The 55,702-nt window shown below is 63.8% G+C and carries 59 protein-coding genes (1 of these 59 cut by a window edge); 21 read left to right on the top strand and 38 right to left on the bottom strand.

Features of this window, described 5'->3' with window-relative positions; translation table 11 throughout:
- Both EN955_RS05530 and EN955_RS05520 read left to right on the top strand, forming a co-directional pair.
- On the top strand, positions 1-72 hold the end of the coding sequence (locus EN955_RS05530) for a carnitinyl-CoA dehydratase (RefSeq protein ID WP_013528298.1). The gene continues 711 nt to the left of window position 1, outside the view; only the last 72 of its 783 coding nucleotides appear in the window; its start codon lies off the left edge, out of view; it ends in the stop codon at positions 70-72.
- Between the two features lie 217 nt (positions 73-289).
- On the top strand, positions 290-1,228 hold the full coding sequence (locus tag EN955_RS05520; RefSeq protein WP_024501972.1) for an alpha/beta hydrolase: 939 nt from the start codon (positions 290-292) through the stop codon (positions 1,226-1,228).
- Between the two features lie 35 nt (positions 1,229-1,263).
- Here EN955_RS05520 and EN955_RS05515 read toward each other — a convergent pair whose 3' ends face one another.
- The 5 genes from EN955_RS05515 to EN955_RS05495 all read right to left on the bottom strand — a co-directional run bounded on the left by EN955_RS05515 (position 1,264) and on the right by EN955_RS05495 (position 6,473).
- Positions 1,264-2,922, bottom strand: coding sequence for an FAD-binding dehydrogenase (locus EN955_RS05515; protein WP_024501973.1), 1,659 nt, complete (start codon positions 2,920-2,922; stop codon positions 1,264-1,266).
- 41 nt (positions 2,923-2,963) lie between these two features.
- Complete coding sequence (locus tag EN955_RS05510) at positions 2,964-3,950, bottom strand: Gfo/Idh/MocA family oxidoreductase (protein ID WP_024501974.1); 987 nt, start codon at positions 3,948-3,950, stop codon at positions 2,964-2,966.
- Positions 3,951-4,018: 68 nt separating this feature from the next.
- Complete coding sequence (locus tag EN955_RS05505; RefSeq protein WP_013528302.1) at positions 4,019-4,594, bottom strand: YceI family protein; 576 nt, start codon at positions 4,592-4,594, stop codon at positions 4,019-4,021.
- Between the two features lie 69 nt (positions 4,595-4,663).
- On the bottom strand, positions 4,664-5,236 hold the full coding sequence (locus EN955_RS05500) for a cytochrome b (protein ID WP_024501975.1): 573 nt from the start codon (positions 5,234-5,236) through the stop codon (positions 4,664-4,666).
- 346 nt (positions 5,237-5,582) lie between these two features.
- Positions 5,583-6,473: a LysR family transcriptional regulator gene (locus EN955_RS05495; protein ID WP_024501976.1), complete on the bottom strand. Its 891-nt coding sequence runs from the start codon at positions 6,471-6,473 to the stop codon at positions 5,583-5,585.
- A gap of 96 nt (positions 6,474-6,569) precedes the next feature.
- On the opposite strand from EN955_RS05495, the gene EN955_RS05490 reads away from it, so the two are divergent.
- On the top strand, positions 6,570-7,565 hold the full coding sequence (locus EN955_RS05490; protein ID WP_024501977.1) for an aldo/keto reductase: 996 nt from the start codon (positions 6,570-6,572) through the stop codon (positions 7,563-7,565).
- A gap of 112 nt (positions 7,566-7,677) precedes the next feature.
- Here the strand turns inward: EN955_RS05490 and EN955_RS05485 are convergent, their stop codons facing one another.
- From EN955_RS05485 to infC, 8 genes are all read right to left on the bottom strand, one after another.
- Complete coding sequence (locus EN955_RS05485) at positions 7,678-8,280, bottom strand: nucleotidyltransferase family protein (RefSeq protein ID WP_024501978.1); 603 nt, start codon at positions 8,278-8,280, stop codon at positions 7,678-7,680.
- Positions 8,281-8,320: 40 nt separating this feature from the next.
- Entirely contained in the window at positions 8,321-10,729 is a 2,409-nt protein-coding gene (pheT, locus tag EN955_RS05480; protein WP_024501979.1) for a phenylalanine--tRNA ligase subunit beta, read from the bottom strand.
- A complete protein-coding gene (locus EN955_RS05475) occupies positions 10,726-11,148 on the bottom strand; it encodes a GFA family protein (RefSeq protein WP_013528308.1) in 423 nt (140 codons plus the stop codon). The genes pheT and EN955_RS05475 overlap by 4 nt, the downstream gene beginning before the upstream one ends.
- Positions 11,145-12,242, bottom strand: coding sequence for a phenylalanine--tRNA ligase subunit alpha (pheS, locus tag EN955_RS05470; RefSeq protein ID WP_013528309.1), 1,098 nt, complete (start codon positions 12,240-12,242; stop codon positions 11,145-11,147). The genes EN955_RS05475 and pheS overlap by 4 nt, the downstream gene beginning before the upstream one ends.
- A 153-nt stretch (positions 12,243-12,395) precedes the next feature.
- Positions 12,396-12,797 carry a 50S ribosomal protein L20 gene (gene rplT / locus EN955_RS05465; RefSeq protein WP_013528310.1) on the bottom strand — a complete coding sequence of 134 codons (402 nt, stop codon included), beginning with the start codon at positions 12,795-12,797 and terminating at the stop codon, positions 12,396-12,398.
- A gap of 93 nt (positions 12,798-12,890) precedes the next feature.
- A complete protein-coding gene (rpmI, locus tag EN955_RS05460; protein WP_006201248.1) occupies positions 12,891-13,094 on the bottom strand; it encodes a 50S ribosomal protein L35 in 204 nt (67 codons plus the stop codon).
- Positions 13,095-13,275: 181 nt separating this feature from the next.
- Entirely contained in the window at positions 13,276-13,923 is a 648-nt protein-coding gene (locus EN955_RS05455) for an isoprenylcysteine carboxylmethyltransferase family protein (RefSeq protein ID WP_013528311.1), read from the bottom strand.
- 163 nt (positions 13,924-14,086) lie between these two features.
- Positions 14,087-14,623 carry a translation initiation factor IF-3 gene (infC, locus tag EN955_RS05450; RefSeq protein WP_013528312.1) on the bottom strand — a complete coding sequence of 179 codons (537 nt, stop codon included), beginning with the start codon at positions 14,621-14,623 and terminating at the stop codon, positions 14,087-14,089.
- 220 nt (positions 14,624-14,843) lie between these two features.
- On the opposite strand from infC, the gene EN955_RS05445 reads away from it, so the two are divergent.
- From EN955_RS05445 to EN955_RS05430, 4 genes are all read left to right on the top strand, one after another.
- Positions 14,844-15,614, top strand: coding sequence for an alpha/beta hydrolase (locus tag EN955_RS05445; protein ID WP_024501980.1), 771 nt, complete (start codon positions 14,844-14,846; stop codon positions 15,612-15,614).
- Positions 15,614-16,756 (top strand): benzoate/H(+) symporter BenE family transporter, encoded by a 1,143-nt coding sequence (locus tag EN955_RS05440; RefSeq protein ID WP_013528314.1) that lies wholly within the window; start codon positions 15,614-15,616, stop codon positions 16,754-16,756. The genes EN955_RS05445 and EN955_RS05440 overlap by 1 nt, the downstream gene beginning before the upstream one ends.
- A gap of 117 nt (positions 16,757-16,873) precedes the next feature.
- Positions 16,874-17,356 carry a DUF2852 domain-containing protein gene (locus EN955_RS05435; protein WP_013528315.1) on the top strand — a complete coding sequence of 161 codons (483 nt, stop codon included), beginning with the start codon at positions 16,874-16,876 and terminating at the stop codon, positions 17,354-17,356.
- A 100-nt stretch (positions 17,357-17,456) separates the two neighbouring features.
- Complete coding sequence (locus EN955_RS05430) at positions 17,457-18,215, top strand: M48 family metallopeptidase (RefSeq protein WP_013528316.1); 759 nt, start codon at positions 17,457-17,459, stop codon at positions 18,213-18,215.
- A 5-nt stretch (positions 18,216-18,220) separates the two neighbouring features.
- Here the strand turns inward: EN955_RS05430 and EN955_RS05425 are convergent, their stop codons facing one another.
- Positions 18,221-18,439 carry a hypothetical protein gene (locus EN955_RS05425; RefSeq protein WP_013528317.1) on the bottom strand — a complete coding sequence of 73 codons (219 nt, stop codon included), beginning with the start codon at positions 18,437-18,439 and terminating at the stop codon, positions 18,221-18,223.
- Positions 18,440-18,551: 112 nt separating this feature from the next.
- Between EN955_RS05425 and EN955_RS05420 the strand changes: the two genes are divergently transcribed.
- The 5 genes from EN955_RS05420 to EN955_RS05400 all read left to right on the top strand — a co-directional run bounded on the left by EN955_RS05420 (position 18,552) and on the right by EN955_RS05400 (position 23,867).
- Positions 18,552-19,211 carry a phosphoribosylanthranilate isomerase gene (locus tag EN955_RS05420; RefSeq protein ID WP_024501981.1) on the top strand — a complete coding sequence of 220 codons (660 nt, stop codon included), beginning with the start codon at positions 18,552-18,554 and terminating at the stop codon, positions 19,209-19,211.
- A gap of 91 nt (positions 19,212-19,302) precedes the next feature.
- Positions 19,303-20,553 carry a tryptophan synthase subunit beta gene (gene trpB / locus EN955_RS05415; RefSeq protein WP_024501982.1) on the top strand — a complete coding sequence of 417 codons (1,251 nt, stop codon included), beginning with the start codon at positions 19,303-19,305 and terminating at the stop codon, positions 20,551-20,553.
- Positions 20,554-20,555: 2 nt separating this feature from the next.
- Positions 20,556-21,395: a tryptophan synthase subunit alpha gene (trpA, locus tag EN955_RS05410; protein WP_024501983.1), complete on the top strand. Its 840-nt coding sequence runs from the start codon at positions 20,556-20,558 to the stop codon at positions 21,393-21,395.
- Between the two features lie 101 nt (positions 21,396-21,496).
- Positions 21,497-22,423 carry an acetyl-CoA carboxylase, carboxyltransferase subunit beta gene (gene accD, locus EN955_RS05405; RefSeq protein ID WP_013528321.1) on the top strand — a complete coding sequence of 309 codons (927 nt, stop codon included), beginning with the start codon at positions 21,497-21,499 and terminating at the stop codon, positions 22,421-22,423.
- A gap of 118 nt (positions 22,424-22,541) precedes the next feature.
- Complete coding sequence (locus tag EN955_RS05400; RefSeq protein ID WP_024501984.1) at positions 22,542-23,867, top strand: folylpolyglutamate synthase/dihydrofolate synthase family protein; 1,326 nt, start codon at positions 22,542-22,544, stop codon at positions 23,865-23,867.
- 64 nt (positions 23,868-23,931) lie between these two features.
- Here EN955_RS05400 and EN955_RS05395 read toward each other — a convergent pair whose 3' ends face one another.
- From EN955_RS05395 to EN955_RS05320, 15 genes are all read right to left on the bottom strand, one after another.
- Positions 23,932-24,345 carry a type II toxin-antitoxin system VapC family toxin gene (locus tag EN955_RS05395; protein WP_013528323.1) on the bottom strand — a complete coding sequence of 138 codons (414 nt, stop codon included), beginning with the start codon at positions 24,343-24,345 and terminating at the stop codon, positions 23,932-23,934.
- Complete coding sequence (locus EN955_RS05390; RefSeq protein ID WP_013528324.1) at positions 24,342-24,590, bottom strand: type II toxin-antitoxin system VapB family antitoxin; 249 nt, start codon at positions 24,588-24,590, stop codon at positions 24,342-24,344. Before EN955_RS05390 ends, EN955_RS05395 begins: the two co-directional genes overlap by 4 nt.
- A gap of 72 nt (positions 24,591-24,662) precedes the next feature.
- The gene (locus tag EN955_RS05385; protein WP_024501985.1) at positions 24,663-24,947 is read right to left on the bottom strand and encodes a cupin; all 285 of its coding nucleotides are present in this window, start codon (positions 24,945-24,947) and stop codon (positions 24,663-24,665) included.
- Between the two features lie 128 nt (positions 24,948-25,075).
- Complete coding sequence (trxA, locus tag EN955_RS05380) at positions 25,076-25,399, bottom strand: thioredoxin (RefSeq protein ID WP_013528326.1); 324 nt, start codon at positions 25,397-25,399, stop codon at positions 25,076-25,078.
- 76 nt (positions 25,400-25,475) lie between these two features.
- On the bottom strand, positions 25,476-28,994 hold the full coding sequence (addA, locus tag EN955_RS05375; RefSeq protein ID WP_024501986.1) for a double-strand break repair helicase AddA: 3,519 nt from the start codon (positions 28,992-28,994) through the stop codon (positions 25,476-25,478).
- Complete coding sequence (addB, locus tag EN955_RS05370; RefSeq protein ID WP_024501987.1) at positions 28,991-32,125, bottom strand: double-strand break repair protein AddB; 3,135 nt, start codon at positions 32,123-32,125, stop codon at positions 28,991-28,993. The genes addA and addB overlap by 4 nt, the downstream gene beginning before the upstream one ends.
- Positions 32,122-32,850, bottom strand: a complete 729-nt coding sequence (locus tag EN955_RS05365; RefSeq protein WP_024501988.1) for a nucleotidyltransferase family protein — start codon at positions 32,848-32,850, stop codon at positions 32,122-32,124. Before EN955_RS05365 ends, addB begins: the two co-directional genes overlap by 4 nt.
- On the bottom strand, positions 32,847-34,358 hold the full coding sequence (tsaE, locus tag EN955_RS05360; RefSeq protein WP_024501989.1) for a tRNA (adenosine(37)-N6)-threonylcarbamoyltransferase complex ATPase subunit type 1 TsaE: 1,512 nt from the start codon (positions 34,356-34,358) through the stop codon (positions 32,847-32,849). Before tsaE ends, EN955_RS05365 begins: the two co-directional genes overlap by 4 nt.
- An 8-nt stretch (positions 34,359-34,366) precedes the next feature.
- Positions 34,367-36,922, bottom strand: coding sequence for a PAS domain-containing sensor histidine kinase (locus tag EN955_RS05355; protein ID WP_024501990.1), 2,556 nt, complete (start codon positions 36,920-36,922; stop codon positions 34,367-34,369).
- Between the two features lie 199 nt (positions 36,923-37,121).
- Positions 37,122-38,522, bottom strand: coding sequence for an adenosylhomocysteinase (ahcY, locus tag EN955_RS05350; protein ID WP_013528332.1), 1,401 nt, complete (start codon positions 38,520-38,522; stop codon positions 37,122-37,124).
- A gap of 180 nt (positions 38,523-38,702) precedes the next feature.
- The gene (locus tag EN955_RS05345; RefSeq protein ID WP_013528333.1) at positions 38,703-38,999 is read right to left on the bottom strand and encodes an HPr family phosphocarrier protein; all 297 of its coding nucleotides are present in this window, start codon (positions 38,997-38,999) and stop codon (positions 38,703-38,705) included.
- Entirely contained in the window at positions 38,996-39,397 is a 402-nt protein-coding gene (locus EN955_RS05340) for a PTS sugar transporter subunit IIA (RefSeq protein WP_010912939.1), read from the bottom strand. Before EN955_RS05340 ends, EN955_RS05345 begins: the two co-directional genes overlap by 4 nt.
- 164 nt (positions 39,398-39,561) lie before the next feature.
- Entirely contained in the window at positions 39,562-40,023 is a 462-nt protein-coding gene (locus EN955_RS05330; protein ID WP_024501991.1) for a serine kinase, read from the bottom strand.
- Between the two features lie 17 nt (positions 40,024-40,040).
- A complete protein-coding gene (locus EN955_RS05325) occupies positions 40,041-41,825 on the bottom strand; it encodes a sensor histidine kinase (RefSeq protein ID WP_024501992.1) in 1,785 nt (594 codons plus the stop codon).
- A 20-nt stretch (positions 41,826-41,845) separates the two neighbouring features.
- Positions 41,846-42,547, bottom strand: coding sequence for a response regulator transcription factor (locus tag EN955_RS05320; protein WP_013528337.1), 702 nt, complete (start codon positions 42,545-42,547; stop codon positions 41,846-41,848).
- Positions 42,548-42,890: 343 nt separating this feature from the next.
- Here EN955_RS05320 and EN955_RS05315 point away from each other — a divergent pair, with 343 nt between their 5' ends.
- The 4 genes from EN955_RS05315 to EN955_RS05300 all read left to right on the top strand — a co-directional run bounded on the left by EN955_RS05315 (position 42,891) and on the right by EN955_RS05300 (position 46,319).
- The gene (locus EN955_RS05315) at positions 42,891-44,501 is read left to right on the top strand and encodes a phosphoenolpyruvate carboxykinase (RefSeq protein ID WP_024501994.1); all 1,611 of its coding nucleotides are present in this window, start codon (positions 42,891-42,893) and stop codon (positions 44,499-44,501) included.
- Positions 44,502-44,585: 84 nt separating this feature from the next.
- Complete coding sequence (gene arfB / locus EN955_RS05310) at positions 44,586-45,023, top strand: alternative ribosome rescue aminoacyl-tRNA hydrolase ArfB (RefSeq protein WP_024501995.1); 438 nt, start codon at positions 44,586-44,588, stop codon at positions 45,021-45,023.
- A gap of 90 nt (positions 45,024-45,113) precedes the next feature.
- Positions 45,114-45,587 carry a peptidoglycan-binding protein LysM gene (lysM, locus tag EN955_RS05305; protein WP_013528340.1) on the top strand — a complete coding sequence of 158 codons (474 nt, stop codon included), beginning with the start codon at positions 45,114-45,116 and terminating at the stop codon, positions 45,585-45,587.
- A 102-nt stretch (positions 45,588-45,689) separates the two neighbouring features.
- Entirely contained in the window at positions 45,690-46,319 is a 630-nt protein-coding gene (locus tag EN955_RS05300) for an alpha-ketoglutarate-dependent dioxygenase AlkB (protein ID WP_024501996.1), read from the top strand.
- On the opposite strand, the gene coaA is transcribed toward EN955_RS05300, so the two are convergent.
- From coaA to hisB, 9 genes are all read right to left on the bottom strand, one after another.
- On the bottom strand, positions 46,306-47,265 hold the full coding sequence (coaA, locus tag EN955_RS05295) for a type I pantothenate kinase (protein ID WP_013528342.1): 960 nt from the start codon (positions 47,263-47,265) through the stop codon (positions 46,306-46,308). The two genes, EN955_RS05300 and coaA, sit on opposite strands and share 14 nt — an antisense overlap.
- A 24-nt stretch (positions 47,266-47,289) precedes the next feature.
- Positions 47,290-47,613, bottom strand: a complete 324-nt coding sequence (locus EN955_RS05290) for a phosphoribosyl-ATP diphosphatase (RefSeq protein WP_024501997.1) — start codon at positions 47,611-47,613, stop codon at positions 47,290-47,292.
- A 70-nt stretch (positions 47,614-47,683) separates the two neighbouring features.
- Positions 47,684-48,478: an imidazole glycerol phosphate synthase subunit HisF gene (hisF, locus tag EN955_RS05285; RefSeq protein WP_024501998.1), complete on the bottom strand. Its 795-nt coding sequence runs from the start codon at positions 48,476-48,478 to the stop codon at positions 47,684-47,686.
- Entirely contained in the window at positions 48,475-49,311 is an 837-nt protein-coding gene (locus EN955_RS05280; RefSeq protein WP_024501999.1) for an arginase family protein, read from the bottom strand. Before EN955_RS05280 ends, hisF begins: the two co-directional genes overlap by 4 nt.
- Positions 49,308-50,051, bottom strand: a complete 744-nt coding sequence (gene hisA / locus EN955_RS05275) for a 1-(5-phosphoribosyl)-5-[(5-phosphoribosylamino)methylideneamino]imidazole-4-carboxamide isomerase (protein ID WP_013528346.1) — start codon at positions 50,049-50,051, stop codon at positions 49,308-49,310. The genes EN955_RS05280 and hisA overlap by 4 nt, the downstream gene beginning before the upstream one ends.
- Before the next feature lie 4 nt (positions 50,052-50,055).
- The gene (locus tag EN955_RS05270) at positions 50,056-50,346 is read right to left on the bottom strand and encodes a DUF1330 domain-containing protein (protein ID WP_013528347.1); all 291 of its coding nucleotides are present in this window, start codon (positions 50,344-50,346) and stop codon (positions 50,056-50,058) included.
- A gap of 86 nt (positions 50,347-50,432) precedes the next feature.
- Positions 50,433-51,083 carry an imidazole glycerol phosphate synthase subunit HisH gene (gene hisH / locus EN955_RS05265; protein WP_024502000.1) on the bottom strand — a complete coding sequence of 217 codons (651 nt, stop codon included), beginning with the start codon at positions 51,081-51,083 and terminating at the stop codon, positions 50,433-50,435.
- Between the two features lie 23 nt (positions 51,084-51,106).
- On the bottom strand, positions 51,107-51,583 hold the full coding sequence (locus EN955_RS05260) for a DUF2628 domain-containing protein (RefSeq protein WP_024502001.1): 477 nt from the start codon (positions 51,581-51,583) through the stop codon (positions 51,107-51,109).
- A gap of 4 nt (positions 51,584-51,587) precedes the next feature.
- Positions 51,588-52,187: an imidazoleglycerol-phosphate dehydratase HisB gene (hisB, locus tag EN955_RS05255; protein ID WP_024502002.1), complete on the bottom strand. Its 600-nt coding sequence runs from the start codon at positions 52,185-52,187 to the stop codon at positions 51,588-51,590.
- 243 nt (positions 52,188-52,430) lie between these two features.
- Between hisB and hslV the strand changes: the two genes are divergently transcribed.
- The 5 genes from hslV to EN955_RS05230 form a co-directional block, all read left to right on the top strand.
- Complete coding sequence (hslV, locus tag EN955_RS05250; protein WP_013528351.1) at positions 52,431-52,982, top strand: ATP-dependent protease subunit HslV; 552 nt, start codon at positions 52,431-52,433, stop codon at positions 52,980-52,982.
- Positions 52,972-53,487 carry a GNAT family N-acetyltransferase gene (locus EN955_RS05245; RefSeq protein ID WP_024502003.1) on the top strand — a complete coding sequence of 172 codons (516 nt, stop codon included), beginning with the start codon at positions 52,972-52,974 and terminating at the stop codon, positions 53,485-53,487. Before hslV ends, EN955_RS05245 begins: the two co-directional genes overlap by 11 nt.
- Complete coding sequence (locus EN955_RS05240; protein ID WP_024502004.1) at positions 53,484-54,644, top strand: hypothetical protein; 1,161 nt, start codon at positions 53,484-53,486, stop codon at positions 54,642-54,644. The genes EN955_RS05245 and EN955_RS05240 overlap by 4 nt, the downstream gene beginning before the upstream one ends.
- A 106-nt stretch (positions 54,645-54,750) precedes the next feature.
- Positions 54,751-55,296 carry a DUF2585 domain-containing protein gene (locus EN955_RS05235; protein ID WP_224618702.1) on the top strand — a complete coding sequence of 182 codons (546 nt, stop codon included), beginning with the start codon at positions 54,751-54,753 and terminating at the stop codon, positions 55,294-55,296.
- A 4-nt stretch (positions 55,297-55,300) separates the two neighbouring features.
- A partial coding sequence (locus EN955_RS05230) for an AAA family ATPase (RefSeq protein WP_127223400.1) occupies positions 55,301-55,702 on the top strand: 402 nt, incomplete at its 3' end.

Genomic DNA, 55,702 nt, shown 5'->3' with positions numbered 1-55,702 from the left:
GGCTCCGAGGACAATATGGAGGGTTTTCGGGCTTTTGCGGAGAAGCGTGAGCCGGTGTGGAAGGGGAAGTAAGGATTGTTGCCGAAATGACGGCGCTTACCCCCCTCTGTCCTGCCGGACATCTCCCCCTCAAGGGAGGAGATTGGCAGCTTCGATCTCTGCACTCTTCTTGCGACGCAGAAGGTTGGCGAAAGCCTTCGCAACATCCGATCTCCCCCCTTGAGGGGGAGATGTCCGGCAGGACAGAGGGGGGCGCCCAGGCTCAGCCTTGGCCGCCTCTCCAGCACCCATGACCGACTACATCAAGCTCATCGACGCCGAGACCTGGGCCTTCATCGAGCGCACCAATTCCTATTACCCGCCCGATACGATCGACTACACGATCGCGCAGCAGCGCGAGATTTACGACCGCATGTGCCGGGAATTCTTTGCCGGCTACCCCGAGGGCGTCGCTGTCGAAACCTCCGCCATTGCAACGCCGACGCATGACATCCCGATCCGCATCTACCGAAGCACACTTCAGGCAGCCGTGACGGTGCTCTATGTCCATGGCGGTGGCTTCATCCTTGGTGGGCTGGACAGCCACGACGATGTTTGCGCGGAGCTGTGCTCGCGCACAGGCTATGAGGTGGTCTCCGTAGATTACCGGCTGGCGCCGGAACATTTGCATCCAGCCGCCTTCGACGATGCCATGAGCGCCTTCGAATGGGCCGCCGCCAATCGCGATCATCCTATCGTGCTCTGCGGCGACAGCGCCGGCGGCAATCTCTGCGCCGCCGTCAGTCACGCCACGCGCGGCCATTCGAAAAGGCCGGTCGGCCAGGTGCTGATCTATCCCGGCCTCGGCGGAAACCGCTCGAAAGGCTCCTATGTCAAGCACGCCGAAGCGCCGATGCTGACCGTGCGCGATCTCGAATTCTACAAGCACATTCGCACTGGAGGGCAAGACCGTAGCGGCGATGCGACGCTGGGCCCGCTTGCCGACACCGATTTCTCCAACTTGCCGCCGACAGTGCTGATCACCGCCGAATGCGACCCGCTGTCATCGGATGGCGAGACCTATCGCGACCTGATCATCACGGCAGGTGGCCACGCGACGTGGTTCGAGGAGCCGGGATTGGTGCACGGCTATCTCAGAGCCCGGCACACGGTTGGCCGCGCCCGCACCAGCTTCACCCGGATCGTCGGTGCGGTGACCGCGCTTGGACAGGGCGGCTGGCGCTGGTGATCGCGGCCAAACTCTGAGGACCAAGTGGCGCCCCATCACGCCACCGAGGCAGCCGCTGCCCGGCCGGCGCTGCGGCCGGAAAAGATGCAGCCGCCGAGGAAGGTGCCTTCGAGCGCCGCATAGCCATGCACGCCGCCGCCGCCGAAACCGGCGGCTTCGCCGACGGCATAGAGCCCGGCGACCGGCTGCCCATCTGCCCCCAGCACGCGGCTGTCGAGATCGGTCTGCAGGCCGCCCAGCGTCTTGCGGGTCAGGATGTTGAGCCGCACCGCGATCAGCGGGCCATTTGCCGGATCGAGCATCTTGTGCGGCTTGGCCGTGCGGATCAGCCGGTCGCCGAGATAGGCGCGCGCGCCGCGCAGAGCGGTGATCTGCATATCCTTGGAGAACGGGTTGTCGAGCTGCCTATCGCGGGCGTGGATCTCGCGCTCGACTTGAGCCACCTCAAGCAGCGCCTCGCCGCCGGCCAGCGCGTTCATGCGCGCGACCAGCGCCGGCAAATCGGCCTCGACGATGAAGTCCTCGCCCTTTTCCATGAACGCCTTGACGGGGCCCGGAATGCCCGATGTGGCGCGGCCGAGCACCTGGCGCCAGCTCTTGCCGGTCAGATCGGGGTTCTGCTCGGAGCCCGACAGCGCGAACTCCTTCTGGATGATCTTCTTGGTCAGGATGAACCAGGAATAGTCGAAGCCGGTGCTCATGATGTGGGAGAGCGTGCCCAGAGTGTCGAAGCCGGGATAGAGCGGCACCGGCAGGCGCTTGCCGCGCGCATCGAGCCACAGCGATGATGGGCCGGGCAGGATGCGTATCGCATGGTCGGTCCAGATCGGCGCCCAGTTCTTGATGCCCTCGACATAGTGCCACATGCGGTCGCGGTTGATGATCGAACCGCCGGCCTGTTCCGTGATCGCCAGCATGCGGCCGTCGACGTGATCGGGCACGCCGGTGATCATGCGCTTGGGCGCCGCGCCCAGCCGCTGCGGCCAGTTTTCCCGCACAAGCTGATGGTTGGCGCCGATGCCGCCGGAAGCGACGATCACGGCTTGCGCGCGAAGCTCGAAATCTCCTGATATTTCGCGCGAACTCTTGTGGCCGCGCTCGGCGGTACTCGGTTGCAGGATGTCGCCGCGCACCCCGTCGACAGTCGCACCCGTGCGGGTCAATTCATCGACCCGATGGCGGAATTTGAAACTGATCAGTCCGCGCTTCTGCGCCTCGCGCACGCGCTGTACGAAGGGGTCGAGAACGCCGGGGCCCGTGCCCCAGGTGATGTGGAAGCGCGGCACCGAATTGCCGTGGCCGATGGCATTGCCGCCGCCTCGCTCGGCCCAGCCGACCACGGGAAAGAATTTCAGGCCGCACTGTATCAGCCAGGAGCGTTTTTCGCCGGCGGCAAAGCCGACATAGGCTTCCGCCCATTTGCGCGGCCAGAAATCCTCGGGCCGATCGAAAGCCGCGGTGCCGAGCCAGTCTTCCAGCGCCAGGTCATGCGAATCGCGGATGCGCATGCGCCGCTGCTCGGGCGAATCGACGAGGAAAAGGCCGCCGAACGACCAGAATGCCTGGCCGCCGAGCGACTGCTCCGGCTCCTGGTCGACGATGATGATTTTCTTGCCGGCCTCGGCGAGCTCGGCGGCGGCAACCAGCCCTGCAAGGCCGGCGCCGACAATGATCACGTCCGCATCGTCAGCCATTTTTCCTCCCAGAATTAGCCGGCTATTTCAATGCAAGGAATTCAGACGGTCTCCCAGCCTTCTTTGCCGCCGGCGCGGAAGATGGCGTCGATGACTTTCTGATTGAGCACCGATTCCTCCAGCGTGAAGACGCGCTCCTTGCCGCCCTGTGCCGCGCGCGCGAAGGTCTCGACTTCCAGCCGGTACTGCTGCGTGCCGGGAAAGCGGAAAACCTGCGCCTCGGTGTGGTTCTGGTTGTGCAGTTCGACGCGGTGGTGGTCGTAGAGCCCGGCATTGAAAGGCGAGAACAACTCGATGAAACCCTTCTCGCCGTGGAACACCATCACCTGGCGCGCCGCCATCTGAGTCGACAGATAGAACGACAGCTCGAAGTCACCGAAATCGGCACGGATCGAGGAGTAGATGTCGGTGCCGAATGTCTTGTCGCGCTCGATCGTCGCCTGCACGCGCAGCGGCTCCTTGCTGGTGGAAAAGCGCGTCGACACGGTCGGGTAAACGCCGATGTCGGGCAGCGCGCCGCCGCCGAGGTCGAGCTGGTTGCGCATGTTGCTGGGGTCGACGTTGTAGTAGGAGAACGCGCCCTGCACATGGCGCAGCCGGCCGATGGCGCCGCTGGCGATGAGCTCGCGCACCTTGATCCATTGCGGGTGGTAGATGACCATGAAGGCTTCGCAGACCAGCACCTTTTTCTGGTCGCGCAGCTTGATCAGCGGCAGGATGTCCTTGGCGTCGAGCGCCAGCGGCTTTTCGACCAGCACATGCTTGCCGGCTTCGATGGCCTTGGCCGCCCACTCGACATGCTGCGAGGTCGGCAGCGGGATGTAGACGCCGTCGACCTCATTGGAGGCAAGCAGTTCCTCATAGGAGCCGAAGGCATGCCGCGCACCGAAGCGATCGGCCAGCGCCTTGGCCTTCGACAGATCGCGGCTGGCGATCGCCGACAGCACGCTATTCTCCGCCTCGACCATCGCCGGCAACAAATGCTCGCGGCCGATCTTGGCCGTCGACAACACACCCCATCGGAACATCAGGCTTCTCCATCACGATTACAGGCGACGAGGTTTGCCCGAAATCGCCGGAAAAGCCAATGACGAGGTCAGCCCCTTTTGCCGGTCAGCGTCATGTCGAAGTCGACGATGTTGGAATAGATCGGCGTGCCTACATCCATGCCGTAGCGCGACCTCAGCACCTTGCCGGTGACATGGAATTTGATCATGCCGGCCTTGAGACCGCCGAGCTCGGCCGTGAATTTTTCCGGGAACGTCTTGCCGCGCGCCGTCAGCCGGCCGCTGACGAGAGCCGTGGTGTCGCTGGTTCGGGTCACGCTGGTAGAGCGGAACTGGATTTCCGGGCTGTTGGCGGCATCAAACACCGCGTCGGAGCGCAGGAAGGCATCGATACGGCCCTGGCCGGTGCCGACGCTTTCGGGAAAAATGGTGAAATTGACAGCTGAGCGCCCGACATCGCTGTTGTCGATGCGGATCGAGCCCTTGAAGCGGGCGAAGGTGCCATTGAGGCCGCCGCCGCCGACCTTGCCGATGGAGAAGCGGATGCTGGAGCTGGCCGGGCTGATCGAATAGCTGCCGGCGGCGTCACCCAGCGCGACGGCCGCAGAAACAGGCATGGCAAGGCAAGCGGCGACCGCCGCAAATCCGAGGATGCGCGTGTACATGGGGATGTTCCTTGTTGGAGGCAGCGCATTTCTTGCGCCCTCACTCCATGAACGAATGAACCGCTCGCTCTATTCCGAATTTGACGAAGGCGTGACCATGCGCGTGAGCACGCCATCCCTGAGCTGGAAATGATGCCGCAGCGCCGCCGCGACGTGGAGAGCCACAAGCGTCATGCCGGCATAGGCGAGATACCAATGTGCAGCCGCCCAGAAGCTCTCGGCACCATCCGATTCGGCCAGCGGCAGGTTCGGCATGACGAACAGGTTGAACGGCAGGCTGGGGATCTCCAGCATCGAGACCGACACCAGCGCCCAGCCGGACAAGGGCAAGGCAAGCTGAAACGCGTAGAGCGCAAGATGGGCCAACGGTGCTGCTCGACGCTCCAGGGTTCCGACCGAGCGCGGCAGCGCCGGCGTTGCATTGCCAAGACGCCAAGCGATGCGCAGCAACACAAGCCCGAGCAGCAGGAAGCCGAAAGATTTGTGCAGTTGGATCAGCTCGAAGGCGGTGCGCTGGCTGGTCAACCGCACCATGACGAAGCCGAGCCCGAACTGGCCGATGAAAATGAGCGCAATCAGCCAGTGGAGAAGGATCGCGCCCCAGCCATAGCGGGTGGCGCTGTTGGTGATCGATGTTTGCATGGGGAGTGAACGAATGTTGGTTCGGCTTTCTTCCAGCGCGCTTCACCCTCCCCCTTGTGGGGGAGGGTCGCGCAGCAAATGCCGCGAAGCGGATTTTGCGAAGCGGGGTGGGGTCTCGTAGGGCGCTACCCACCCCGTCCCTCAGCCGACCTACCGGGGCGAGCCGCCGATCTCGCCCGTCCTTCGGACTCCCATCAGGGCCCTCCGGAGGGAGACGAAAGGCGCGAGTTCGCCGAGCCTGGCTCCCTTCCTCTCCCTCCGGAGGGGGAGAGGAAGGCGCGAGCTTATCACAGCCGGTGCCCTTCCTCTCCCTCCGGAGGGCCACAAGGGGAGGGGCGAGCCCGCTCTATCCACTCACCTTGAAGAAATCGACAAACGCCCGGAGCGCCGGGCGCATTTGCCGGCGGCTCGGATAATAGACGAAGAAGCCGTCGAAGGAGGGGCACCAGTCCTCCAGCACACGGATCAGCCTGCCGTCGGCGAGCGGCGCGCGGACATAATCCTCAAAGACGAAGGCGAGCCCAGCGCCGTCGATGGCCGCCTGGGCGATCAAATGGTCCTCGTCGAGGATCAGCGGTCCCTCCACCGCCATCTCGATCGCCTCGCGGCCTTTCTCGAACTCCCAGCGGTAGAGGATGCCGCTGGAGAAGCGGAAGCGGATGCAGCGGTGGTCAGCCAGGTCGCGCGGGTGACGCGGCTTGGGGTTGACCTCGAAATAGACCGGGGCGCCGACCACCGCGCCGCGAAGGTCCGGCCCGATGCGCACCGCGATCATGTCGCGCTGCAGGCTCTCGCCTAACCTGACGCCAGCATCGAAGCCCCCTTCCACCACGTCGGTGAAACGGTCCTCGATGACGATCTCCAGCACGATATCGGGATAGGTCGACGCAAAGGCGCCCAACCGTGGCGTCAGCGCCAAATGGGCTGCGGTGCGCGGCACGGTCAGGCGCAGATTGCCGGCCGGCCGGTCGCGCGTCTCGATTGCCGTCTCCAGCGCCAGATCGATCTCCGACAGCGCCGGTCGCAGCCGTTCCAGCAACTGCGCACCTTCTTCGGTCGGCGCGACGCTGCGTGTGCTGCGCGCCAGCAGCCGAACGCCAAGCCGCGCCTCTAGGCTGGACACCGCATGGCTGACCGCCGAAGGCGCGATGGCCAATTCCCTGGCCGCGCCGCGAAAGCTGCCGCATTGGGCAACGGTTGCCAGCACGGCCAGTTGGGAAAGATGCGCGCGATTCATTGATCTATCTTTTAGAACAGCCCGTGCAAATGAGAGCCGATTATCGAACACAAGGCAAGGCGCTATTTCTGCCGCATCGCAACAAGGAGACGCGTTATGCAAACCCGCAAGCTAGGAACTGAATTGAACGTCTATCCCGTCGGCCTCGGCTGCATGGGCATGAGCTTCGCCTATGGCGGCCAGGCGGAAGCCGACGCAATCGCCACGCTGCACCGCGCCATCGATATCGGCGTCAATTTCTTCGACACGGCGGAGGTCTATGGCCCGTTCGAGAACGAGATCCTGCTCGGCAAAGCGCTGAAGTCCGCGCGTGACAAGGTGACGATCGCGACAAAATTCGGCTTCAGGATTTTGGAGGAAGGTACAGGCCTCGACCGCATGGCCGGCGTCGACAGCCGCCCCGAGCACCTCAAGGCGGTCGCCGAGGCGTCGCTGAAGCGGCTCGGCACGGATGTGATCGACCTCTACTACCAGCACCGTGTCGACCCCAACGTGCCGATCGAGGACACGGTCGGTGCCATGGCCGAGCTGGTGCGCGAGGGCAAGGTGCGCGCGCTCGGCCTGTCGGAGGCGAGTGCGGCGACCATCCGCCGGGCCCATGCCGTGCATCCAATTGCTGCCGTGCAGAGCGAATATTCGCTCTGGAGCCGCGACCCGGAAGACGAGGTGTTCGCCGTCTGCCGCGAACTCGGCATCGGTTTTGTTCCCTACAGCCCGCTCGGCCGTGGCCTGCTGACCGGCACGATCGCCAAGCCCGAGGCGCTGAGCGACGACGACTGGCGCCGGACCTTGCCGCGCTTCCAGGCCGAGGCGATGGAAGCCAACGCCGCTGTCATCGCGACGCTGGAAAAGCTGGCAGCTGAAAAGGGGGTAACTTCGGCCCAACTGGCGCTGGCCTGGGTGCTGCACCAGGGCGATTTCATCGTGCCGATCCCCGGCGCGAGAAGGATACGCCATCTGGAGCAGAATGCGGCGGCTGCCGGGATCGCGCTGAGTGCGGTCGAGGTGCAGGCGATTGGTGACGCTCTGTCGCCCGACAAGGTGGTCGGTAGGCGCTATGCGGAGAAGGAGCTGACGCTGGTCAATGGTTGAAAACTGGTGAGTAATCGGAAGGGGCGCCGCGCGCCCCTTTTTCGTACGCAGCGCGGTGCAGAAGGTGGGGACGCTGACGTGAAGCGCCCCCCCCTCTGCCCTGCCGACATTTTTACCAAGGCTCGACACTAATCTCCGGCCAATTCTCCCTTGCACGCTTACCCTTCGCCTCATGCGTGCGCTGATTGTCCATCACCCGGTTCGGCGTGATGCGAAACGAGAAAATGTCGTCAAGACCAAACGGTGCCACGATCTCGAGCTGCCCGTCAGCGTCGTATCGAACCCCGACGGCGTGCGTCTTCGAGGCAAAATGGCTGACGGATTCGCTGGCGCTCGAATAGCGCGGGCACGGCCGTCCGAACTTCTGCGGATACCACAGATGCACCCGCGCCTGGTTGCGCACCTCGACCGGCAACGCCAGCCCCTCGAAATGCTTCTCCGCCCGGCGGATCACCGCGTCCTCGGCCTCATAGGACAGGTCACTGTCATCGAAGTAGAAAAGATCAACATCCTTGATGCCGTAGCCCGACGGTTTGCCGGTCAGGTGGTTCCAGATGCTGTTGTAGAGAGCGCCGGATACCACCAGCCAGTCCGGCAGGTCGAGCGTGCAAGCCCGCGCCACCGCGTCGCGTAACAGCGGGTCGGCAGACACGATGGCGAGAAACGCCGCGCGCTGTTCTTCAAGGGGAAGGCCGGAATACCGCAGATGGTCCATCGCCCTTTGGAGGGCGATTCGCCATCTGCTCGCAAGTTTTTTAGCCCCGCAGAACGCCCCCGGTCTGCTTGCCGACATTCTCGATGATGCGCTTGGCCAGTGCCTCGAAATCCTCGTCGGTGAGCGTCTTTTCGACCGGCTGGATCGACACTTCGATGGCAATCGATTTTTTGCCCTCGCCCAGCGAAGCGCCTTCGAAAATATCGAAGACCGAGACGGCGGTGATGAGCTTCTTGTCGGCGGCGAGCGCTGCGCGCACCAGCGTGCCGGCCTCGACCGACTTGTCGACGACGAAAGCGAAATCGCGCTTGACCGCCTGGAAGGGCGACAGTTCCAGTTTCGGCTTGGTTTTCGTCGGCTTGGCCTTCGGTTCAGGCACGCCATCGACGAAGACTTCAAAGCCGCACAGCGGGCCGGAAACATCGAGGCCCTCCAGCGTCTTCGGATGGAATTCACCGAAAGTGCCGAGTACGGTTTTCGGGCCGAGCTTGATCGTGCCGGAACGGCCGGGATGATACCAGGCCGGGCCGCCGGCCTCGATCTGCAGCCGGTCGACAGGCGCACCGCAGGCTTCAAGTGCGGCGATCGCATCGGCCTTGGCGTCGAACACGCCGACTGGACCGGAATTGCCGGCCCAGTTGCGGCCGGAACCGTCGAGCTTGGCGGTGCCGCGGCGCACGCCGGCGGCGACGCGCCGCTGCTGGTCGGCGCCGTCGCCCTCATAGGTACCCGACACTTCGAACAGCGCCACGTCGCCAATACCCTTGTCGGCATTGCGCTGGGCAGCCGCGATCAGCCCCGGCAGCAGTGAGGGCCGCATGTCGGACATGTCGGCGGCGATCGGGTTGGCGAGCTTCAGCGCGGTCTGGCCGCCGCCGAACAGCTCGGCGTGCTTGGCCGGAATGAACGACCAGGTAACGGCTTCCATCATGCCGCGCACGGCAAGCGCGCGCTTGGCCGTGCGGGTACGGACCTGCAGCGTGGTGAGGATCTTTGCATTGACCGCGTCATGCGCACCGAGCGGCTGCGGCGCGATGTTGTCGACACCGTGGATGCGCATGACCTCCTCGACCAGGTCTGCCTTGCCATCGACGTCGGGGCGCCAGGACGGTACGGCGACATCGACGACATCGCCCGAGCCCTCCGGCTTGAAGCCGAGGCGCGACAGGATGTCGAGGCTTTTCGCGCTGGGAACCTCGATGCCGGTCAGCCGCTTCACTTCCGAAAGCGGGAAGGAAACGATCTTCGGCGTGTGACCGGCATAACCGACGACCTCCATTTCGGTCGGCGTGCCGCCGCAGAAATCGAGCACCAGTTTCGTTGCCAGTTCGACGCCCGGAACCATGAATTCGGGGTCGACGCCGCGCTCGAAGCGGTAGCGCGCATCGGTGATGATGCCGAGCGTGCGGCCGGTGCGCGCCGTGGTGATCGGATCCCAAAGGGCGGATTCGATCAGCACATCTGAGGTGTTCTCGTCGCAGCCCGAATGCTCGCCGCCCATGACGCCGGCGATCGACTCGACGCCGTTGTCATCTGCGATGACGCACATTTCCGGCGTCAGCGTGTATTCGCGGCCGTCGAGCGCCTGCACCTTTTCACCATCGCGCGCGCGGCGCACGACGAGATTGCCGGCAACCTTGCTGGCGTCGAACACATGCAGCGGGCGGCCGCGGTCGAAGGTGACGTAGTTGGTGATGTCGACCAGTGCGCTGATGGGTCTCAGCCCAATGGCGATCAGCCGCTGCTGCAGCCATTTTGGCGAGGCTCCATTCTTGACGCCCTTGACCAAGTTGAGCGCGAAGCCGGGGCAAAGCTCCGGCGCTTCGATCGTCACCTTGATCGGACACATGCCATTGCCGACATGCGGCATGATGGCGCCGCCGACGAGGCGGCCAAGCCCGCTCGCCGCCAGATCCCTGGCGATGCCGTAGACGCTGGTGGCATCCGGCCGGTTCGGCGTCAAGTTGATCTCGATGACCGGATCGTCGATGTGCGCATAGGCGGCGAAGCTGGTGCCGACCGGCGCATCCTCAGGCAGGTCGATGATGCCATTGTGTTCGTCGGACAGCTCCAGCTCGCGCTCGGAACACATCATGCCGTGGCTTTCGACGCCCCTGATCTTGCCGACCGTCAGCGTTACGTCGATGCCGGGCACATAGGTGCCGGGCGCGGCAAAGGCGCCGATCAGGCCCGCGCGAGCGTTTGGCGCGCCGCAAACGACCTGCACCGGAGGCTTGCCGTCGCCGGTGTCGACGGTCAGCACGCGCAGCCGGTCGGCATCGGGATGCTGAACGGCCGTCAGCACCCTGGCGATGACGAATGGTTTCAGGCTCGACTTGTCGTCGACATGCTCGACTTCGAGACCGATCGAAGTCAGCCGCTCGACGATCTCGTCGAGCGTGGCGTCGGTCTCGAGGTGGTCCTTGAGCCAGGAGAGGGTGAATTTCATGGGACTGTTCCGTCTGGTCTTTTGACGCTTGATTTCAGATGTCTCGGCAGGTCGTCGGACATATGCAGGAAGGCAAGCTGCTCGCCGATATAGGCATGCAGCGTCGGCTGGAAATCGGCCGGCATGTCCATGGCGCCGAGCATGAAGTAGATGTCTTCTTCCAGCCGCTCGTCGACATAGGCGATGGGTGAGCCGCAGGTGCCGCAGAAAGAGCGCGTCACCGGGCCGTTCTCATACATCTTCAGCGCCTTGCCGGTGAACGCGACCTGATCGACCAGGAAGCCGACAAAGGCCGACACCGGCGCGCCGCTGGCCCGCCGGCAATCGCCGCAATGGCAGTAGCTGACGTGATGCGGTTCGGCAGAGGCCTCGAACCGCACGGCGCCGCAGCGGCAGCCGCCGGCATAGGGGGCTGTCATGCGCTCAGGCCTCCGAACAAAGTCGGCATGTCGAGCGGCCGGAAGCCGTAATGCGACAGCCAGCGCACGTCTGCATCGAAGAAGGCGCGCAGGTCCGGCATGCCGTATTTCAGCATGGCGATGCGGTCGATGCCCATGCCCCAGGCAAAACCCTGATATTCGTCCGGATCGAGACCGCCATGGCGCAGCACGTTGGGATGCACCATGCCACAGCCGAGGATCTCCATCCAATCGGAGCCTTCGCCGAAGCGCACTTCGCCGGGCCGCGAGCGATCGCACTGGATGTCAACCTCGAGGCTTGGCTCGGTGAACGGGAAGAAGGACGGCCGGAAGCGCATCTTGACCTGCGGCACCTCGAAGAAGGCCTTGCAGAACTCCTCCAGCACCCATTTCATGTTGGCAACGTTGGCCGTCTTGTCGATCACCAGCCCCTCGACCTGATGGAACATCGGCGAGTGGGTGGCGTCCGAATCCTGCCGGTACGTCTTGCCAGGAATGACGATGCGGATCGGCGGCTTCTTCGTTTCCATGGTGCGGATCTGCACCGGCGAAGTGTGCGTGCGCAAAAGCTTGCGCTCGCCCTTCTCGTCCGGTTGGAAGAAGAAGGTGTCGTGCATCTCGCGCGCCGGATGGCCTTCGGGGAAATTCAGCGCGGTGAAATTGTAATAGTCGGTCTCGATGTCGGGACCTTCCGCGATGGAAAACCCGAGGTCGCCGAAGATCGCGGCAATCTCGTCGATGACCTGGCTGATCGGATGGATACGGCCGCGCTCGGCCGGCGACTGCCGCACCGGCAGCGTCACGTCGACCTTTTCGGCGGCGAGGCGGGCGGTGATCGCCACATCCTTGAGCTCAGCCTTGCGGGCAGTCAGCGCGTCGGTGACGCGGTTCTTGAGGCCGTTGATGGCTGGGCCTTTGATCTGGCGCTCCTCGGCGGTCATGGCGCCAAGTGTCTTCAGCATCTCGGACACGCTGCCCTTCTTACCGAAAGCAGCGATGCGCACGGCCTCGATGGCCGGCTCATCGGCGGCCGAGGCGATCTCGGCCAGAAGTGAGTTTTCAAGCGTATCCAGGCCAGTGGTTGCGTCGTTCACGGTCAAACTCGCTGCGTTGGGAGGTCGGCCTCAAAGTGAAAGTCACTTCTAAAGTGAAATCACTCCAAGGATCAGGCAAAAGAAAAACCCGCGCCAGCCGTGCCAGCGCGGGTTCCCCAAATCAGAATTGCGAATGCTTGGGAAGCGCTGGTCTTAGGCGACAGCGCTTTCAAAAGCGTTCGGCGTGGTGTTCTTCAGATATTCGAGCGCCACCTTGGCCTTGGCGACCAGGGCCGCGAAAGCCTGCGGCTCGTGGATGGCCATGTCCGACAGGATCTTGCGATCGATCTCGATGCCCGACTTGTTGAGGCCGTCGATGAAGCGGCCATAGGTCAGGCCATGCTCGTGGGTCGCGGCGTTGATACGCTGGATCCACAGCGCGCGGAAGGAGCGCTTGCGGTTCTTGCGGTCGCGGTAAGCGTATTGCAGCGACTTTTCCACCGCCTGCTTGGCGATGCGGATGGTGTTCTTGCGGCGGCCGTAGAAGCCTTTCGCGGCTTTCAGGACCTTCTTGTGCTTGGCGTGCGAAGTGACGCCTCTTTTTACGCGTGCCATGTCATGATCTCCTTAAAAGCAATTCCAGGAAAAGTGCCTTGCGGTTTTCCGTTCGGAATTGCGTAAAACAAATGCGTGTCCGGACCGAATGCCTTAGAGGCCGTTCGGCAGAAAATTCTTGATGACCTTCTTGCCATCCGGTTCAGCCAGAACCATCGTGCCGCGGGCATTTCGAATGAACTTGTTGGAACGCTTGATCATGCCGTGACGCTTGCCGGCCGCAGCCGACAGGACTTTACCCGTACCTGTGATCTTGAACCGCTTCTTGGCGGCCGATTTGGTCTTCATCTTGGGCATTTTGCTACTCCGTATTGTTGGCGCACTATCGCGCTTCTTGTTCGCTTCAGGCCGACCAAAGCCCGAAAAGCAAATGAAACCGCCACGGCATGCCCTGCCGGGCGGTTTTCTTGAACGGCGGTGCTATACGTCAAAGACGGCCCGCGCGCAACACCTGTGGAGATGCGGCGCTGTGTCCTCGTCAGGGCAGCGTGAACCAGACCGGCAACATGCCTGACAGCTGGGCGCCGTCGATCAATTCGAAGGCCGGCAGCGCGATCAGAAACACCAGGCCGTCGAGCAGCGTGGTCAACAGCAGGCGCGGCTTGAAGTTTCCGGTATCGCCCTCCTGGTAGAGCGACAGTTTTGGGAAGAAGCGCGGCACCCGCGCCAGATAGGCCTGATACGGCGCGCCGAGCGCTTCCTTGAGGAACTTCTCCTCGCGCAGGATGACGATATGGAACGCCCCCGCGCACAAAAGCCCGAAGAGGATGATACCGGAGAACGAACCGATCTGCGCGCCGACACCGGCTGCGGCTACGGTCGAGAACACATAGAGCGGGTTGCGGGTGATCGAGTAAGGCCCGCCAGTCACCACCTCGGACGATTTGCGCCCGCCTATGTAGAGTGTCGCCCAAAGGCGGCCCACGATGCCGAGGAAAATCAGCAGCACGCCGAACATTTCGATCGTCTCGTGCACGGCTGTGTCGGGCGGAAACGTCGATTGGCCAAATAGCAATGCTGCAAACAGCACGACCACGAGAACGGCAAGCACTATCCGGCGCATATGCTGGTAATTGCCCAGCCCGTGTTTGAAGTCCACGTCCGAAACCTTGACTTCATCGACCATAGTGAATCCGATCGTCAGGAATTTTGCCGGCGATCGCAGCGTCTGAACAAGAAGAAGGCGTCCCGCCGATCGCCGGGACGCCTTGCGATGTGATTCAGGCGGATTTAAGCGCGATGGCCAAGCCTGACGTCATCGTGATCCTAGATACGCGCCGATGCAGATCTTAGCGCGGCGACAGCACCATCATCATCTGGCGGCCTTCGAGCTTCGGTTCCGCTTCGACCTTGGCAATCGTCGCCACTTCCTCGCGGACCTTGTTCAGAAGCTGCATGCCGAGTTCCATATGCGCCATCTCGCGGCCACGGAAGCGCAGCGTCAGCTTGACCTTGTCGCCTTCCTCGAAGAAGCGGCGAACCGCCTTCATCTTGGTCTCGTAGTCATGGCTGTCGATGTTCGGGCGCATCTTGATCTCCTTGATCTCGATGACCTTCTGGTTCTTGCGCGCCTCGGCCGCCTTCTTCTGGTTGGCGTATTTCAACTTGCCGAGATCAAGGATCTTGACGACGGGGGGCACCGCGTTGGGCGATATCTCGACGAGATCGAGCCCGGCCTCTTCGGCCAGCAGCAATGCGTCGTTGATGGAAACATCGCCGCGGTTCTGGCCTTCGGCGTCGATAAGCTGGACCCGGGGAACCCGGATGTCACGGTTGGAGCGCGGGCCATCCTTGGTCGGCGCCGCTGCTTTGAAAGGTCTGCGAATGGTCGTGGTCTCCTTGGCCGTTTCGTTCAGGATTTGTCAGTGTTGATGCATGGACGCGCCAATGTGGTGAGCGCGCGGGCGGAGTCAATAGCACAGCATTGACAGAAAATCACCCTGATCGCTGCCCTGCACCAAACAAAGAACATAGTGAGCACTTTTCGCCACGCCACCGACCGTGCCACAAGAATCCCGCGCCAGAAGAGGGCCTGAGGAAAAAGCCATGACCGCAACGCCCCCCGTCTTTATGGATGTCGACGGATCGCGCATCGCGGTGCGCCATACTGCTGGCTCTGCGCCCGGCATCGTCTGGCTCGGCGGCTACAAGTCGGACATGCTGGGCGCGAAGGCGCAGACGCTGTCGGACTGGGCGGCAAAAGAAGGCCGCGCCTTTCTGCGCCACGATTATTCCGGCCATGGCGAATCCGGCGGCGCCTTTGCCGACGGCACGATTTCGACATGGCTTGCACAAAGCCTTGCCGTGTTCCGGCATTTCACCAAGGGCAAACAGATCCTGGTCGGCTCCTCGATGGGCGCCTGGATCGCGCTGCGCATGGTGCAGGAATTGCGCAAGGCTGATGACAGCAACGTCGCCGGCCTGGTGCTGCTGGCGCCGGCACCGGATTTTACCGCTGAACTGATCGAGCCGGTGCTGACCAAGGCGCAGAAGCGCGATCTCGCCAAAAAAGGTTTCTTCGAAGAGCCGTCGGACTATTCCACGGAACCCTACATCTACACCCGCGCCCTGATCGAGGACGGGCGCGACAACCTGACAATGGCAGGCCCGATCGACACCCATTGCCCGGTGCATATCCTGCAGGGCCTGGCCGATGCGGATGTGCCGGCAAGCCATGCACTGAAGCTGGTCAGCCTGCTGCCCGCCGACGACGTGACCCTGTCGCTGATCCCTGACGGCGACCATCGCCTGTCGCGACCGCAGGATCTCGACATGCTGGTGCGGGCCGTCGATGCGATGGCGCAGAGGGGACACTGATGCGCCTTTCCATTCCGATATCCGCCTTCGTCGCGGCGATCGTCGGCTTCGGCGGCACGCTGGCCATCGTCATCGCAGCCGCCAACGCAGTCGGCGCGACGCAGATCGAGACGGCAAGCTGGGTGACGACGATCTGCCTGGCCATGGCGATCGAGAGCCTGTGGCTGTCATGGCGCACGAAAATGCCAGTCATCACCGCCTGGTCGACGCCGGGCCTGGCGCTGATCGCGGCATCGAGCGGCTTTTCGATGGGTGAGGCCGTCGCTGCCTTCATCGTCACCGGCGTCCTTCTGATCGCCACCGGGCTGTTTCGGCCCCTGACGAAGCTGATCTCGAGAATACCGCCTTCCGTCGCCTCGGGCATGCTGGCCGGTATCGTCGTCACCTTCGCGCTCAATGCGGTGAAGACCATTCCCATCGACCCGTGGCTGATCCTGCCGCTGATTGCAGCCTTCTTCGTCATCCGGCTGTTCAACCCGGCGCTGTCGGTGCTGGCGGTGCTGATCGGCGGTGGCCTTGCCGCTTTCCTCACCGGCCGTGTCGGCGGCCTGCCGACACCCGAACTGTCGACGCTGACGCTGATTGCGCCTGATTTCACCGCCAAGGCGGTGATCGGGCTGGCACTGCCGCTCTATCTCGTCACCATGGCTTCGCAGAACCTGTCCGGCCTCGCCGTGCTGCGCGCCGCCGGCTACCATCCGGAGCCCGGCCCGCTGATCGGCGTCACCGGCCTGTTTTCGCTGCTGTCGGCGCCGTTCGGCGGCTCGACCACCAATCTGGCGGCGATCTCGGCGGCGATCTGCACCGGGCCGGACGTCCACCCCGACCCCGCCGAGCGCTGGAAGACCGGGCCGTTCTATGCGCTCGCCTATCTCATCTTTGCGATTTTCGGCGCTTCGCTGGTGGCGATCTTCGCGGTGCTGCCACAGAGCCTGATCGTACTGGTGGCGGGCCTGGCGCTGATGGCGTCGCTCGCCAACGCGCTTTCTATCGCGCTGAAGGAAGAGGCGGATCGCATGGCCGCCACCGTCACCTTTGTCGTCACCGCGTCGGGTCTGACGCTGTTCGGCGTTGGCGCCGCATTCTGGGGCCTGATTGCCGGGCTGGTCGTGCTTTTCCTCGATATGATCAAAAAGCGATAAACATTTCAGATGCTTGTCCGGATTTGGCGGACATTGTCTTGAATCGCCGTTTTTCTCTTCCCATTTCGATTCCACGCAGCCGGGTTTGGCTGTCTCCAACCGAAGGAATGGGAGAAAATGAACACATCCGCATTGATCCGTCCGGCCTGGACGCCGGCAACCATCGCGTTGATGGTTGTGGGTTTCATGGTGTTCTGGCCACTCGGCTTCGCCATGCTCGCCTACATCATCTGGGGCGACCGCCTCGATGGCTTCAAGCGTGACGTCAACCGCGCGACCGACGGCATCTTCGCCGGTTGCCGCCGCGGTTCCGACAAGGCCGCGCGCTGGGGCAATGGTTCCGCCCGCACCGGCAACGTCGCTTTCGACGACTGGCGCGAAAAGGAACTTGAGCGGCTGAACGAAGAGCGCCGCAAGCTCGACGAGATGCTGACCCAGTTCGACGAATACGCCCGCGAATTGCGCCGCGCCAAGGACCAGGACGAGTTCGACCGGTTCATGGCCAACCGCAACAAGTCGACGGCTCCGACGAAGACCGATCCGGGCACTGGAACGACGACCACCAAGCGTGGCAAGGGTTCGAACCTGCTTGACGACTGAGATCCGGCGACTGGTCACATCGTAAAAAAACGGCGTCGCGCGAGCGGCGCCGTTTCTTTTTTGTTCTAGTCGTTTTTCTCGAATCGCGTATCGTCCCGCCATGACTCTCGGCTTCTTTCGCAATCTGACAAAGCCCAAGCCCACGCCTGTCGTGGAGCGCGAATATTGCGTCGCCGGCCGCACGCTGCCGCTCAAGATCGTCGAGAGCGCCAGGGCGCGCCGAATGACGCTGCGTATCGATTCAGGCGGCCAGGGTCTGCGCATCACCGTGCCGCCAGGCCTGCGCCGCGGCGAAGTGGACAGGTTCCTCGAGCGGCATCAGGACTGGCTGGAGCAGCGACTGGCCAAGGTGCCGACGCGGCCGCAGGTGCGGCCCGGCATCAGGATCCCGGTGCGCGGCGTGCCGCACCGCATCGTCCATGAACCGTCAAAGCGCGGCACCGTCACCGTGTCGCGCGACGAACGTGGTCCGCTCTTGATCGTGCATGGCGACCGCATACATCTGCCGCGCCGCCTCGCCGATTTCCTCAAGCGCGAGGCCAAGAAGGAAATCGAGAAGCTGGTGGCCAAGCACACCGAGGCGCTTGGCAAGCGCGCCAAGGCGATCCGCTTCAAGGACACGTCAAGCCGCTGGGGGTCATGCACCTCCGAAGGCAATCTGTCCTTTTCCTGGCGCATCATGATGGCGCCGTCGCCGGTCATCAACTATCTCGTCGCGCATGAAGTGGCGCATCTCAAGGAGATGAACCACGGCCCGAAATTCTGGAAACTGTGCGAAAAGCTCTGCCCCGACACCGATCGCTGCAAGGACTGGCTGAAGCGCAATGGCGGTGCGCTGCAGGCGATCATGTTCGAGTAGATCGCTCAATCGTCGTTGGCGGCGTTCAAGTCTTCGGGCCGCAACCCCTCATCGCCATGATGCGGCCACGGCAGGAAATTGCCGTCGAACTCATCGCCGCCGAAATAGTCGAGCGCGCGGTGCGCCTCGGCGCCATTGAATGCGGCCTTGTCGATCAGATGCGCGATGACCTCGCGCGCCTGCGCAATCTTCTGCCTGAGTTCGGCTACGGTTCTGTCGGCCATGATCGTGCTCCCGCCTTGCGTCCTGTCCATCCATAGGTAGCGCCTTTGGCCGTGCCGGCAAACAGCATGCTTTTTCTCGACTCTTATCGCTTTTCATGCCAATTCCCGCGCCATGGCACTCGACATCAAAATCTGCGGCTTGAAGACCGACGCGGCAATGGCCGCGGCGCTGGCCGGCGGCGCCAGCCATGTCGGGTTTATCTTCTTCGCCAAAAGCCCGCGCTATGTCGAACCTGCCGAGGCTGGCCGTCTGCGCGAGGCCGCGCGCGGCAAGGCGATGGCGGTTGCCGTCACCGTCGATGCCGGCGACGCCTTCCTGGATGAAATCGTTGCCAAAATGCAGCCCGACATGCTGCAGCTGCACGGCGCGGAAACGCCCGAGCGCGTCGCCGAGGTCAAAGCCCGCTATGGCCTGCCGGTGATGAAGGCGCTGCCGCTCAGCGAGGCCGCCGATCTCGAACGAATGAAGCCATTCATCGGCATAGCCGACCGGTTCCTGTTCGACGCCAAGCCGCCGAAAGGCTCCGAACTGCCGGGCGGCAATGGTGTTGCCTTCGACTGGCGCATTCTCGCCGGCCTTGACGGCGGCGTCGATTACATGCTTTCCGGTGGGCTCAACGCCGCCAATATCGGCGATGCCCTTCGGCTTGCCAACCCGCCTGGGATCGACATTTCTTCAGGCGTGGAAAGCGCGCCGGGCGTCAAGGATCCGGCGCTGATCGAACAGTTTTTCCGGGCCGTCAGGGCCGCGCGGAACACCCGCGCAGCCTAGTGGTGCCTCAAACCAGAGCATGTCCCGGAAAAGTGGGAACCGGTTTTCCGACAAGGACATGCCTCATAGTCAAGATGCCAGGAGATCGGCGATGAACAAGCCGGCGACACCCAATTCCTTCCGCACCGGGCCCGACGAACAGGGCATGTTCGGCATTTTCGGCGGTCGTTTCGTTGCCGAAACGCTGATGCCGCTGATCCTCGATCTGGAGCGGCACTGGAACGAGGTCAAGAACGATGCGGATTTCAGGGCTGAGCTGACTGACCTGTCGACCCACTATGCCGGACGGCCGTCGAAGCTTTATTTCGCCGAAGGCCTCACGAAGCATCTTCGTGAGGTTTCCTCGGCCAGGGGCCTCGCGGGCGGCGCGAAGGTCTACTTCAAGCGGGAGGATTTGAACCACACCGGTTCGCACAAGATCAACAACTGCCTCGGCCAGATCCTGCTGGCCAAGCGCATGGGCAAGAAGCGCATCATCGCCGAGACCGGCGCCGGCCAGCACGGCGTGGCCTCGGCCACGGTTGCGGCCCGCTTCGGCTTTCCCTGCGTCGTCTACATGGGCGCCACAGACGTTGCCCGGCAAAGCCCGAACGTCTTCCGCATGAAGCTGCTCGGCGCCGAAGTGCGCCCGGTGACCGCCGGCCACGGCACGCTGAAGGACGCCATGAACGAGGCGTTGCGCGACTGGGTGACCAATGTCGAGGACACTTATTACCTGATCGGCACCGCCGCCGGCCCGCACCCCTATCCGGAGCTGGTGCGCGACTTCCAGTCGGTGATCGGCATCGAGGCGCGGGCACAGATCCTCGAGCAGGAAGGCCGGCTGCCCGACACCATCATCGCCGCTGTCGGCGGTGGCTCGAACGCCATCGGCCTGTTCCATCCCTTCCTAGACGACAAGGAGGTCCGCATCATCGGCATCGAAGCCGGCGGTCGCGGTCTCGACGGCATCGAGCATTGCGCCTCGATGAATGCCGGCGCGCCCGGCGTGCTGCATGGCAACCGCACCTATCTCCTGCAGAACGCCGACGGCCAGATCATGGACGGCCATTCGATCTCGGCGGGCCTCGACTATCCCGGCGTCGGGCCGGAGCATTCCTGGCTGCGCGATTCAGGCCGGGTCGAATATGTACCCATTCTCGATGACGAGGCGCTGGAGGCTTTCAAGCTGACGACGCGCGTCGAAGGCATCATCCCGGCGCTGGAATCGGCGCATGCCATCGCGCATGCGGTGAAGATCGTGCCTGCCATGAACAAGGATCAGATCGTCATCGTCAACCTGTCCGGCCGTGGCGACAAGGACGTGCACACGGTGGCCAGCATGCTGGGCATGGAGATCTGATCATGGCCACCCGCATCGACCGCCGCATGGCGAAGCTCAGGACCGAAGGCCGCCCGGCGCTCGTCACCTATTTCATGGGCGGCGACCCCGACTACGACACCTCTTTGTCGATCATGAAGGCGTTGCCGGGCGCAGGTTCCGATATTATCGAGCTCGGCATGCCGTTTTCCGATCCGATGGCCGACGGCCCGGCGATCCAGGCGGCGGGCTTGCGGGCGCTGAAAGGCGGCCAGACGCTGGCCAAGACGCTGAAGATGGCGGCCGACTTCCGCGCCGGCGACAATGAAACGCCGATCGTGCTGATGGGCTACTACAATCCGATCTACATCTATGGCGTCGACCGCTTCCTCAAGGACGCGATCGCCAGCGGCATCGACGGGCTGATCGTCGTCGACCTGCCCCCGGAGATGGATGAGGAACTGTGCATTCCGGCATTGAAAGCCGGCATCAACTTCATCCGGCTGGCGACGCCGACCACCGACGACAAACGCCTGCCCAAGGTGCTGCAGAACACGTCGGGCTTCGTCTATTACGTGTCGATGACCGGCATCACCGGCTCGGCACTGGCCGACACCGGCAAGGTGGCGGCGGCGGTCAAGCGCATCAAGGGCCACACCGACCTGCCGGTCTGCGTCGGCTTCGGCGTCAAGACCGCCGAGCAGGCCCGGGTGATCGGCGCCAATGCCGACGGCGTCGTCGTCGGCACCGCGATCGTCAATGCGGTGGCCAATGTGCTGGGGCCGAAGGCCGAGAAGACCGCCGATCCGGCCGAGGCCGTCGCCACGCTGGTCAGCGGCCTAGCGCAAGGCGTGCGCTCGGCCCGCCTTGCTGCTGCCGAATAGTTTCCCTACGTCAGGTCTTGTGCATGCCGTTATCCCAGAACCGGTTCCCACTTTTGGGCGACATGCATTAGCAACTCTTCGTCAGGACAGGAGCCGAAGCGATGAACTGGATCACCAATTACGTTCGCCCGAAGATCAATTCGATGCTCGGCCGGCGCACCGACATGCCCGAGAATCTCTGGATCAAGGATCCGGAGACCGGCGAGATGGTGTTCCACAAGGACCTGGAATCGAACCAGTTCGTCATTCCCTCGTCCGGTCATCACATGAAGATCTCGGCCAAGGAGCGGCTGAAATTCTTCTTCGATGGCGGCAAATACGAGACCCTGGACAACCCCAAGGTCATGCAGGATCCGCTGAAATTCCGCGACGAGAAGCGCTATGTCGACCGGTTGAAGGACGCCAAGGCCAAGACCGGCCTTGAGGACGCGATCATCAATGCGCTGGGCACCGTCGAGGGTCTTCCGGTTGTGGTCACGGTGCAGGACTTCGCCTTCATGGGCGGTTCGCTCGGCATGGCCGCCGGCGACGCCATCGTGCACGGCTTCGAAGTGGCCCTGCAGCGCAAGCGGCCGCTGATCCTGTTTGCTGCTTCCGGCGGCGCCCGCATGCAGGAAGGTATTTTGTCCCTGATGCAATTGCCTCGGACAACGGTCGGTGTCGACCGGCTGAAGGAAGCCGGCCTGCCCTACATCGTCGTTTTGACCAACCCGACCACGGGCGGCGTGACCGCCTCCTACGCCATGCTGGGCGACGTGCACATCGCCGAGCCCGGCGCGCTGATCGGCTTTGCCGGACCGCGCGTCATCGAACAGACGATCCGCGAGAAACTGCCCGATGGCTTCCAGCGCTCCGAATATCTGATGGAGCACGGCATGGTCGACATGGTCGTATCCAGGCTGGAAATGCGTGAAACGATCGCGCGCCTGCTCAAGATGCTGCTCAAGCTGCCGGAAGAGCAAAAAACGCTGGAGCCGGAAATCCTGCCGCCGGCGGTGGTTGCCGCGGAAGCTCGGCCGCAAGCCTGAAGCGACACGAAGCGCCGCGACCGCGATTGCACGAAGGCTTCGGCGCGCTGTAGCCTTTGATTGCCATGGCCATCCGAAACCGATTCTGGTTTTCAGGCTCATGCGCTAGGATTCCACCATGACGACGCTTGCCGCCGACCGCGAAATCGAAGCCCTGATGGCGCTTCATCCGAAAGGCTTCGACCTTTCGCTCGACCGCATTTCGCGGCTGCTGGAGCGGCTTGACAATCCGCAGGACCGGCTGCCCCCGGTCATCCACATCGCCGGCACCAACGGCAAAGGTTCGTGCGCAGCCTTTTCACGCGCCCTGCTCGAGGCTGCGGACTACCGCGTCCATGTCCACACCTCGCCGCATCTGGTCAACTGGCATGAGCGTTACCGGCTGGCCGCCGATGGCGGCGGCAGGCTGGTCGAGGACAGGGTTTTCGCCGATGCCATTGCCCGTGCGGCCAGGGCCAATGAAGGCGAGAAGATCACCGTCTTCGAGATCCTCACCGCCGTCACCTTCCTGTTGTTTTCCGAACACCAGGCCGACGCCGCCATCATCGAAGTCGGGCTCGGCGGCCGCTTCGACGCGACCAATGTCATCAAGGAGCCGGCCGTGTCGGTGATCATGCCGGTGTCGCTCGACCACGAGGCCTATCTCGGCGACCGTGTCGAACTGATCGCGGCCGAAAAGGCCGGCATCATCAAGCCCGGCTGTCCGGTGGTCATCGGCGCGCAGGAGAGCGAAACGGCTCTGCAGGTGCTGATCGAAACCGCCGAGCGGCTTGAATGCCCCACCTTCGTCTACGGCCAGGACTTCCTTGCCTTCGAGGAAAACGGCCGCATGGTCTACCAGGACGAAGACGGCTTGATGGACTTGCCGCCGCCCAGGCTGCCCGGCCGCCACCAGTTCGCCAATGCGGCGGCGGCGATCGCCGCGGTCAAAGCGGCCGGTTTCGAGATCAGCCATCGCGCCGCCGAAAAGGCGATGGTCAATGTCGCCTGGCCCGGCCGCATGCAGAAGCTCGTGCAGGGCCGGCTGGCCGAACTGGCACCCAAGGGCGCCGATATCTGGCTCGACGGCGGCCACAATCCGGGCGCCGGCGTGGTGGTTGCCGAAGCGCTGGCCGAGCAGGAAGAGAAGAACCCGCGTCCGCTGTTCCTCATCTCGGGCATGATCAACACCAAGGACCAGAGCGGCTATTTCCGTGCCTTCAAGGGCCTCGCCCGGCATGTCTACACGGTGCCGGTGAGCCTCAGCGAGGCCGGCGTGCCGAACGACGAACTGGCGATCCGCGCAACGGAAGCCGGGCTGACCGCCGAGCCGGTGAGTTCCGTCGCCAGCGCGCTGATGCTGCTGCGCGACACCTGGGACGGCCCGTCGCCACGCATCCTGATCAGCGGTTCGTTGTATCTGACCGGAGCGGTGCTGGCCGAGAACGGCACCCCGCCGACCTGAAGCAGGCGACTATTCATGCCTTGGGTGGCTGCGGCGGCTGAGGCCGAACCTTGGCTTTCGACCTTCAGAAATCCCACGGTGAGATCAGATCAAGGCTGGTGGTGCCAAAGTCGCTGAGATTGCGCGTTGCCAGCCGGCCACCGTTCACGCGCGCTATCGCCGCAATCATGCCATCGGGGGCTGACATACCGCGACCTTGGCGTGTCGCGGCCCCCATGATCTCGCCGTAAGCCAAGGCAGCATCTTCAGTCAGTCCAAAAATCCGGCCGGCAAATCGATGGCGCCACCGGGAAAGTCCCTGCTCCAGCCGATCGGCACGCTCATCAGGCCGTATTTTTTGGATGCCGAAGGCGATTTCAGCAATCGTCACTGTGGGAAGGGCCAGTTCAGCGTCATTGCGGACAAGCCATGCCAGGACAGCTTGGTCCGGCGCCTTCTTCAGACTCTCCGAAATCACGTTGGTATCGACGAAAATCAAAGCTCAAGTCCCGAATGAACCTGGCGGCCTTCGCGAATGATCTTTTCCAGATCGATGTCGGCGCCATGGTTTGCAGTCAAGCTGGCATAGAAGGTGGAAGCAGGTTCACGGCCAGCTTCACGAATTTCGTAGGATTCGAGCGCACGTTCGACCACATCGGCTATCGAACGATTTTCACGACGAGCAAGTCTATGAGCCAGGTCGCGTGCTTTTGCGCTTCGGACTGAGAGTTGTGGTTCGGCCATTTCGAACTCCCTTTTAGAACGGATATAGGCCGATCCACTGCTGCCATCAAGGTGGCAGTTGATGGCGTGCCATCACGCGGTGGATTTCCAGCGCATAAAGGCGTATTCGCCTTCATTGGCGTTGATGACGTCGTGCTCTACGCCCTCCTTGCGGAAATAGGGCGCGCCCTTCTTCATCTCGGCGAAGGATTCGCCGTCCTTGGTCAACAGCTTCACCTTGCCGTCCATCAGCGGCACGACGACATAGTCGTGGCCATGGCGATGCCAGCCGGTGTTCTCGCCCGGCGCGAAGCGGTATTCGGTGACGATGACGCGCTCGTTGTCGATGAAGACGGTGGCCTTGGCGGATCCGGTCATGGAGTTCTCCTGTCTGGCTCAAGCAGATGACATGGAGTGCCCGGATGCGAGAGCCAGAGCCACGCACCGATGACGCCAACAAAAAGCCCGGCGCGAGGCCGGGCTTGATATCAGGAATTTCAGATGGGTCAGGCGAGGTTGCCATTGATCCAGTGCGACAGCGCGGTCTTCGGCGCGGCACCGACCTTCATGTCGGCCATTTCGCCGCCCTTGAAGATCATCAGCGTCGGGATCGAGCGCACGCCGAACTGGGCGGCAAGCTCCGGATTCTCGTCGATGTTGAGCTTGGCGATCTTGACCTTGGCGCCAAGTTCGGTGGCGATATCTTCGAGCGCCGGCGCAATCATCTTGCAGGGACCGCACCATTCCGCCCAGAAATCGACGACGACCGGTACGTTGGCGTCAAGCACGTCAGCCTGGAAGTTGCTCTTGTCGACCTTCACGGTTGCCATATGGAAAAATCCTTTTGAAAGTTTTTGTCCCACCAAATGTGGTGGTGATCGCGCCCTTCTTCAAGCAGGTGTTGTGTCACGCTCCCGTGAGTCGAGCAAGGGCGTCGTCCAAGGCGCTGGCAGGCAGTTCGATCAGCCGCGGCGCCTCGGTGAACAGCAAGGCCGCCTTGACCGTGCGGCCGGGATAGAGCGGCTGCAACAGCGCGCGGTAGAGCGCCAACTGCAGGACATAGGCCGGCGGCACCTCGGCCAGACTGGCGGGCGCCGGCCGGTTGGTCTTGTAGTCGACAATCGATACCGTGTCCGGCGTTACCGCCAGCCGGTCGATCTTGCCGGAAATCGAGCGCTTCTTGCCCTTGACCTCCAGGCTGCCCATGATCGCAACCTCGGCACGCGACGATGGCGCAAACAGCTGACCGAAGCCGGGATCGGCAAGGATCGATGTGACCGACGCCAGGGCCTTTTCACGCTCTGATGGCGGCCAGTCCGCACCGGTTCGCAAGAGATAGCGTTCTGCCGCTCCCGCACGTTCGGGCTCGGCAATACCGGGCAGCATCTGCAGCAGTTTGTGGAGGGCGAGCCCACGCAGCACGGCAAAGCCGGGCTCGGCGTCGGCGTCGAGCACCGGCGACGCCTTGTCGACAACGGCTTGCTTGCCTTCGTCGATCAGCGCCGAGGCGCCCGATGGCGACAACGGACGCGGCAGATCCTCGAAGGGCAGCAAGGGCCGGAACAGCGTCGCCGGCAAAGGCGCGAAAGCGTCGGCCTGCCGTACCTGCTCGGCGGAACTTGGCGCGACGGGGGGCAGCTTGGTGACATGGAAACGGTGCACCGGCTCGCCGCCGGCGGGATGCGCACGCTGCTCGCTCTCCGACGCGCCGATCAGCGCGCGGCTGACGATCGAGTGCCAGGTGCCGGCGTTCGGCGCCCGCTTGCCATGATAGCCGCAGACGATCAGCCGGTCCTCGGCACGGGTCATGCCGACATAGAGCAGGCGACGGTATTCGTCGTCGGCGAGTTCCCGTGCCCTTGAGGCCGCTGCTTTCGAAAAACCGTTGGCGACGTCGCTGGCCGAGCGCCAGAGATAGCCCTTGCCGTCCCAGTTCGCGCCGGAGCCATCGAAGGGCATCAGGCGCGGCAAATGCTGGTCGCTGAACGGCGCGGAACCGCCATCGACCAGGAACACGACGGGCGCTTCCAAGCCCTTGGCGGCGTGCACGGTCATGACCCGGACCTCGTCGCGGGTCTGGTCCATCTCGCGCTTGATCTCGGGACCGGCGTTTTCCAACGTCGACAGGAAGGCTTCCAGCCCCGGCAGGCCGGTTCGCTCCTCGGCGAGGCAGAAGCTCAGGAACTCGTCGAGAATATCGCCGGCTTCGGGCCCGAGCCGCGCGATCATCTTGCGGCGCACGCCATCGCGCGCCAGCAGGGCGGCATAGAATTCGAACACCGGCTTAAACGCGGCTTCGTTCGTCCAGATGTCGACCTGGGCGACGATCTTCGCCAGTCTCTCGCTTTCGCCGGCGTGCTGTCGCAGCGATGCGATCAATGACAGGCCGGCCGGCCTCTGCGCGGCGAGCGTGAAAAGCGCCTCTTCCGGCAGATCGAAGATCGGGCTGCGCAACACGGCGGCAAGCGACAAATCGTCCTGCGGCTGGATGAGGAGGTGACCGAGCGCGATCAGGTCCTTGACCGCGATGTGCCCGGGCAGGCTCAACCGGTCGGCGCCGGCAACCGGAATGTCGCGGCGTTTGAGTGCGCGGGTCAGGGCATGGACGAAGCGATCGCGCTTGCGCACCAGCACCAGCACATCGCCCGGCCGCAGCCGCTTGCCGCGGCCTTCGATGATTTCGCCACTGCCGATCCAGCCGGCGATGGTGGCGGCGACGTTCTCGGCCACGCGCACCGCCGGCGCGTGGGCATGGTCGATGGCTTGCGTCCAGTCGTCGGGCTCATCGACAACATCGGCGCCGACCGACGGCCACACCTCGACATAGCCCGGCGCGTCGGTGCGGATCGCCTGGTGGCGAAGCGGATCGGGATCATGACTGATGCCGCGCCGCACGGCTGGATCGGCGAAGACGCGGTCGACCGCGGTCAGAACATCGTCGGTCGAGCGGAACGACCAGGTCAGCTTGAGGTCGGCGAAGGACGCCTCGGCGTCACGCACTCGTCCGGCAAACAACAGCCGGCTGTCGGCGAAGGAGTCCGGGGCCGCACCCTGGAACGAATAGATCGACTGCTTCTCGTCGCCGACGGCGAACACCGTGCGATGGACCCTGTCGCGTGCGCCAAAGCCGGCAAAGAATTCCTCCGCCAGCCGTTTCACCACTTCCCATTGGTCCGGACTGGTGTCCTGCGCCTCGTCGAGCAGGATGTGGTCGATGCCCTGGTCGAGCTTGTACTGCACCCAGGGGCCGGCGTCCGGCCGCGCCAGCAGGTTGACGGTGCGGGTGATCAGGTCGTTGAAATCGAGAAAGCCGCGGCTGCGCTTCAGCATTTCGTAGCGGGCGATCAGCCAGTCGGCGATGGTCAGCGCGGCAGCCGTGCCTTCAAGCATCCGGAACAGGGCCAGCCGATCGGTGGTTTCGACTATGGCGTTGGCGGCCGAGAGATAACGCTCCGCCAGATCCGGCAACCGGTCGACCAGGGCCTTCTTGAAGGCCTTTGCCGGGTCGTAAGCGTCGCCATCGGTCTTGAGGAAGGCTCGCGCGAGCAGTTGCAGGCGGCGAATGGGATCGCCCTCGGCAAAGGCCTGCCGCGCATAGGGCAGGATGTTGTTCAGCACCGATCTGGCGTCGGTGGCCTCGGCGGCGTGGGCGAAGCCGGCAAAATAGTCGGGCAGGAAGCCCGGCAACGGCCATACCGAAGCGGCTATGCCCTCGGCTGTCTGGCCTGGATGGAAATGGAATTCGTCGAACAGGGCCTGGAAGTGCGTGCCATCGCGCCCGACCGCGTCGATGAACTGGCGCAAGCCGTCGCGCTTGCGCACAATCTCACCCAGCAAGGCGTCGAGCCCAGCTTCGCCGCCCCGATCGAGAATGGAGGCAAAAGCCTCGGCCAGATCCCTGTCACCGGCGGACGTGCCCGAAATCATCTCGCGGCGCGCCGCGGCAAACAGCGATGCCTCCATCTGGCCGTCGAGCATCTCGAAATGGGCCGGGATGTTGGCCTCCAGCGGGAACTGGTGCAGCACCGATTCGCAGAAGGCGTGGATGGTCTGGATCTTCAGCCCGCCGGGCGTTTCCAGCGCCTCGGCGAACAGGCGCCGCGCCCGGCGCATGGTCTCGAGACCGGGCCGGCGCCCCTCCAGCGCCTCGACCTTTGCCGCCAGATCCACGTCACCAAGCGTCGTCCACTCCGACAGTGTCGAAAAGACCCGGTTCGACATGTTGGCGGCGGCGGCGCGCGTATAGGTCAGGCACAGGATCTTCGACGGATCGGTGCCGCGCAGCAGCAGCCGGATGACGCGCTGCGCCAGCACATGGGTCTTGCCGGAGCCGGCATTGGCCGACACCCAGGCGGAATTGCCGGGGTCGGCGGCGCGGGCCTGGCTGGTCGCGGTGTCGCTGGGAATGGGATAGGCCTTCTTCATGCCTCCGCTCCCTCGTCGCCGGCATCGCCGCCTGCCGACCATTCGAGCACGCGGGCAAGATGGTCGTAGTCGCCATCCGTCTCGCCTTCGCGGAACGGCAGCGCGCGCGACAGATACCCGGTCGCAGGGTCCGCATAGTGGATCAGCAGCTTTTCCAGCCGTGCCCAAGCCTCTTCGGCAAGATCGGTCGCGGTTCGCGGCTGGCGGTTGTGTTCGAGGATGGATTCCTCGAACACCTCGCCATTCGGCTTCAGCCTGATGAAAGCCAGCTGAGAGGGCTCACGCACGCCCAAATCCTTGAAGGCGCCGCGCCTGAGCAGCGCGCCCTCCAGCGCCAGTTGCGGCGCAAGCAGTGTGTGCGCCTGCGCCTTGGACGGCGAGGAGCCGGTCTTGTAGTCCAGTATGTCGGCCATGCCGCCGGCCAGAAGGTCGACGCGGTCGGCGTAGCCGGACAGCGTCACGCCGGATTGGCCGACAACGGTCTTTCCGCCGCGCTCCTCGGCATGGCGCCTTGTCACAGCATCAGCGCGCGTGCGCTCCCACTCGATGATGTTGGCGGCGAGTTTTTCGAAGCGCGGCCACCACACCGCCTCGACGTCGGCCGGAAGGGCGGCTTCGGCAAAGCAGGCGCGGCCGGCGGCGATGAGGCCGGCAAGCGCATCGGGAGCGCGCGGATCGGCGACGCTGCCTGAGAACAGGTGCAGGATGGCGTGAAACAGCGTGCCGCGCTCGGCCGCACCAGGATCGCGAATGACCGGATCGAGCGGCATCAGGCCGAGGATGCGTCTTGCATAGACGGCGTAGGGATCACGGCGCAGGGTCTCGATCTCGGTGACCGAGAAATGCGTCGGGCGCACCGACAGCGGCGGCTTCGGCTGCGGCCGTGGCGCGAAATCCTGCCTTGGGCCGGCATCCAGCGCGCGCGCCCAGGCGAGCAGCTCGTCGCCACGCCGGCGCAGCTCCGCTGCCTGGTCGCTGCCGATGAAGGTCAGCAGCCGCTGAAGCCAGCGCGACGGCACGGCGGGTGCATCGCCGGCACGTGCCGAGCGGGACAGCACCACCTTCCCGGCGCCCATGGCCATCTGGAAATCATGCGCGGCAAGGCCGATACGCCGCTCGGGCGGCTCGAGGTCGATGCCGGTCTTCATCAGCCGCGACATGAAGCGGTCGCTCTCTGGCTTGCGCGGCCATACGCCCTCGTTGAGCCCGCCGATGACCAGCGTGTCGACCGTCTGCAACCGGGCTTCCAGCGCGCCCCAGATGGCGATGTTCCGGTCGGTGCCTTGTGCCGGCTTGACCGTTTCAGGCGCGATCAGCGCCGCCATGATGTCGGGCCACTCGGTCGCCGCGAAGGACAGCGAAGCCGAAGCCGCGACCAGCCCGCGCAGCAGTTCGGCAAGCTTCTCGCCGGCGTCACCGGCATAGAGTTCGCCAAGGCCGCCGTCGGCGGTGCGGCCGAGATTTTCGAGTGTCACGACACTGGCCCTGACAAGCGCGGCAAGGTCGGCGTCATCCCGGCCTCGGAAGGCTGCGAGCGGCGCCAGCGCCTGCTTGAGACGTTCGAGCAAATTCCGCGCAGTTTCGATAGAGCGCACGGTCAGCCGGGAAAACCAGAAGGGCTGTCGGCTGCCGCCGCCCAAGCCGGTGAGGCGGGCTTCGAACAGTTCCGGTAGCGAAACGATGTCGGGGCGGCCTGTGCCGCCGCGCAACGCCACCAGTTCGATCAGCTCCGCCGCGTGGCGCACATCGGCCCGTTCGAGGCCGAGGCCGAGCAGCGGATGCTTGAGCAGCGACAGCAGGCCAACCGGATCGCCTGGCCGGAACAGTGCCTCGAGCGCCAGCCTGAGCAGGCTGGCCGCCGGGGTGTTGGCGAGCGGTGTGCCACCGGAATCGTCGGCAACGACGCCGAAGCGCTGGAGCTCGATCGAGACGCGCCGCGCCAATGCGCGGTCGCCGGTGACGAGAGCCGCCCTTTGGCCGGGATGTTCGACCGCGCGCTTGAGCGCGACAGCGATGGCCACGGCCTCATCACGTTCGCTGGCGGCTTCGAGCAAGGTCACCTCGGCGAAGGCGCCGGCAATGTCGGACGCCGGGAAACCGGCACGTGTCTCGGCCCAGAGTTCGGTGGTTTCGGCCGGCCGCAGCGCTTCGCCGACAAGGGCAGCGCGAAGCGCACGTCGCGGTTCGGCCACGCCAATCTCCTCGACGTCGCCGCGCAATACGCCGATCTTGCCGATCAGCCTGGCCAAGCCATATTGCGGGTGGCCGAGTACGGCTGGACGCGCGCCAGGCGCGGCAATCGCCTGGAACGACGCTTCGTCCAGCGTCCGGTCGAGACCCGGCAGCACGATGGCGCCGCCGGGCAGGCGCGCGATCGCGGCAAGCAATTCGGCCGTCGCTGGTATCGAGCCGGTCGAGCCTGCGGCGATGACCGGGCCGGCAGGCGGATTGCGCTGCAGCCGCGCCGCCTCGGCGCGGATCAGCGCGCTGCGATGCGCGGCCGGATTGGAGCGGTCGCTTTCCGCGAGGAATTTCGGCCAGGCTTCGGTGACGATGCCAAGGAATTCGAGCGTCACCTGCCACCATCCGGCAAGATTGCCGGTCACCAGATCGGTGAGCTTGGCCCAGTCGGTGCCTTCCGTCTCGATCTCGTCCATGAGCCGGGCGAGATCGCGCGCCAGCCAGATCGCGTCGGCGGTGGAAGCCGGGATGACGATCTCCTCGGCGAAAAGGGCGGCGACATGCGCCGGCAGCCGGCGTTTCCAGGCGCGCACCAGCGGCGTCAGCAGCAACAGGCGTTCGGTTGCCGAAATCGGCGGCGCCAGATCGATGGCCGCCGATGCCTCGGTCTCGAACGCGGCCTCATCCTCGTCGAATTCGCCGAGTGGCCGGATGACCGGCAGGATCGCCGAGCCGCCGCCGCCGCGTGCCGCCAGGCTGTCGACGAAGACACCCCGCAAGGCACGCGCGGCACGGCGTGTCGGCACATAGATGGTGGCATCGGCCAAAGCGAGCGGGTCGCCGTCGAATCGAAACCCCGGAACAAGACGACCGGCAAGCAGCGCCTCGGCAAGCGTCGGCAGAAACGGCGCTCCGGGCGGGATCGAGAAGACGCGGCTGGAGCCGCTCATTGCGACTCGATGAGCGCACCGGCGACCGCCGCTTCCGCGAGCGGTACGGCATCGGGCGTGCCGACGGTGATCCAGTGGCCATGCATGGGCATGCCGAACAGGCGCCCTGCGGCGATGGCGGAATCGAAATAGGCGTTGAGCGAGTGCGGCCCGGCCGGTGCGCCCTTGAACAGGCGCGGATGGACGATCGCCGCGCCGGCATAGATCAGCCCCGCCGGGTCGCCTTTCGAACGCCGCAAGCCGCCATCCGGCGCCACCAGGAAATCGGTGCTGCCGCAGTGTCCGGTCGCCTGTTGGAGATCCGCCAGCATCAGCAGAATATCCATTTTCGCCGCGTCCCATGCAAGGGCGAGGCGCTGGAGATTGAGAGGACCGTCATCGATCCAGAAGGTGTCGGCATTGAGGATGTAGAAGGGTCGCTCGCCCAGTTCCGGCAGCGCCTTGACGATGCCGCCGGCGGAATCGAGCAGTTGTTCGCTCTCATCGGAAATGACGATTTTTGGCGCGCGGCGGGCGGCGACATGGGCGACGATCTGTTCGGGAAAATAGTGGACGTTGACCACGGCCTTCGCGACACCGGCGGCAGCCAGGCTGTCGAGGCTCCAGTCGAGCAACGTCTTGCCGGCAATCCTGACCAGCGGCTTGGGAATGGTGTCGGTAATCGGCCGCATGCGTTTGCCAAGGCCGGCGGCAAGTACGATGGCGGTGTCCGGTCCTGCTGTCACAGCGCTCGCTCCTCCAGCAAACCGTGGGCGTCGTAGAACTCGCGCAGGCTTGCCAGCGCCGGATGAGACAAGGCCCGGCGCAGATAATCGCGAATGCGCGGCAGGTGTTTTAGATAATAGGGCTTGCCGTCGCGTTTTTCGAGGCGGACGAAGATGCCGAGGATCTTGGAATTTCGTTGCGCCGCCATGATGGCGTAGGATTCCAGGAAGCTTGCCTCGTCGAAAGCACCGGCTACGTGGCGCGCCGCGACATAGGCATCCAGCGTCTTTCTCTCGATCTCGGGCGACATCGTAACACGCGCGTCCATGGCCAGCGAGGCGACGTCATAGGCGGACGGGCCGATCAGCGCGTCCTGGAAATCGACGATGCCCAGCCGATCATGCCCTGAACGGTCGCCGCGCCAGATGATGTTGGGCGAATGAAAGTCGCGCAGCATCAGCGTATATTCGCGGCCGTGCAGCCGGTCGAGGAGCGCGCCCCATTGCTTGTGGTAGCCGGCGCGCAAGGCACCGCTTGCCGGGCTGCCCGTTATTGCCGGCACGTACCAGTCGACCAGCAGATCGGCCTCGATCATCATGGCCTCGCGGTCGAAAGGCGGGACATCGTGGAAGCCGCCATGCCCTGTTTCCAGGCGCTGCGGCCAGGTCCTGCCATGCATCATGGCCAGCAGCTCGGCCGCCGCCGCGCAGCGCTCGGGCAGCGGCTGGCCATCGCTGCCGAGGAACCCTTCCGAGCCAAGATGTTCGAGCAGCAGGAATCCCTGCTCCTGGTCCTCGGCATGGATTTCCGGAACGCTGACGCCGCCTGCCTTCAAGGCGCGGTCGATGGCGACGAAAGCGGAAACCGACTGGGCGGTGTGGGCGATCTCGGCATAGGGCTTGCCGTCGCGGACCGGCGGGCCGAGCACCAGCCGTGGCGAGTTCATCAGCACTTGCGGCTTTTGGCCCGGCAGCGAAACGATCTCGTAAGAGCGGGCAGAAGCATCGCCAATGAAATGGCGGCGCTGCGCTTGCGCCCAGCCGGCGCTCACGAGAAAGTCGCGCATGGCCAGCGACCGTGCGGCCCGATCGAAGGCAGGTCCCTGCCCCGACAATCGTGCCAGCCGGCCGTCGCCATGCTGGACGAGCTCGATCAGGACCGTGGTTTTCGGCAGATGGGCTTCCGCCCGCTCCGGCCATTCGACCAAAGCAGCACCTTGCGCCAAGGCTTCGTCGAAACCAAGCTCATCGATCTCGTCGGCCGAGGACAGGCGGTAGAGATCGAAATGATGCACCGGAATGCGGGTGTCGTAGCTCTGCACCAGCGTGAAGGTCGGGCTCGGAACGTCGAGGCCGGCATCGTCGGCCAAGGTCCTGATCAAGGCCCGCGCCAGCGTCGACTTGCCGGCGCCCAGATCGCCCTTCAGGGCAAGCACGTCGCCTGGGCGCAGCGACAGCGCCAGATCTTCGCCCAGCCGCGCTGTCTGGGTCTCGTCGGCGAGTAATCGCTCCAGCACCAGTCCGGTCATCTAACGCGCTACTCGGCCGCGGCACGGATGCCCGGCATGTCTGGAAAGGTGCAGATGACGGTCGTGCCCTTGTCCTTGCCGGTTTCGATGCGAACGCTGCCGCCATGCAGCTCGACGAAGCTCTTAACGATCGACAGGCCGAGGCCGGCGCCGCGCCGGCGGCCACCATTGGCGCGCGGCTCGAAACGGCGGAACACCGAATCGAGCACATCGGGCGGCATGCCGGGACCGTCGTCATGGACCGAGAATTCCACCCCGTCCGCCAGATGGCGGCAAGTGAGCCGGATGGTGCTGGCTTCCGGGGCGTAATTGGCGGCGTTGCTGAGCAGATTGTAGAGGATCTGGCGGACGCGGACCTCATCGCCGTGAAACGTCTTCGGCGCCGAGGCTGCTTCGACCTCGAGCCTGATCGAATGCTCTTCCAGCCGGTCGGCCACCAGTTCGGCCGCAGCGGCGATGGTGCGATCGACCTGCACCTCGGAAATATCGAGCTGCATGATGCCGGCGTCCACCGTCGCCAGGTCGAGTATGTCGTTGACGATGGTGAGCAGGACCGCGGAGGAGGAGCTGACATGCTCGACATATTCCCGCTGCTTCTGCGTCAGCGGACCGGTCGTGGGCTGTGACAGGAGTTCGGTGAAGCCGATGATGTTGGTCAGCGGCGAGCGCAGTTCATAGGAAACGTGCTGGACGAATTCGTTCTTGAGCTGATCGGATTTTTGCAGCGCCTCGTTCTTGTCCTTCAGCGCCCGCTCGACATGGACGCTGTCGGTGACGTCGACGAAGGTCATCATCACCTGCCCGTTGGGCAGCGGGATCATGGCGTAACTCAACACGTTGCCGTTGTTGAGCTCGGTCTGTCCGTGGCGGTCGCGGCGCTCGTCGTCGAAGCCGGTGACGGCGGCAACAAAGCCGGGCCAGGGGCTGTCCGCCGCCTGCCGGTCGCAAAGGTCGCGGATGGTGGAAACATGGACGCTGGGCTTGGCCGCTTCGCCGCTCAATCCCCAGAGCGTGGCAAAGGCAGGATTCGACAGCCGGAGCCTGCCGTCGGGTCCGAACACCGCTACGCCTTCGGCAAGATTGTCGAGCGTCTCGCCCTGGACCCGCACCGCTGTCTGGTAGCGGCTCTCGAGGTCCATCTTCTCGGTCAGGTTCTCGAACACCCAGGTCACGCCGCCCTTGGGCTGGGGGTTGGCGACGACGCGGATGGTCTTGCCATCCGGCAGATGCCACCAATGTTCCTGGGATTCCACAGCGCGATAGGCGCCGAGCAGGCCTTCCTTCCAGCGGCGCCATTCAGGCTGTTCGGCGATCTTGCCTTCGCTGCGCAGCCGGTCGAGCAGCAAGGCATTGTCTGGAGCGCTGTGCAGGAAGCCTGCGTCCAGGCCCCAAAGCTTCTGGAAGGCCTGGTTGAAGAACCGCAGCTTCTCGTCGGTGTCGAAAATGGCGACCGCCGTGTTGAGCTGGTCGAGCGTGTCGGCGTGGCTTCGCACTGTCCGTTCGTATTCGCCGCGAACGGCTTCGATGGCACTGGTGTCGCAGGCAAGGCCGGCCGAGCCATCGCTGCCGGCGAAATCGGTGACCGCGAACACACGGCGGTCGCCTTCGATCACGGTGGACAGCGACTGCTCGAAAACCGGATGCGTCCTGTGCTGGGCGGCAATCGCATCGCGCGCCTGGCCGCCGAGGAACTCTTTCTTCTCCCGAACCGCGGCTTCGGCATTTTCGGCTTCGACGGCATAGGCATAGGCGCGGTTGACCCACCTCAGCCCGCCATCCTCGCTGCGGAGCCACGCCGGCATGTTCAGCGCGTCGAGCAGGCCGATCATCGTGTCGTGGTCGGCGGCCAGCCGCTGGTTCTCGATCTTCAGCCTGGCCTGGCTGCGCTGCGTCTCCGAGAGCGAGACGAAACGCACGAGCACATGCGCGGCACTCTTGCGGCCATGCACTTCGAGCGGCGCACCGGCCTGCGATTCGATGACCAGGTCGAAGGGTTTGGCCTTTTCGCGCAATCCCGCGACGGCATGTTCGAGTGCCGCCGCCGAACGCGGCATCAGCCAGCGGCCGAAAGCAAGAAAAGCGGCCCTATCCTCGGGAGCGCCGCTTTCGACGGGCAATGTGCCGATGAGCTCGGGCTTCTTGTTTTCCGCAGCCCAGACGACGACGCGCTGGTCGCGCAGATTGAGCAGCGCCTCGGAACGGCGGAGCGCCGCGTTGATGTCGGCGAGGCGGCTCCTGAGTTCGACATTCTCCGCCGAGGTGCGGGCTCTTTCGCGGATGAGAACGATGGCCGATATCAGTGCGGCACCCGTCACGCCGACGAACACTGCAAGCTGCATGACATCAATGGCACTCACCGACAGTCCGGCGACGCTGGCAACAGCGGTCTCGGCATGCGCGGCGGCGCCGGCCAAGGGCCCCGCGAGCGCGGAGGTGGCAAGGAATGTCGACGCGCGGGCGCGCCAGGACAGGCTCCCCCCTTCCAGGGCGGAGCCAGCAATCCCCGAATCGTCATGGCCGCCGGAAACGGCCCGTCCCGCTCTGTGCGGGTGTTGCCCCGGCATGTCTTGGTCCTCTCCGCCGCCTGAATGCAAGACCGCCCTGATGCGTGCCTCTCTTGACCCTCTCGGGCTGGAAGCATCGCCGAATCACCTGACAATAACCCCTCGCCGAATCGGCGTGAAGGCTGATGGCGCGCAAAAATAAGGCCGGGCGAAAAGTCAATCGCCCGGCCTCAATATCTGGTAGTAATTTTAGCTTTGGTTAATAGCGGTAGTGTTCCGGCTTGAACGGACCCTGCGGCGTGACGCCGATATAGGCGGCCTGTTCACCCGACAGTTCGGTCAGGCGGGCGCCGAGCTTGTCGAGATGCAGGCGGGCGACCTTTTCGTCGAGATGCTTGGGCAGGACATAGACCTGGTTCTCGTACTGGCCGGGCTTGGTGTAGAGCTCGATCTGCGCCAGCACCTGGTTGGTGAAGGATGCCGACATGACGAAGCTCGGGTGGCCGGTGGCGTTGCCGAGATTGAGCAGCCGTCCTTCCGACAAAAGGATCATCCGCTTGCCGTCCGCGAAGGTGATCATATCGACCTGCGGCTTGACGTTGGTCCATTTCAAATTGCGCAGCGCGGCGACCTGGATCTCATTGTCGAAGTGGCCGATGTTGCCGACGATGACCATGTCCTTCATCGAGCGCATATGGTCGAGGGTGACGACATCCTTGTTGCCGGTGGTGGTGATGACGATGTCGGCGGTGGGGGCCGCATCTTCCAGCGTGACGACTTCAAAACCGTCCATCGCAGCCTGCAGGGCGCAGATCGGATCGACCTCGGTGACCTTGACGCGGGCACCGGCGCCCTTGAGCGAGGCCGACGAGCCCTTGCCGACGTCGCCATAACCGCACACGACAGCGACCTTGCCGGCCATCATCGTGTCGGTGCCGCGGCGGATGCCGTCGACCAGCGATTCCTTGCAGCCATACTTGTTGTCGAACTTCGACTTGGTGACCGAGTCGTTGACGTTGATGGCAGGGAAGGGCAGCAGGCCCTTCTTCTGCAGCTGGTAGAGCCGGTTGACGCCGGTGGTCGTCTCTTCGGTGACGCCGCGGATCGCCGCCTTCTGCTTGGTGAAGAAGCCGGGCGAAGCCTTCAGGCGCTTCTTGACCTGGGCGTAGAAATATTCCTCTTCCTCGCTCTGCGGGTTGGACAGCACGTCCTCGCCGGCCTCGGCGCGGGCGCCGATCAGGATGTACATGGTGGCGTCGCCGCCATCATCGAGGATCATGTTGGAGAGGCCGCCATCGGCCCACTGGAAGATCTTGTCGGTGTAGTCCCAATACTCCTCCAGCGACTCGCCCTTGACGGCAAACACCGGGATGCCGGCCTCGGCGATGGCCGCGGCCGCATGGTCCTGGGTCGAGAAGATGTTGCAGGAGGCCCAGCGGATATCGGCGCCAAGCGCCTTCAGCGTCTCGATCAGCACCGCCGTCTGGATGGTCATGTGCAGCGAGCCGGTGATGCGCGCACCCTTGAGCGGCTGCTTGGGGCCGAATTCCTCACGGCAGGCCATCAGGCCCGGCATTTCGGTTTCGGCGATCTCGAGTTCCTTGCGGCCCCAGCCGGCAAGCGAGATGTCGGCGACTACATAGTCCTTGCTACCCGTCATGGCAGTACTCCGATGCGAATGTTGTGCTTGCGAATTTGTTGCGGACACGCCCGCGCCGGTCGGCGCGTCCAAGGGCGCGAATTGCCGGCCTGACTAGCAGATCGGAGCAAGGACGACAATGGGATATAAAGAAATCTTTATCCCTGCATGTCTCTCGGACGCATATCGCGCTCTACCAGATCAGCATTCCTCGCCGAAGCGGGACGCCACCAGTTGCTCCAGGGCGTCGATGACCTGCTGGGCCTCCGGCCCGCTGGCGGTGACGCGGATCGAATAGCCGGGGCTTGCCGCCAGCATCATCAGGCCCATGATCGAGGTGCCGCCAACCTTGACGCCATCCTTCTCGACATGCACCGAGGCATCGAAGCCGCTGGCCAGCTGGACGAACTTCGCCGAAGCGCGCGCATGAAGGCCGCGCTGGTTGATGATGGGGAAATCCCGGACTATCTGATCTTTTTCCGGGGACAGCGCGGTCATTTGCTGCTCAGGAGCTGGCTGGCAACATTGATGTATTTGCGACCGGCGGCCTGGGCCTCATCAAGGGCGGCCGCCATGTTGTCGCCCTTGCGGATCGAGGAAAGCTTGATCAGCATCGGCAGATTCATGCCGGCGATCACCTCGGTGCGGCCGGACTCCATCACCGAGATGGCAAGATTGGAGGGCGTGCCGCCGAACATGTCGGTCAGCACGATGACGCCCGCCCCGGTGTCGACACGGGCAACCGCGTCGACGATGTCGCGGCGACGCTGCTCCATATCGTCGTCGGCACCGATCGCCACGGTTTCGAAATTGTCTTGTGGCCCGACGACATGTTCGACGGCATGTCGGAACTCGGTGGCCAGTTGACCGTGCGTTACAAGCACGAGTCCGATCATTCTTTGGTGGCTCCCGTCATCGCCGCTTCACAGGCGCATTTTATGCTCGCCAGCCAATCCAGGCGGCGGGAGCGCTATCTTGTCGACGCGCGGCCCGTTGACAAGCCCAAAATTGCGCAGGCGCATGCCATTTTGACGCATTGCAGCAAAAAACCCGGAGCGGATCATAGAAAAGGCGCGATCGACAGCCGCGCCATCACGACCGGTAAGGCCGCCGCGACATTGCGTTCGACCACATCGACCTGTGGCACCAGACAACCCACGATGTTGCTTGCGGCATCCTCCTGGAAGCGCGGCGCTTCATCGGCCGGCACCAGGTGGACATGCAGGTCGACGAGGCCTGCCGGCTCGAATGGCAGAGGCCGGGGGCCGAGCCCAGGCACCTCGACGAGGCCTTCTATGGCGGCGGGAGCGCGGCACAGAAGCCGCCCGGCATGCGCCTCGACAAAGAGCTGATCGTCACCGACGAGCCGCGCGAACGATCCGCGCTGGCGACAATGATCTATGAGCGCCAGCGCCAGCGCCGTCTTGCCCGAGCCGGAGGCTCCGGTGATGAGAATGCCGCGCTCGCCGATCAAAACCATTGTCGCGTGAATGTTTTCAGGCTGCACGGCTGGACCAGGCATGGTTGGAATTCATGCTCTCAGCCTTCGGCCGGCAACGTCACCACAAAACGCGCGCCCTTGATCTCGCCGGGTTTGGTGCCGGGGATGTTTTCGGCGGTTAGCGTGCCGCCATGGGCCTCGACGATTTGCCTGGATATCGACAGGCCAAGGCCCGAATTCTGGCCGAATGCCTCGCCGGCCGGCCGATCCGTGTAGAAGCGCTCGAAGATGCGGTCGATGTTGTCGGCCCGGATGCCGGGGCCATTGTCGTCGATGGTGACGATGTTGAACTTGCCGGCACGCGCCAGCGACAGGCTGATGTGGCCATGATCCTCGGGAACGAAGGAACGGGCGTTCTCGATCAAATTGGTGATGACCTGGCCGATGCGCAGATCATGGCCGACGACGACATAGCCTTTGACGCCCTGCGGCAGTTTGGCGGCCTTGAACTCGATCTCGACCGCCTTCTTGTTGCGCGTCGCTTCGCGCGAAACGGCGACCAGATCGGTGATGAATTTCTTCAAATCGACCGTTCCCGCATCTTCACGCGCGAGTTCCGCGTCCAGGCGCGATGCGTCGGAAATATCGGTGATGAGCCGGTCCAGCCGCCTGACATCGTGCTGGATGATATCCATCAGCCGGCCGCGCGAATCGTCGTTCTTGGCCAGCGGCAAGGTCTCCACCGCGCTGCGCAGCGACGTCAGCGGGTTCTTCAGCTCGTGCGAGACATCGGCCGCGAAGCTTTCGATCGCCTCGATCCGGGCGTAGAGCGCGTTGGTCATGTCGCGTATGGCGATCGACAGATTGCCGATCTCGTCCTGGCGGTCGGAAAAGTCGGGGATTTCCTCACGGCTCTTGACGCCGCGCCGCACTCGCACCGCCGCCGCCGACAGCCGGCGCAGCGGATTGGCGATGGTCGAGGCGAGCAGCATCGACAGGATGGCGGTGACAAGGGCCGCGATGCCGAAGACGCGCAGGATCGCCTTGCGCTCGGCGGCGACGATCTTGTCGATGTCGCCGCCTTCGGTCGACAGCATCAGCACGCCCAGGACGGCACGAAAGCGCTGGATCGGCACCGCCACCGAAACGATCTGCTCGCCCTGCTCGCTGACGCGCACGATGGTCGAAGGGCTGCCGGTGAGCGCCTTGACCACTTCCGGGAAAGCGGCGCCATTGCCGCCCGGCTGCTCGTGATAGACCGGCAGCTCGGTGTTGCGGAAGAAGTCGAAGACGAATTTCTGGATGCGCTCGACCAGATCGGGCTCTTCTTCCTCGACCGGCGGCAGGTCGTAGCGCAGGATCTGGCCACGCGAATAGAGGTGGCGCGAATCGAGCAGCAGATTGGCGTCGCGGTCATAGATGCGGGCGCGGGTTCTGGTCGGCGAGATCAGCCTTCGCAGCACCGGGGCGACACGCTCCGGGTTGATGGGGAAATCGAGATTGTCGAGCTGGTCGGAGCCCGGCCCCAGGCTTTCGCCGGCCTGCAGTTCAAGCAGCTTTTCCGGGTCGATGCTGATCGAATCCGTCTCGACCGTCGCCGAAGCGGCGATGGCGCCGGCGATGATCTCGCCCTGGGTCATCAGGCTTTCGACGCGGGCGTCGATCAGTCCGTCGCGGAAGGTGTTGAGATAGAGGATGCCGGTCACCAGGACGGCGAGGCCGGCAAGGTTGAGGAACAGGATACGCCGCGTCAGGCTGGAAAAGATGTGATGGCCAAGGAAGCGGCGCATCGGCACCGTGATCTTCGAGACGAAGGACGGCATGATCCGCGACGGCCGCCTGGAGGCGCCCGCCGGTCTTGTTCGCTGTGCTTCCACTGCCATCGAATAGCAGGCCCTGCTACTTATGCTTCGCGGAACCGGTATCCGACTCCGTAAAGGGTTTCGATCATCTCGAAGTCGTCGTCGACGGCCTTGAACTTCTTGCGCAGCCGCTTGATGTGGCTGTCGATGGTGCGGTCGTCGACATAGACCTGTTCATCATAAGCCGAATCCATCAGCGCATCACGGCTTTTTACGACACCGGGACGCTGCGCCAGCGAATGCAGGATCAGGAACTCGGTGACGGTGAGCGTCACCGGCTCGCCCTTCCAGGTGCAGGTGTGGCGCTCCTGGTCCATGACGAGCTGGCCGCGCTCGAGAGAGCGGGCCTGCTGGCTGGGTGTCTTGGCGGCGGCCTCGCGGGCACTGGCGCGGCGCAGCACGGCGCGCACGCGCTCGACCAGCAGGCGCTGTGAGAAGGGTTTGCGGATGAAATCGTCGGCGCCCATCTTGAGGCCGAACAATTCGTCGATCTCGTCGTCCTTGGAGGTCAGGAAGATCACCGGCAGGTCGGACTTCTGGCGCATCCGGCGCAGCAGTTCCATGCCGTCCATGCGCGGCATCTTGATGTCGAGGATGGCAAGGTTCGGCGGGCGTGCCGCCAGGCCTTCCAGCGCCGACGCACCATCCGTGTAGGTCTCGACGCGATACCCCTCGGATTCCAGGGCGATCGACACCGATGTCAGAATGTTGCGGTCGTCATCGACAAGCGCGATTGTTGCCATTTCAAGCGGCTCCCTCATGAGCTGTCCCTTCTGTCGTAGAGAAGGGGCTTTTGCAGGACAAATTAGGTACAAAATGTGGCATAGGCCTTGTCCGCTGTCACGCGCGGCATGCCGGCGGCCACAATCCTACCTCGACATGGATGGGACGAATGTACATCGCCAATCCTTTGGGCAACCGCCAAACTTTTTGCACATATAAACGATTTAAACAACTTTCAAAATATTTAAATCGATTAATGATTTGATATCATTCGTCTTTTCTGGTTCTGACCATCTCAGCCCGCGTAGTGGGCGTGCCGGGAAGGTGCCGGCAAAGATGCGGCAAATCCAAGAGGGACACTCGATGTCGGAAGTCGGCAAACGCAATTCCGCCTGCGCGATCGATCATATCGGCCTGAAAACCACCGGCGTGGTGCGCTATAATTTCGGTGCGGCTGCCCTTTATGAGGACTCGATCCGGCGCGGCGAAGCCCGCTTGACGGCACATGGCGCGCTGGTCGCCGAAACAGGCCAGCACACCGGCCGCTCGCCCAAGGACAAGTTTGTCGTCCGCAACAGTGACACCGAACCGCACGTCTGGTGGGACAACAACAAGGCAATTTCACAAGCCCAGTTCGACACGCTGCTCGCTGATTTCCAGGCGCATGCCGCGGACAAGGATCTATACGTCCAGGACCTGATCGGCGGCGCCGATGCGGAGCTGAAGCTGCCGACCAGGGTGGTCACCGAATTTGCCTGGCACTCGCTGTTCATCCGCAATCTGCTCATTCGTCCCGATGCCGCCGAGCTCAAGCATTTCGTGCCTGACATGACGATCATCGACCTGCCGTCCTTCCGCGCCGATCCCGCCCGCCACGGCAGCCGCACCGAAACGGTGATCGCCGTGGATCTCACGCGCAAGATCGTGCTGATCGGCGGCACCTCCTATGCCGGCGAGATGAAGAAGTCGGTGTTCACCATGCTCAACTATCTGCTGCCGGCGAAAGGCGTGATGCCGATGCATTGCTCGGCCAACGAGGGTATGGCCGGCGACGCCGCCATCTTCTTCGGCCTGTCCGGCACCGGCAAGACGACACTCTCGGCCGATCCCTCGCGCACGCTGATCGGCGACGACGAGCATGGCTGGGGACCGCACGGCATCTTCAATTTCGAAGGCGGCTGCTACGCCAAGACGATCAAGCTGTCGGCGGAAGCCGAGCCGGAAATCTTCGCCACCACGCAGCGCTTCGGCACGGTGCTGGAAAACGTCGTGCTCGACGCTGATGGCGTGCCGGATTTCAACGACGGAAGGCTGACCGAAAACACACGCTGCGCCTACCCGCTGGATTTCATTCCCAACGCCAGCAAGACCGGCCGCGCCAACCATCCGAAGAACATCATCATGCTGACCGCCGATGCGTTCGGCGTGATGCCGCCGATCGCGCGGCTGACCCCGGCGCAGGCGATGTATCATTTCCTCTCCGGCTACACCGCCAAGGTGGCCGGAACCGAAAAGGGCGTGACCGAGCCCGAAGCGACGTTTTCGACCTGTTTCGGCGCACCGTTCATGCCGCGCCATCCATCGGAATACGGCAATTTGCTGCGCGAGCTGATTGCCCGCCACGGCGCCGATTGCTGGCTGGTCAACACCGGCTGGACCGGCGGCGCCTACGGCACCGGCAAGCGCATGCCGATCAAGGCGACGCGGGCCTTGCTTGCCGCCGCACTCGACGGCTCGCTCAAGACGGCCGAGTTCCGCACCGACCCTCATTTCGGTTTCGAGGTGCCGGTGGCGGTTCGAGGCGTCGACAGCGCCATTCTCGACCCGCGCTCCACCTGGGCCGACAAGGCCGGCTATGACCGGCAGGCGGCAAGGCTGGTCGGCATGTTCGCCGTCAATTTCGAGAAATTCGAAAGCCATGTCGACGCCGTGGTGCTGGGTGCGGCGCCGCGCATGCAGGAAGCCGCGGAGTAATCCGCGCCACAAGGTTCAGCTTCGTTGAAAGGCCCGGTTCGATCGGGCCTTTTCTTTTTCGATCCGCCGCGCCATGACTGCGGCATGGCGAGCGACGACAATATCTTCATATCAGGCGATGCGGTGATCCATCCGGGCGACCTGCACGAGGATTTCATCCGCTCGTCCGGCCCCGGCGGCCAGAACGTCAACAAGGTGGCGACGGCGGTGCAGTTGCGGTTCGACGCAGCCAACGCGACGGGTCTGTCGGAGCGCGTGCGCGAGCGGACGATCAAGCTTGCCGGCCAGCGTGCCACCAAGGACGGCGTCATCGTCATCGAAGCGGGCCGCTTCCGCACCCAGGAACAGAACCGGGCGGATGCGCGGGCACGGCTGACGGCATTGGTCGCCAAGGCCGCCGAGCCGCCACCGCCGCCGCGCAAGAAGACGCGGCCGTCGAAAGGTGCCGTGGAACGGCGGCTGAAGAGCAAGGCCGGGCGCGGCACGATCAAGAAGCTGCGCGGCCGGGTGGAGAACGATTGAGCACCGCGAAGCTGCAACGCGCGGGTGGCTTCCAATTCTGGGTTGCAGATGGCAAGCTGCGATCACCCACCACAGCAATGGAGACCAACGATGGGCATGTTCGATTTCGTCAAGAGTGTCGGCAAGAAACTGGGCATCGGCGGTGACGACGAAGCCGCACCCACGGCCGACACACTCAAGAAGGAGCTCGATTCGCACAAGCTCGGCACCGATGGCGTCGAGGTCGTCGTCAACGGCGATACGGCAGTGCTGAAGGGTGTGGTCAAGGACCAGTCGATCTTCGAGAAGGCGGTCATCGCCGTCGGCAACACGCTCGGCGTCTCCAAGGTGCAGGCGGACGAATTACAGGTCGCGCCAGCACCTGGCACGGCCGCCGCCCCGGCCAAGGAGCCCACCTTTTACACCGTGAAGAAGGGCGACAATCTCTGGAAGATCGCCGAGAAAAGCTACGGCAAGGGCCAAGGCGTCAAGAACACGGTCATATTCGAGGCCAACAAGCCGATGCTGACCCATCCCGACAAGATCTATCCGGGCCAGGTGCTGCGCATCCCCGACCTCGCCTGATCGGCGACTGCCAATTCGACAAGAGCGGCGGCTTTCGGGTCGCCGTTTTCATTTGATCGTGACATTTTACGGTTCCGAACCATCCAAAAGGTGATCGAATCCGTGCTCGTTCTGCCCAAAGGCGTCCGCCACATGCCGGCCTACCTGTCACGCACCGTGCAGGAAGAACTGGTCGACGAGGTGAGACGGATCGTGCAGCAGGCGCCGCTGTTCGTGCCGGCCATGCCGCGCACCGGCAAGGAGATGAGCGTGCGCATGACCAATTGCGGGCCGCTGGGCTGGGTCACCGACAAGGAGCACGGCTATCGTTACCAGCCGGCGCATCCGCTAACCGGGGCGCCTTGGCCGCCAATTCCGGATGCGCTGCTCGACCTGTGGCGCGAGGTCTCGGGCTATCCGCATCCGCCGGAAGCGTGCCTGATCAATTTCTACACGGCGGATGCGAAGATGGGCCTGCATCAGGACCGCGACGAGACCGATTTTTCGGCGCCGGTCGTCTCCGTCTCGCTCGGCGACGACTGCCTGTTCCGGGTTGGCCAGACCACGCGTGATGGCGCCACCAAGTCGTTCAGGCTGCAAAGCGGTGATGTCGTGGTGCTCGGCGGCGAGGGGCGGCTGTGCTTTCACGGCGTCGATCGGATCTATCCCTCGACCTCGGCGCTGCTGAAAAACGGTGGGCGGATCAATCTGACATTGCGACGGGTGACGAAGCCGGCCGTCACAGCTTCCTGAGCGCCACTTCCTCGATCAGGTGGTCGGCCCCCTTGCGCAGGATCAAGTCGGCGCGGGCCCGCGTCGGCAGGATGTTCTCGCGCAGATTCTTCAAATTGATGTTGGTCCACAGGCCTTCGGCGATGGCGCGCGCCGAACCCTCCGACAGCTGCGAGTAGCGGTGAAAGAAGGAGTCCGGATTGCGGAATGCGGTCTCACGCAGCCGCATGAAGCGGGAAATGTACCAGTTGTGGATCAGCTTCTCGTCGGCATCGATGTAGATGGCGAAGTCGAAGAAGTCCGACAGGAAAGGCACGATCTTGCCGTCCTGCGGCAGCTTGCCGGGCTGCAGGACATTGATGCCTTCGAAGATCAATATGTCGGGCCGGTCGATGGTGACGAACTCGCCGGGAATGACGTCATAGGTGAGGTGCGAATAGACCGGCGCGCGGACATCGGGCAGCGCCGACTTGATGCCCGACAGGAAGCGCAGCAGCGCGCCGACATCGTAACTGTCTGGAAAACCCTTGCGCTCCATCAGGTTCTCGCGGCGCAGGACCTCGTTGGGCAGCAGGAAGCCGTCGGTGGTGATGAGATCGACCTTGGGGCTCGACGGCCAGCGCGCCAAAAGCTCCTTCAGCACGCGTGCGGTGGTCGATTTGCCGACCGCGACGGAACCGGCGATGCCGATGATGAAGGGCGTCTTGACCACGTCGACCGCGTTGAAGAAGGCCTGGCGTTGCCGAAACAGCAGCTGGCTCGCTTCGACATGAGCCGACAACAGCCGCGACAGCGACAGATAGATGCGCGTGACCTCTTCGAGATCGACCGGATCGTTGAGCGACCGCAGGCGGCGGAATTCGTCCGCACTCAGCGTCAGCGGCGTGTCGGCGCGGAATTGCGACCATTGCTCGGCGGAGAAGAAGCGAAACGGGGAATACTTCTCGGTCGGCGCGAGCTGATCCATCGAGATACCTGCCCTTCCTCGCGGTCAGCCCTTGGGCCGTGACGCCTTCTCGGCGATGCCCGAACGCCGGGTGCGGCCTTCGAGCTCCTTGAGCACGTCGCTCAGCGAAACCCCCGAGAGGCCGAGAACGACGAGCCAATGATATATAAGATCGGCACTTTCCGAAACGAGGGCCTGTTTGTCGCCCTTGACGGCGGCAATCACCGTCTCGACTGCTTCCTCGCCGAGTTTCTGCGCCGCCTTGTCGATGCCGCGCGCGAACAGTTTTGCCGTCCACGATTCCCGGTCGCCGGAATGGGCGCGTTCCCTAATGGTTTCTTCAAGATCTGACAGCGAAAACTCAGCCATGGCGCCATCTATCTGCTTGTTTAGGCATGATCTTTTCCGAAAACCGGTTCCCACTTTTCGGGATCATGCTTTAGGGCCGATTATTCACAGAGTCCAGCCGCATCGGCAGCCCTGCGGCGGCCATATGCGCCTTGGCCTGCGCTATCGTGTAGGTACCGAAATGGAAGATGGACGCGGCCAGCACCGCACCGGCATGGCCGTCGCGAATGCCTTCGACCATGTGGTCGAGCGTGCCGACGCCGCCGGAAGCGATGACCGGCGCACGCACGGCGTCTGATATCGCGCGGGTCAGCGCGATGTCGTAGCCGGCCTTGGTGCCGTCGCGATCCATCGAGGTCAGCAGGATCTCGCCGGCGCCGCGATCGACCATTTTCCGCGCGAACTCGACCGCGTCGATGCCGGTCTTTTCGCGCCCGCCATGGGTGAAGATCTCCCAGCGGTCGGCCTCACCGGTGGCAGACACTTTCTTGGCGTCGATGGCGACGACGATGCACTGGTTGCCGAACTTGTCGGCGGCCTCGGCAACGAAATCCGGGTTCTTCACCGCCGCCGTGTTGATCGACACCTTGTCGGCGCCGGCCAGCAGCAGCTTCCTGATGTCGGCGACCTGGCGCACGCCGCCGCCGACGGTCAGCGGCATGAAGCATTGTTCGGCGGTGCGTGCGATGACGTCGAAGATGGTTTCGCGATTGTCCGACGAAGCAGTGATGTCGAGGAAGCAAAGCTCGTCGGCGCCGGCCGCGTCATAGGCCTTGGCCGCCTCGACCGGATCGCCGGCGTCGACGAGATCGACGAAGTTGACGCCCTTGACGACACGGCCGTTCTTGACGTCGAGACAGGGGATGACACGGGCTTTCAGCATCAGCGGCCCTCTATCGTGGCGATGAGATCGTTCAGCAACTGGCCGACCAGCGGCGGAACATCGGCCTGCGCGTCGAAAGCCGGATCGTAGGCGGAGACGGTGATGCCGACGACCGGCACCGCAAGCGCCATGGCGCAAGTGGCGTCGCGCAACTGCTCCGGGCTCGGTCCGCCCGAAGTGATATAGCGGTTGGCCTGCAACTCGCGGGGATCATGCACGTCCATGTCGAGATGCATGTGGACGCGTTTGGCGCCGGCGATCTTCAGTCTTTCGGTCGCCTGGGCCACTCCGGCGCATTCCGTCCGCACGATCGGCAATGTCTCCAGCAGCCGCTTCTCGTCCGGATCGAGATCGCGCGCGTTGACGAGCACGCAACGCGACGGATCGATCGGCCTGAAGCCGGGAATGGCCGACGCCATCGGCCTCCAGCACAGGCCAAGCACCGTCGCCAGCGCCATGCCGTCGAGAAAGCCATATGCCGATGTCTCGGGCGTGTTGAGGTCGCCATGCTGGTCGGCCCAGATGATCGCATCGGCGTCCTCGCCGGCGACCGCACCGGCTGATGTCAGGCAGTTTCCCGCAAGGACGATGGGAAACCGGCCGGCGTCACGGGCAAGGCGAACCTCGGTCGCAACCGCGTTGCAGACAGCAAAGCCGGTGGCGATCTCGCGCTCCTGGATGTCTCCGACCCTGCCGATGTCTTCCACCGTAACGTCATGGCCGGCCATGGTCAGCGCGTCGACGAGCCCGCCTGATATCAGTGCGTCCGGGCCCTGGCCCATGCCGCCATGGTAATGGCCGCTGTCGTAGGAGGCCAGGATGATGGAGATTTTCACGTCCGCGTCTCCGCCCTGCCCTGCAGGATCGCCAGGGCCTCGGCCGGATCGATGCGGCCGTCATAGAGCGCGCGCCCGGAGATCGCCCCTTCGAGCTTTTGCGCATCGGGCATGGTCATGCGCACGATGTCGGCGATCGAGGCGAGGCCGCCCGACGCGATGACCGGGATCGATACGGCATCGGCGAGATCGATGGTGGCGTCCCAGTTGATGCCGGTCAAAACGCCGTCGCGGTCGATATCGGTGTAGATGATGGCGGCGACTCCGGCGCCCTCGAATTTCCTCGCCAGTTCGACGACGCCGAGGCTCGACGCCTCGGCCCAGCCCTCGACGGCGACCTTGCCGCCCTTGGCGTCGATGCCGACGGCGACCTTGCCCGGAAACGCCTTGCAGGCCTGTCTGACCAGGTCCGGGTCACGCACCGCCACCGTGCCAAGGATGACACGGGCCAGCCCGCGATCGAGCCAGTCCTCGATCTGCGCCAGCGTGCGGATGCCGCCGCCGAGCTGCACAGGGTTCTTCGTCGCCTTGAGGATGGCGCCGACCGCCGCGCTGTTGACGCTCTGGCCCTGGAAAGCGCCGTTGAGGTCGACGACATGCAGCCATTCGAAGCCCTGTTGCTCGAAGGCCCGCGCCTGCGCTGCAGGATCATCGTTGTAGATGGTCGCGGTGGCCATGTCGCCGTGCTTCAGGCGCACGCACTGGCCGTCCTTGAGATCGATGGCGGGGAAAAGGATCATCCGTTCAGGCGCCTTCCACAATGGCGAAATGCGATGTCGAATAGAGACGTCGGAACTTCAGCGCCGCCTGGTATTCGGGCGAATGGAAGCAGGCGAGTGCGACCGCGTAGCTCTCGAACTCGATGATGACATGGCGATTGCCCGACGACCCTTCCGGGCTCGACGACTGACCGCCGCGGGTCAGGAATTTTGCGCCATATTTGTCGAAAGCCGCTTTGTTGGCGGCAATGTATAGCGGATAGTTTTCCGGATCGGTCACCTCGACCATCGCCATCCAGTAGCCCTTCTTGCTCATCGGTTTCCCCTTTGCTTGAGCATGATCTCGGGACAAACGGGACCGTTTGTCCGAGAAAACCGGGGTCCACTTTTCGGGATCATGCTCTAGGGCCTCCAGCGCAGGAAATTGGTGATCAGGGCGAGGCCCAGCGCCTGGCTCTTTTCCGGGTGGAATTGCGTGCCGACGAGATTGTCGCGGGCGACGGCCGCCGTCACCGGGCCGCCATAATCGGCGACCGCCAGCACTTCGTCCGGCTTGCGCGCATCGAGGTGGTAGGAGTGCACGAAATAGGCGTGCAGCCCGTTGGTCCCGGTGGGAATGCCGGCAAACAGTGGATGCTGGCGTTTGAGTTCGATCGTGTTCCAGCCGATCTGCGGGATCTTCAGCGCCGGATCGGAAGGCATGATCTCCTTGACGTCGCCCGATATCCAGCCGAAGCCCTCGGTAATTGTCTTTTCAAGGCCGCGCTGCGACATCAGTTGCATGCCGACGCAGATGCCGAGGAAAGGCCGGCCCTTGACGATCGCGACATCCTCGACGGCTTCCCGCATGCCTTCGACGGCCTGCAGGCCGGCCGCGCAATCGGCATAGGCGCCGACGCCGGGCAGGACGATGCGATCGGCCGTGCGCACCCGCTCGGCATCGGCCGTCAGGTCGATCTGCGCCGCGATGCCGGCTTCGCGCGCGGCGCGCTCGAAAGCCTTGGTGGCCGAGCGCAGATTGCCCGAGCCGTAGTCGATGATCGCAACCCGCATATCAGCTTCTTCCCGGAATCATGTCAGTTTCTTCCCGGTATGTGGGTCAGCCCCAGCGCAATGCCCGGCTGCGCTGGCCGCGCGAGGGCAGCATCGGGGACCATGCGCGGCGCCGGCACAACCTCATCGGCAAGCGCTTCCGCCTCCAGCGCATAGCGTGTGTCGGCATCGTCGAGCCAACCGGCTTCGACCGCGCCCCACTCGTGCCAACCACGCCGGCGAAGTGCCGCGATGCGCAGGCCTTGCCCTTCCAGGCCCACATAGAGCGAAACCAGCAACGACAGCAGCGACCCAGCCAGACCAAGGCCGAGCTTCTGGCCCAGCATCGAAAGCAGGCTCATGACGACGAAGGCAAGTGCTGCTTCGATCCACAGCCGATGCCAGGCGAACCATAGCGGCGGCACCAGGAGGCCCAGCCAGGTGAAGCCATCGCGGACAAAGGCCGTCGCATCAGCCTTTTCGCTGCGGCCTGGCGGTTCCATCACGACGTAGGTGGCCATGGCCTTATCCCTTCAACGATCCCTTGGTGGAGGGAACCGCATCCGGCTGGCGCGGATCGCGTTCGAGAGCAGCGCGCAGCGCGCGCGCCACCGCCTTGAAGCAGGTCTCGGCGATGTGATGGTTGTTGGCGCCATAGTGGTTGGTGACATGCAGCGTAATGCCGGCATTCTGCGCCAGCGCCTGGAAGAACTCGCGCACCAGTTCGGTGTCGAAGGTGCCGATCTTCGGCGACGAGAAGGAAACGTTCCAGACCAGGAAGGGACGGCCGGACACATCGATCGCGGCGCGCGTCAGCGTCTCGTCCATGGCAAGGTCGATCGAGGCATAGCGCATGATGCCGCGCCGCTCGCCGAGCGCCTTGGTCAAGGCCTGGCCGAGCGCGATGCCGGTGTCCTCGACCGTGTGGTGATCGTCGATATGCAGGTCGCCCTTGGCCCTGACCGTCATGTCGATCAGGGAATGGCGCGACAGCTGGTCCAGCATGTGGTCGAAGAAGCCGACGCCCGTAGCGATATCCGACTTGCCGGAACCGTCGACATGGATCGACACGGAGATGTCGGTTTCCTTGGTCTTACGGCTCGCTTCGGCGGAACGGGGCGGCATCACTCTATCCTTGTCCAGAGGTTCACATCGTGACCGGCTCAGAGGCTTCAAGCGCTCGCAGGCTTGAAAACGAAAGCCTTCTAGCAGCATGATCCGGCGATTGCCAGTTGCCTCTGGCAGCGGTATCGGCCTTGCCAGAGAGCGATTTGCAATCACCGGCCCCATGCATACATATGGCCGATCAAAGTTACTCGTACCGCGCCAATCGCCTTATCGGGATGGCGCTGCTCGGAGCGCCAAGAAATGTCCAATGAACTGACCATGCACGCCACGACCATCGTGACGGTGCGCAAGGGCAACAAGGTGGTGATCGCCGGCGACGGCCAGGTCAGCCTTGGCCAGACCATCATGAAGGGCAACGCCAAGAAGGTGCGCCGCATCGGCAAGGGCGGCAATGTGATTGCCGGTTTCGCCGGCGCCACCGCCGACGCCTTCACGCTTCTGGAGCGGCTCGAGGCCAAGCTCGAACAATATCCCGACCAGCTGACGCGCGCCTGCGTCGAGCTCGCCAAGGACTGGCGCACCGACCGCTATCTGCGCCGGCTGGAAGCGATGATGCTGGTGGCAGACAAGTCAGTCTCGCTGGCGCTGACCGGCACCGGCGACGTGCTCGAACCCGAATTCGGCGTCATGGCCATCGGTTCGGGCGGCAATTACGCGCTGGCCGCGGCCCGCGCGCTGATGGACAGCGACAAGGATGCCGAGGAGATCGCCCGCAAGGCGATGCAGATCGCATCCGACATCTGCGTCTACACCAACAACAATTTCGTCGTCGAAACGCTCGATGCCGCCTGAAGAGGTGGTGACCTATGATTTTCGGCCGGTGACGGAGAAAGACCTGCCGATGATCGCCGGCTGGCTTGCCCAGCCGCATGTTGCAGAGTGGTGGGACGATCCGGAGACGGAAATCGCCGGGATTAGCGATCATATCGACTCGATTTCCGTCGAGCCGCTGATCGTCGAGCTCGACGGCAAGCCGATCGCCTATCTGCAGAGCTACGACCCGCATCTGGAAGACGACCACCCCTACGCCGACCAGCCGTTCGGCACGCTCGGCATCGACGTGTCGATCGGCGTGCCGGAGCTGGTCGGGCGTGGCCATGGCTCGGCGATCGTGCGCCAATTTGTCGAACAGCTTTTCGAGGAAGGTGTTCCGCGCGTCATCATCGACCCGGATCCCGCCAATGTCAGGGCGATCCGCGCCTACGAAAAGGCCGGCTTTGTTGCCTTTGACACCAGAACATCGGAGTACGGGCCAGCCCTGATGATGGCGCGCGACGCGACGCAGGAGCCCAATTGATCAGCGCCGAAACCCTCGACAAGGCAGTCGCGAAAGGTTTGATCTCGCAGACCTTGCGCGATCAGTTGGAGGCCATGGAACGCGCGGTCGCTCTCGCCCCCGAGGCCAGGCGCGCCGATGACGAGGGTGACGAGGAAAACCTGCGGCTGGTCGGCGGCGGCAACGATCTGTTCGTCACCGTGGGAACCGTTCTGCTCAGCGCCGGCTTCTTCTTTGCCCTCACCACCTTGCTTCCAGGCCAGACATTCTGGATCGCCGGCATCCTCGCGGTTTTCGCCTGGGGGCTCGCCGAAATCGTCACGCGTCAGCACCGGATGAAACTATCGTCGTCCGTGCTTGCCCTGATTTTCATGGCCGCCATTCTGGCCGCTCTGGCGCTGCAAGTGGAGGCCAGCTTCGGCATACGCAAGCCGGAAACCATCTGGCAGCTATTGGCGTTGCGCCAGACGGCGTCCCGGGCCGGATATCTGTTCCTGGGCGGAGGAATAATCGCGGCGGCGATCTATTTCTGGCGCTTTCGCGTCCCCATCATTGCCGGGACCATCGCCATCGCCTTCACACTGCTTGCCTTCCTGCAAACGGCGATAATCCTGTATGACAGTGTGACAACCGCCGCGATTGCGCCGCCGCGCCTCGAGGACGTTCCCGAATTGCTTCGCGCGGCCCTTTACATGCCGCTGATCTGCGGCCTGATCGTGTTCGCAACGGGTGTCGCTTTTGACATTTACGACAGGGATCGACGCAAGATCTGGTCCGATTGCGCTTTCTGGCTGCATGTCGTCTCGGCGCCGATGCTGGTGCATCCGCTCTTTATCATGGCAACCGGCCAAAACGTCGTATTCGGACATATCGCGCCGGATGCCAATGCAACCATCATGCTGACGATTCTGATCCTTGGCTTCCTCTATGTCGCGCTGGCCATAGACCGCCGTTCGCTTCTGGTTCCTACATTGGCTTACTTCGGCTCGCTGGGCATCTATTATCTGGTGAATTCCGCCTCCGATTCGACGGGCATCCCGCCTTTTGCCTTGATCCTGGTCGTTGTTGGCGCGCTGATTATCCTGTTCGGGGCCGGCTGGCAGCGTATCCGGCGGATTGTGGTCAACCCCACCTTGCCGGCAGCCGTGATCCGCCGGCTACCGCCGCTGAAGGCGTGACAGGACTTTGTGATGGTCGAGACGGCGACGCGAAACGAGGGGGAATGAACCGATGACGACACCGGCCACGGAAAACAGCTATTCGGCCTACGAAGACAGCTGGCGGATGGGGCTTCTGCTGGTGCTTGCCCTGGTCATCTTCCAGGCCGGGGCGCTCTACGGCATGGGGCGGACGCCGATCTGCACCTGCGGCTACGTCAAGCTCTGGCATGGCGTGGTGAACAGTTCGGAGAATTCCCAGCACATTTCGGACTGGTACACGTTCTCGCACATCATCCACGGCTTCCTGTTCTATGCGCTGGCGCGGTTCCTGTTCCCGCGTTCGCCGATCGGCCTGAGGCTGGCGTTCGCCGTCTTCATCGAGGGCGGCTGGGAGCTGCTGGAAAACAGCCCGTTCATCATCGACCGCTACCGCGCCGGCACCATTTCGCTCGATTACTATGGCGACAGCATCATCAATTCGGTGTCGGACACACTGGCCATGGTGCTGGGATTTGTGATGGCGCGAAGGCTACCTATATGGGTGATCGTCAGCCTCGCCATCATCTTCGAACTCGGCACCGGCTACCTCATCCGGGACAATCTGACACTCAACGTGATCATGCTGCTGCATCCGTTCGAGGCCATCAAGCAGTGGCAAAGTGGAATTTAGTGATATGAGCACATTTTCTCCCCGCGAAATCGTTTCGGAACTCGACCGCTTCATCATCGGCCAGAAGGACGCCAAGCGCGCCGTGGCCATTGCCTTGCGCAACCGCTGGCGCCGCCAGCAGCTGGAAGGCCAGATGCGCGAAGAGGTGATGCCCAAGAACATCCTGATGATCGGGCCGACCGGCGTCGGCAAGACGGAAATCTCGCGCCGCCTGGCGCGGCTGGCCGGTGCGCCTTTCGTCAAGGTCGAGGCGACCAAGTTCACCGAAGTCGGCTATGTCGGCCGCGATGTCGAGCAGATCATCCGCGACCTGGTTGAGATCGCCATCGGCCTGGTGCGCGAGAAGATGCGTGAGGACGTCAAGGCGCGCGCCCACGTCAACGCCGAGGAACGTGTGCTGGAAGCA

The organism is Mesorhizobium sp. M7A.F.Ca.CA.001.04.2.1 (assembly GCF_003998485.1).
Lineage (GTDB): Bacteria > Pseudomonadota > Alphaproteobacteria > Rhizobiales > Rhizobiaceae > Mesorhizobium > Mesorhizobium ciceri.
This window is presented reverse-complemented; position numbering and strand designations above follow the sequence as displayed.

Excerpts from the sequence above, each read along its gene's own strand:
- EN955_RS05520 (WP_024501972.1), top strand. The coding sequence starts at position 290 with ATGACCGACTACATCAAGCTCATCGACGCCGAGACCTGGGCCTTCATC.
- EN955_RS05515 (WP_024501973.1), bottom strand. The coding sequence starts at position 2,922 with ATGGCTGACGATGCGGACGTGATCATTGTCGGCGCCGGCCTTGCAGGG.
- EN955_RS05510 (WP_024501974.1), bottom strand. The coding sequence starts at position 3,950 with ATGTTCCGATGGGGTGTGTTGTCGACGGCCAAGATCGGCCGCGAGCAT.
- EN955_RS05505 (WP_013528302.1), bottom strand. The coding sequence starts at position 4,594 with ATGTACACGCGCATCCTCGGATTTGCGGCGGTCGCCGCTTGCCTTGCC.
- EN955_RS05500 (WP_024501975.1), bottom strand. The coding sequence starts at position 5,236 with ATGCAAACATCGATCACCAACAGCGCCACCCGCTATGGCTGGGGCGCG.
- EN955_RS05495 (WP_024501976.1), bottom strand. The coding sequence starts at position 6,473 with ATGAATCGCGCGCATCTTTCCCAACTGGCCGTGCTGGCAACCGTTGCC.
- EN955_RS05490 (WP_024501977.1), top strand. The coding sequence starts at position 6,570 with ATGCAAACCCGCAAGCTAGGAACTGAATTGAACGTCTATCCCGTCGGC.
- EN955_RS05485 (WP_024501978.1), bottom strand. The coding sequence starts at position 8,280 with ATGGACCATCTGCGGTATTCCGGCCTTCCCCTTGAAGAACAGCGCGCG.
- pheT (WP_024501979.1), bottom strand. The coding sequence starts at position 10,729 with ATGAAATTCACCCTCTCCTGGCTCAAGGACCACCTCGAGACCGACGCC.
- EN955_RS05475 (WP_013528308.1), bottom strand. The coding sequence starts at position 11,148 with ATGACAGCCCCCTATGCCGGCGGCTGCCGCTGCGGCGCCGTGCGGTTC.
- rplT (WP_013528310.1), bottom strand. The coding sequence starts at position 12,797 with ATGGCACGCGTAAAAAGAGGCGTCACTTCGCACGCCAAGCACAAGAAG.
- rpmI (WP_006201248.1), bottom strand. The coding sequence starts at position 13,094 with ATGCCCAAGATGAAGACCAAATCGGCCGCCAAGAAGCGGTTCAAGATC.
- EN955_RS05455 (WP_013528311.1), bottom strand. The coding sequence starts at position 13,923 with ATGGTCGATGAAGTCAAGGTTTCGGACGTGGACTTCAAACACGGGCTG.
- EN955_RS05445 (WP_024501980.1), top strand. The coding sequence starts at position 14,844 with ATGACCGCAACGCCCCCCGTCTTTATGGATGTCGACGGATCGCGCATC.
- EN955_RS05440 (WP_013528314.1), top strand. The coding sequence starts at position 15,614 with ATGCGCCTTTCCATTCCGATATCCGCCTTCGTCGCGGCGATCGTCGGC.
- EN955_RS05435 (WP_013528315.1), top strand. The coding sequence starts at position 16,874 with ATGAACACATCCGCATTGATCCGTCCGGCCTGGACGCCGGCAACCATC.
- EN955_RS05430 (WP_013528316.1), top strand. The coding sequence starts at position 17,457 with ATGACTCTCGGCTTCTTTCGCAATCTGACAAAGCCCAAGCCCACGCCT.
- EN955_RS05425 (WP_013528317.1), bottom strand. The coding sequence starts at position 18,439 with ATGGCCGACAGAACCGTAGCCGAACTCAGGCAGAAGATTGCGCAGGCG.
- EN955_RS05420 (WP_024501981.1), top strand. The coding sequence starts at position 18,552 with ATGGCACTCGACATCAAAATCTGCGGCTTGAAGACCGACGCGGCAATG.
- trpB (WP_024501982.1), top strand. The coding sequence starts at position 19,303 with ATGAACAAGCCGGCGACACCCAATTCCTTCCGCACCGGGCCCGACGAA.
- trpA (WP_024501983.1), top strand. The coding sequence starts at position 20,556 with ATGGCCACCCGCATCGACCGCCGCATGGCGAAGCTCAGGACCGAAGGC.
- accD (WP_013528321.1), top strand. The coding sequence starts at position 21,497 with ATGAACTGGATCACCAATTACGTTCGCCCGAAGATCAATTCGATGCTC.
- EN955_RS05400 (WP_024501984.1), top strand. The coding sequence starts at position 22,542 with ATGACGACGCTTGCCGCCGACCGCGAAATCGAAGCCCTGATGGCGCTT.
- EN955_RS05390 (WP_013528324.1), bottom strand. The coding sequence starts at position 24,590 with ATGGCCGAACCACAACTCTCAGTCCGAAGCGCAAAAGCACGCGACCTG.
- EN955_RS05385 (WP_024501985.1), bottom strand. The coding sequence starts at position 24,947 with ATGACCGGATCCGCCAAGGCCACCGTCTTCATCGACAACGAGCGCGTC.
- trxA (WP_013528326.1), bottom strand. The coding sequence starts at position 25,399 with ATGGCAACCGTGAAGGTCGACAAGAGCAACTTCCAGGCTGACGTGCTT.
- addA (WP_024501986.1), bottom strand. The coding sequence starts at position 28,994 with ATGAAGAAGGCCTATCCCATTCCCAGCGACACCGCGACCAGCCAGGCC.
- addB (WP_024501987.1), bottom strand. The coding sequence starts at position 32,125 with ATGAGCGGCTCCAGCCGCGTCTTCTCGATCCCGCCCGGAGCGCCGTTT.
- tsaE (WP_024501989.1), bottom strand. The coding sequence starts at position 34,358 with ATGACCGGACTGGTGCTGGAGCGATTACTCGCCGACGAGACCCAGACA.
- EN955_RS05355 (WP_024501990.1), bottom strand. The coding sequence starts at position 36,922 with ATGCCGGGGCAACACCCGCACAGAGCGGGACGGGCCGTTTCCGGCGGC.
- ahcY (WP_013528332.1), bottom strand. The coding sequence starts at position 38,522 with ATGACGGGTAGCAAGGACTATGTAGTCGCCGACATCTCGCTTGCCGGC.
- EN955_RS05345 (WP_013528333.1), bottom strand. The coding sequence starts at position 38,999 with ATGACCGCGCTGTCCCCGGAAAAAGATCAGATAGTCCGGGATTTCCCC.
- EN955_RS05340 (WP_010912939.1), bottom strand. The coding sequence starts at position 39,397 with ATGATCGGACTCGTGCTTGTAACGCACGGTCAACTGGCCACCGAGTTC.
- EN955_RS05330 (WP_024501991.1), bottom strand. The coding sequence starts at position 40,023 with ATGCCTGGTCCAGCCGTGCAGCCTGAAAACATTCACGCGACAATGGTT.
- EN955_RS05325 (WP_024501992.1), bottom strand. The coding sequence starts at position 41,825 with ATGGCAGTGGAAGCACAGCGAACAAGACCGGCGGGCGCCTCCAGGCGG.
- EN955_RS05320 (WP_013528337.1), bottom strand. The coding sequence starts at position 42,547 with ATGGCAACAATCGCGCTTGTCGATGACGACCGCAACATTCTGACATCG.
- EN955_RS05315 (WP_024501994.1), top strand. The coding sequence starts at position 42,891 with ATGTCGGAAGTCGGCAAACGCAATTCCGCCTGCGCGATCGATCATATC.
- arfB (WP_024501995.1), top strand. The coding sequence starts at position 44,586 with ATGGCGAGCGACGACAATATCTTCATATCAGGCGATGCGGTGATCCAT.
- lysM (WP_013528340.1), top strand. The coding sequence starts at position 45,114 with ATGGGCATGTTCGATTTCGTCAAGAGTGTCGGCAAGAAACTGGGCATC.
- coaA (WP_013528342.1), bottom strand. The coding sequence starts at position 47,265 with ATGGATCAGCTCGCGCCGACCGAGAAGTATTCCCCGTTTCGCTTCTTC.
- EN955_RS05290 (WP_024501997.1), bottom strand. The coding sequence starts at position 47,613 with ATGGCTGAGTTTTCGCTGTCAGATCTTGAAGAAACCATTAGGGAACGC.
- hisA (WP_013528346.1), bottom strand. The coding sequence starts at position 50,051 with ATGATCCTTTTCCCCGCCATCGATCTCAAGGACGGCCAGTGCGTGCGC.
- EN955_RS05270 (WP_013528347.1), bottom strand. The coding sequence starts at position 50,346 with ATGAGCAAGAAGGGCTACTGGATGGCGATGGTCGAGGTGACCGATCCG.
- hisH (WP_024502000.1), bottom strand. The coding sequence starts at position 51,083 with ATGCGGGTTGCGATCATCGACTACGGCTCGGGCAATCTGCGCTCGGCC.
- EN955_RS05260 (WP_024502001.1), bottom strand. The coding sequence starts at position 51,583 with ATGGCCACCTACGTCGTGATGGAACCGCCAGGCCGCAGCGAAAAGGCT.
- hisB (WP_024502002.1), bottom strand. The coding sequence starts at position 52,187 with ATGCCGCCCCGTTCCGCCGAAGCGAGCCGTAAGACCAAGGAAACCGAC.
- hslV (WP_013528351.1), top strand. The coding sequence starts at position 52,431 with ATGTCCAATGAACTGACCATGCACGCCACGACCATCGTGACGGTGCGC.
- EN955_RS05245 (WP_024502003.1), top strand. The coding sequence starts at position 52,972 with ATGCCGCCTGAAGAGGTGGTGACCTATGATTTTCGGCCGGTGACGGAG.
- EN955_RS05235 (WP_224618702.1), top strand. The coding sequence starts at position 54,751 with ATGGGGCTTCTGCTGGTGCTTGCCCTGGTCATCTTCCAGGCCGGGGCG.